Raw genomic sequence first — 57671 nt, forward strand, 5'->3', positions numbered from 1 at the left:
TAATGCGGCCCGGGATGCCGGCTGATTTTCATTTTGGAAATTAGCCGTAAGCTCGGGCCGTATTTGCATGTAAAATCGAAATAATTTTCTAACTATTATTTTTATTCACTCGAATTGCCGATGACTCATCAAACTATTTCCCCTCAAGTGCGCGAACGTGTTCAGGAATTACATGAAATCCTCCAGCGTGCGAATCACCAATACTATGTGCTTGATGATCCCGAGTTGCCGGATATTGAGTACGACCGGCGCCTGCGCGAGTTGCAGGACCTGGAAAGTGAATTCCCTCAGCTACTGACACCGGATTCTCCCACCCAGAGGGTCGGCGCAGAGCCGCTCTCCTCTTTTCAGGAGGTTCGCCATGAGGTGGCGATGTTGTCTTTGGATAACGCTTTTAATGATGAAGAGTTGCTGGAATTTGACCGCCGGGTGTGTGAGCGCCTCAACAGTAAAGGGCCGGTGGAATACGCCTGTGAACCCAAGTTAGACGGTATCGCTATCAGCCTTTTGTATCGCGACGGAGTACTTGAGCGAGCTGCAACGCGCGGCGATGGTACCACCGGTGAAGATATCACCCAGAATGTACGCACCGTGGGATCTGTACCTCTGCGTTTGCGTCAAGCAGATGGTATTGAAAAGTATCCGGGTGTATTGGAGGTGCGCGGCGAAATCTATATGCCGAAAGAGGGCTTTGCCGAATTGAATCGCAAAGCGGCCGCGGCGGGTGAGAAGCTTTTCGTAAATCCTCGAAATGCCGCTGCCGGTAGTTTGCGTCAATTGGACTCCCGCATAACAGCGCAGAGACCGCTGGAATTGTGTGTTTATGGCACTGGCCTTGTAGAGGGCGGTGAGCTGCCGGAAAAGCACGTTGAGACTTTGCAGTTGTTGGGGCATTGGGGCTTCCGTACAAATCGGGAGATGCGCGTCGCTAAGGATATTCAGGGCTGCATCGATTACTACCGGGAAATCGGCGAGAAGCGCGAGGACCTCGCTTATGATATCGACGGTATTGTTTTTAAGGTCAACAGTATTCCCCTGCAGCGCCGTCTCGGCTTTGTTGCCCGCGCACCCCGTTGGGCCATGGCCTATAAGTTTCCCGCTCAGGAGGAAATGACTGAATTGTTGGATGTTGAGTTCCAGGTAGGGCGCACCGGTGCGGTCACCCCGGTTGCTCGCCTACAACCGGTGTTTGTCGGCGGGGTTACCGTTTCCAATGCAACTCTGCACAATCGAGATGAGATCGAGCGCCTCGGCGTACAGGTGGGTGATACTGTCATTATTCGCCGTGCCGGAGATGTTATCCCGCAGGTGGTTTCTGTAGTGGAGAGCAAGCGCAAGCCGGGTGGCCATGCTATTGAATTCCCCACACATTGCCCAGTATGCGGCTCGCCGGTGGAATCCACGCCCGGTGAGGCGGTGGTCCGCTGTAGCGGCGGCCTGATTTGTAGTGCCCAGCGCAAGCAGGCCATCAAGCATTTCGCTTCGCGCAAAGCGATGGACATTGATGGGCTGGGAGACAAGCTGGTAGAGCAGCTGGTAGATGAGGACTTGTTACATTCGGTGTCCGGGCTCTACCACCTCACCTTGGAGCAGGTGGCGGGACTTGAGCGAATGGGGCAAAAGTCTGCCCAGAACCTCCTTGACGCACTGGAGCGCAGTAAAGAGACCACGCTGCCTAAATTCCTTTATGCCCTGGGTATCCGAGAAGTGGGTGAGGCTACAGCGCGCAATTTGGCGCGGCACTTTGGCGAATTGAATCCGCTAATGTCGGCAAATGTCGAGGCTTTGCAGGAGGTTGAAGATGTGGGCCCAGTGGTCGCTCATTTTGTTGCTGAGTTTTTTCAGCAACCTCATGCCCAAGAAGAGGTGGAGGCACTGCAGCAGGCGGGTGTGCATTGGCAAGCGGAGGTGAGTGACGAGCAGGATCAGCCCCTGGCAGGGGAAACCTGGGTGCTTACCGGCAAACTGGAAACCCTGTCCCGCAGTGAAGCAAAAGACTACTTACAGAGGCTGGGTGCGAAAGTCGCAGGAAGTGTTTCCGCCAAGACCGGCACTCTGGTTGCTGGGCCAGGCGCCGGCTCAAAATTGACCAAAGCACAGGAACTGGGTATCACGGTTATGGATGAAGAGGCGCTTCGGGATATGCTGCGCGAAAGGGGCTTTGAGATTTAGTCCTGGTATTTTAGGCGGGGCACCATTAGTAACTGAATAGCCGAACTTTTGAGCACTTTGCAGGTTCGTGTTTTGTTTTGTGGCTTTCTGGTCGCTTCGCCGTTAAAGTTGATACCTTAGATCTGTTTTGCCCTGGGTACCTGATGTCCAGTGGCACTGTGGTAAGGAATGGAATTAATGCTTCAGGGCGATCAGGAATCCATCGTTTACGGATGTATCAAAGACAGCAATAGCCTCGCTGGCGGCAGCGATCGGCGCAGGGTGAACCGCAATGCTGTGCTCGCTCTGCCCAGTGCTGATGAATGGCCATTCCTGTGCCGGGATATGTTTGCTATTCCCACCATTAAGGTGAAGCAATCCCAGTACCAAACCGATGTAATCCACTTTGGCGCTTCCTATCGGGCGGTAGAGTACGAGTGGGATTTGTGGATACAGAAGTTTGAAGAGTTGTTGAAGAGTATGTATTGGGTTTCGGCAACTGTGCATTTGGAAACTGAGCTTTCCGGCGTTCACTCTTTCAGCTGGGAATCTGCTGGCCTCTATCACGAGCCGGGCAGCGGCGATATGCAGGTTCGCTGCGAGTGGACCCAAGAGGGGCGGGTGAGTATCTGATTTTTCTGGCCCGGTTGGTCCGGGCCCTCTCTTGCCTAATTGCCGCAAAGCAGATTTAAATAAGCAGCCCTGTCACAAATCCTATCTCTCTTTTTCTTTCCGCAACTATATTCCCTCATAGTCTCTGGAACTGAAACTTTGGTCTGTTAAAGTGTCTTTGCCGAACGGTACCAAGGTGCCGCGGCCGAGAAGCTGTAAAGCCAGATTATAAGAATTGGCGCGATCTGGGCGCCCTATCAGGAAGGAATACACATGATTAAATCCAGTTCTCTGCTGTTTGCCAGCGCACTGATGCTATCGCCGCTGTTACATGCGTCTGAGCACGAAAGCAAAATGGATATGAGCAGTAAGGCCCCAGCAGATGCCAAGGTCTATATTATCTCGCCGAAGGATGGAGAGAAGGTGCCCCAGACATTTACGGTGAAGTTTGGTTTGTCTGGTATGGGGGTGGCACCGGCGGGTACCAATCAAGAGAATACCGGCCACCATCATCTGCTGATTGATGTGGATGATATGCCGGATATGAGCAAGCCTTTGCCGGCGAGTAAGAACATCATTCACTTTGGTGGCGGGCAAACCGAGACTCAAGTTACCTTGCCACCCGGCAAACATACGCTACAACTGGTTCTGGGCAACTATATGCATGTGCCACATAAAGAGCCTGTGATGTCCAAGAAAATTACCGTCGTGGTCGAGTAGGGCTGCAGCGGCTAAATAACCTTCTGTCGATGCATTAACCGCATCTGGGGAGAGTGAAATGGGTGGCGAATTCCGCACTGAAAAGGACAGCCTGGGCGAAGTTCAGGTGCCGACTGAGGCGATGTATGGCGCGCAAACCCAGCGCGCCGTGGAGAATTTTCCTGTCAGTGGTCACGGCTTGCCGGCTGAGTTTATCCGCGCCATTGTGCTGATAAAGAAATCTGCTGCGGAGGCCAACCGGGACTTGGGGTTGTTGGATAAAGCGCAGGCTGAGGCCATTATCAATGCCTGCGACAGTCTCGGTGATGAGGAGTATGCCACTCATTTCCCTGTCGATATTTACCAGACAGGTTCTGGTACCAGCTCAAATATGAACGTTAATGAGGTGCTCGCTCACCTTGCAGAAAAGCACAGTGATCAAACCATCAGTCCCAATGATCACGTGAATATGAGTCAGAGCAGTAATGACGTGGTTCCCACCGCAATTCATGTGTCCGCCCTGCTCGCAGTACGCGATACCCTGCTGCCTGCGTTGCGCCATTTGCACACTGGCTTGTGCGACAAGTCCACGGAGCTTGAAAGTATTGTAAAAACCGGTCGCACCCATCTGATGGATGCAGTGCCTATGACAATGGCGCAGGAGGTTGGAGGTTGGGCTGCACAAATAGAGGCGTGCCGGGAGAGAATTCGCGCGGTAATGCCTCGGCTTGCCCAGCTGGCTCAAGGCGGTACGGCGATTGGCACAGGGCTTAATGCTCATCCGGATTTTGCCGAGCTGTTCGCGCAAAAAATCAGCGCCCACACATCTCATCAGTTTCGCCCGGCAGAGAACTTTTTTACCGCAATTTCCAGTCAGGATACGTCGGTGGAATTGTCCGGGCAGCTCAAGGTGTTGGCAGTTTCCCTGATGAAAATTGCCAATGACTTGCGTTGGATGAACAGTGGTCCCCTTGCTGGTCTCTCCGAAATCGCCCTGGAGGCCTTGCAGCCAGGGAGTAGTATTATGCCGGGCAAGGTGAACCCGGTTATTGCCGAATCAGTTACTATGGTTTGTGCCCGGGTGATGGGTAATGACACCACAGTGACCGTGGCGGGACAGAGCGGCAATTTTCAATTGAATGTTATGTTGCCTTTAGTAGGCAGTACGCTGCTGGAAAGTATTAACCTGCTCGCGAATGCATCGACCCTATTGGCTGATCGAGCCGTTGCCAGTTTCGCGGTGAATCGGGCGCATATTGAGGGAACCCTGGGCCGCAACCCCATTTTAGTGACCTCCCTTAACCCAGTGATTGGCTACTTGAAAGCGGCGGAGATTGCCAAGGCCGCCTATGCCAGCTGTAGGCCAGTGCTGGATGTTGCTGTTGAAATGACGGACCTGGATAGAGAAACGCTTGAGGAATTGTTAGACCCCGCCCATTTGGCCAAGGGTGGGCTGATTAGCTAGGGGCAAAAAAGGCGATTCCCAACAGTATTAACGATATAATGGCGGTAAGGCACATAAGCCAGTGCAAAAGCCTTAACAGCGTGGCTCGATCCTCTGGTTCCAGCATTCTTCTGCTCATTGGTGCCTCCTGCGGCGTTGACAGGAACCGGCCAATCCCTCACGATTCGACGCCGCGTCGGTACTGGGTGCCGACAATACAATGGTAGCGCCACAAAATGTGGCAGTCTCACCTGTTTTGAAAATCAATGTATCCAGATCGTCATGGCTAAAAGAAGTCGCCGCTCCTTTATTACCAGTGTCCTCGCCTGTGTCGCCTTTGTAGTGGCGGCAGTCTACAGCTGGGACCTGCCCGTTAAGGATGTTGTCACCTATTTCATTCTTCTGTTGGTGATATTGCTTGTCATCATTGCTCTGGCGTTTGGGTGCGGGGCTTTATTGAATTGGTTGCGCAGGCGTAAATAATAGATGGCGTCAACGGAAGAGGATATTCGCATCCCTATCGCCTACCTCGAGCGACTGCTCGAAGAGGCGACCAAACACGGGTGTGATCGCAAGGAGCTTTTGGCTTCTGTCGATATCGATGAGTCTGAATTGCAGGGCGTATCCGCATTTTCAGCAGTGAAGTATGGCCGCTTGTACCAGCGCGTGATGTGGCTGGCGCAAAATGAGTGGTTTGGCATGCTTAGCGGTGGAAGGGTCCGTTCCGGGTCTTTTCGCTTGTTGTGTCTGGCGGTGGTGAATTGTGCAACCCTCCGCCAGGCGATTACGCTCTGTGCCGAATTTATGGAAATCTGCCGAGGTTTTAAGGTGAAGCCGGTACTCGGAGAAGGTGGCCATGGGCGCGAGCGGGTTGAAATTTGCGGGATCAGTTCGCTGGGCAAGGGCGAATTTGAGCAGCTGCTGAATAACACGAGCCCCAGTGTGGTGCGTACAACTCTAGCGGTTTGGCACAGGTTTTATTGCTGGCTGGCAGGGCGGGAGATTCCGCTGGCCAGGTTGCACTTCTCATTTGCTTGCCCGGAAGAGTTTCGCAGTCTCGCGCAAAGCGAGGCCAATGAGTTGTTATTTGAGCAACCGTTTAATGCGCTCGAATACGATACCCGCTACCTGGAATACCCTGTGGTGCAAAGCCCGCAGATGGTTGAGGACTTTATTCGCACCGCTCCTTACCACCTGGTGATCAGCGACGGCAGTGCCAACAGTATCAAAACCAAAGTAAAAACCATTTTGAACCGGGATGTGAGCGAGTCCATGCCTGCCGCTGAGGCGGTGGCGGAGAGGCTCAATATGTCGGTCACCACGTTGCGACGTCGCCTTCAGCAGGAGGGTACCTCCTACCAGAAGCTCAAAGACGAATGTCGGATGGAAGCGGCTTTTCACTACCTCAGCTGCCCGGACCTTTCCAATGGGCAGATCGCAGAGATGCTTGGGTTCGATGAATCCAGTGCTTTCTTCCGCGCCTTCAAAAAATGGACGGGAATTACGCCAGGCGAGTATCGCCGGGGTGGTCGCGCCGCAGCTGGCCTGGATATTTGACTGGGCCAGTCACCTTTTTTCATCCTCTCGCCTCGATTTGTCACCGCTTTGGACGGGTTTGGCCATAGAGGGGGCTGCTCGCTTACTACTATGATGAACCAATCTTAGAAATTAGTCATAAATATGACTGGATGGTTTTACCTCCGGTCCCAAACATAAGCGAATTGAGGTTATCAGGATGACCGATATCAAAATGCCACTGCGTGATTTGCGTTTCGTAATGCGCGAGATGCTGGACTCAGAAAAGCATTATGAGTCACTTGGATATGAGGAGGCTACTCCTGATGTCGTGGATGCCATCCTGGAAGAGGGTGCAAAGTTTTGTGAAAACGTTATTGCACCACTGAACCAAATTGGCGACCAGCAAGGTTGCACCTGGAAAGACGGTGAAGTTACTACCCCGGAAGGCTTTAAAGAAGCCTACCAGCAGTTTGTAGAGGGTGGCTGGGCTGCGCTGCCCCACGATCCTGAGTACGGTGGCCAAGGCCTGCCGCCCTCGCTCGGTACTATCATGAGCGAGATGGTTGGCACCGCCAACTGGTCCTGGGGCATGTACCCCGGCTTGTCCCACGGTGCCATGAACACCCTGGAAGAGCACGGTACTGAAGAGCAGAAGCAGGTTTACCTGACCAAGCTGGTTGAAGGTAGCTGGACTGGCACTATGTGTCTGACCGAGCCTCACTGCGGTACCGATCTGGGTATTCTGCGCACCAAGGCCGAGCCAAATGACGATGGCTCCTACGCGATTACCGGCACCAAGATCTTTATCTCCGCCGGTGAGCACGACATGACTGACAACATTGTTCATATCGTACTCGCCCGCCTGCCAGACGCACCTGCTGGCACCAAGGGTATCTCCCTGTTTATCGTACCCAAGTTCCTGCCGAACGCTGACGGCTCTGCCGGTGAGCGCAACGGTGTGGTATGTGGTTCCCTCGAGCACAAAATGGGTATTCACGGCAACGCCACTGCAGTGCTGAACTTTGACGGTGCTAAAGGCTTCCTGATCGGCGAGCAGAATAAAGGCCTGAGCTATATGTTCACCTTTATGAACACTGCGCGCCTGGGTACTGCTCTGCAAGGCCTGGCTCACTCCGAGATCGGTTTCCAGAAGTCCCTGGCTTATGCAAAAGATCGCCTGCAAATGCGTTCTCTGTCCGGCGTGAAAAACCCGGAAGGCCCGGCTGACCCGATTATTGTTCACCCTGACGTGCGCCGCATGCTGATGACCCAGAAAGCCTTCTCTGAAGGTGGTCGTATGCTGGTTGTTAAGTGCGCACAGCTGGTTGATATCACTCACAAAGGCGATGCTGACGCGAAGAAAGCCGCTGACGATATGCTGGCGTTCCTGACGCCGATTGCAAAAGCATTTTTGACAGAAGCTGGTTTCGAATCTGCCAACCTGGGTATGCAGTGTTTCGGTGGCCACGGTTATATTGCCGAGTGGGGCGTGGAGCAGAACGTACGTGATGCGCGTATCTCCACTATCTATGAAGGCACCACTGGTATTCAGGCTCTGGACCTGTTGGGTCGTAAGGTTCTGATGACCCAGGGTGAATTGCTGCGCGGTTTCACCAAGCAGGTTCACAAATTCTGCCAGGCGGAAATTGATAACGAAGCACTGGCGCCTTTCGTTGCTAAATTGCAAGAGCTTAACAAGCAGTGGGGCGACCTGACCTTGCACGTTGGCGGCAAAGCTATGGAAAACCCAGACGAAGTCGGTGCTGCCTCTGTAGATTACCTGATGTTCTCCGGTTACACCGTGCTGGCCTTCCTGTGGGCACAGGCGGCTAAAGTTGCCAATGAAAAACTGGCAGCGGGCACTGGAGAAGAAGATTTCTACAAGGCGAAAATTACTACCGCGCGTTTCTTCTTCGAGCGTATCCTTCCTCGCACTTCCAGCCACGCAACGTCCATGTTGAGTGGAGCAGGCAACTTGATGGAATTGGATGCCGAGCATTTTGCATTCTGATCCCGCTCTGAAATGAAAACCGCCGGCAAATGCCGGCGGTTTTTTTGTGAGTAATAAAGCGGCTTAAACGGAGAATTTCCGATGCAATTGCCGGATTCAGTTCAAGAGCGCCTGTGTCACTTAGCTTGTTCGTACCCGCTGGCTCGGGTACAGTTCCGGCTGCCAGATGCCTGTGACTTCTATGTTTATGTCACCGAAGTATCTAAAAATTACAAAGTGATTTCCGAATTTGGTCAGACTGATAATCCAGAACTAACATTGGAAATGGAAAACAGCACTCTCAGTGCTATATTGGACGGTCAATTAAGTGGGCGTCACGCCTTCCTTTTGGGGGATGTTCAATATTCTGGAAATCGCGAATTGGCCGCAGCATTGGCAGGTTTATTTCCTGCGAATAGTGAAGAGGGAGATCGGTAAAGAGAGGTTTTAAACCCTTCTTTTTCACCGTCTCAAAGATACTACAAACAATAAATAAATTCTCGCTCGCCAAGAGATATGGCAGCTTTCGCCTATGGAGACGGAAGGTGTGGGCAAGCGACGACAACAATCAGGAATGGGAGAAGAGAGTTGGACATTGATCGCAGCATACTTGATGTCTTTAAAGGCGCTTGCGCCAAATTCGGTGACCGGCCGGCTTTCACATGCCTGGGGCGTACACTTTCAATCAATGATATTGACACGCTGAGTGGAAAATTCGCCTCTTATTTACAAAATCATACCGACTTGAAGCCCGGCGATCGCATCGCTGTCCAGCTGCCCAACGTGTTGCAGTACCCAGTAGTTGTTTTTGGTGCACTGCGCGCAGGTCTGGTTGTAGTAAATACCAATCCGCTGTACACGCAGCGCGAGCTTAAGCACCAGCTGAATGATTCAGGGGCCAAGGCTCTGGTCGTACTGGCGAATATTGCCGATACCGCTGCTGCGGTGGTTGCTGAAACCGATGTAAAACAAGTTATTGTTACTGAGATTGCGGATCTGCACAGTCCGCTGAAGCGTACCTTGATCAACAGTGTGGCGAAGTACGTTAAGAAAATGGTGCCCGAATTTTCGTTTGCCAATGAAGTTAGCTTCCGCGATGCAATGGCAAAAGGCGCTGAGCGTCCTCATAAGGATGTTGAGCGCACCAAAGAAGATATTGCGGTTCTGCAGTATACCGGCGGTACTACCGGGGTTGCCAAAGGGGCAATGCTGACTAATGGCAATCTGGTTGCGAATATGGAGCAGGTTCGTATCGCATTTGCCAGTGGTATGAAAGAAGGTGAGGAGTTCTATATTGCACCTTTGCCTCTTTACCATATCTACGCATTTACCATCCACTGTATGTGCCTTTTCTCCACGGGTAACCATTCGCTATTAGTACCCAACCCGCGCGATATCCCGGGTTTTGTGAAGATGTTGAAAGGCCTGCGTTTCACCGGATTTGTTGGGCTCAATACCCTGTTCAATGGCCTGATGCGCAACAAGGATTTTGCTGAACTGGACTTCAGCAAATTGCACTCAACAGCTTCTGGTGGCATGGCGTTAACTCGCGATACGGCTAAGCGCTGGGAGGAAATGACCGGTTGTATGATCATGGAAGGTTACGGTATGACTGAAACCTCCCCGGTTGTTTCATTTAACCCTACTGATGGTGTTCAGCTGGGCACAGTGGGTGTTCCTGTTCCCGGTACTGAGGTCAAGGTTGTCGATGAGAATGGCAATGACCTGCCAAACAACTCTCCTGGCGAGCTGTGCGTGCGCGGACCTCAGGTGATGAAAGGCTACTGGCAGCGTCCGGAAGCGACAGCGGATACCATCGACAGTGAAGGTTGGTTGAATACCGGCGATATGGCCGTTATTCAGGATGATGGTTACATCAAAATCGTAGATCGCAAGAAGGACATGATTATTGTGTCCGGCTTCAATGTATATCCCAATGAGATTGAAGACGTGATCAGCGCGCATCCGAAGGTCACTGAAGCTGCCGCTATCGGTATCCCGGATGAGAAAAGTGGTGAGCAGGTGAAGCTCTTCCTGGTGAAGGCTGATCCATCTTTGACCGAAGATGAAGTTGTCGCCTACTGCCGTGAGCATATGACGGCTTATAAAGTGCCGAAGCATGTGGAGTTCCGTGAGGACTTACCCAAAACTAATGTGGGCAAAATCTTGCGCCGTGAACTTCGCGATGAAGAGTTGAAAAAGCTTGAGGCTACTAGCGCTGCTTAAGTCGCTATTTAGCTAAAGAGTTCAACCGCATAAAAGGCCCTGCTGGAGACAGTGGGGCTTTTTTATTGGTTTTGATTCACGGAGAGGCACCTGCAGCTAATGCAGGGTTGATGTTTGGGGAGGGAAGTTTGGTGACACCGAGGAGGTGCCACCAAGGAAAAGCGGGATGTTTATCCTGCTTGGTTATTTGCGGCTTTCAGCACTGGCGTCGCGAATAGCGCGGAACTCATTGCCTTCATACCAGTTGGGCCAGTCGCGGCTGTTTGCCAACTTCAGGCCCAATTGCAGGCCCAGCTGCAAGTTCATAGCGGCGCCTTTCAGGTTCCAGTTGGGGTCGTACTCATCTCCCGGCTTGTGGTAGTGCTGGCTGAGATATTCCTTATCCTTGGATTGTGCCCACTCCCGGCCGTGCTCATGGTTTTCGCTACCGGAATCAAAATACAGCATTGGCACGCCTTCTTTTGCCAGGCTGAAATGATCTGAGCGATAGAAGTAGCCGCGTTCCGGGTGCTCTTCAGCAGCCAGATAGCGGCCCTGCTTTTTGGCGGCTGCTTCTAAGAGATTTTCCAGCTCGCTGCTGCCGAAGCCTACGACGGTGATGTCTTTGGTGGGGCCCAAGACATTCATAGCGTCGAAGTTAAAGCCGGCAACCGTCTTTTCCAGAGGATCAACAGGGTTAGCGGCATAGTATTTGGAGCCGAGTAAACCGGACTCTTCAGCAGTTACTGCGACGAATACCAGGGAGCGATCAGCTTGATCCTCTTTTACTGCTTGGGCTGCAAGAGCAAGTAGTCCAGCGGTACCGGTGGCATTGTCCACTGCGCCATTAAAGATATGGTCTTCGCCAGAAGCGTTTTTGTTGACCCCTAAGTGGTCCCAGTGGGCAGTGTAAACAATGGTTTCATCTGCGTACTTTTTGCCGGGTAACTTAGCAATAACATTGCGAGAGTTGGACTTCTCAAGGCTGTTGCTGAGTTCGATGCTGGCTTTGAGTTCCAGTGACTTAGGCTTGAATCCCAGTGCTTTTGCAGCTGCCATTTCTTCGGTCAAGTCGAGACCTGCTGCCTGGAACAGATCCTTCGCTGCCTGGTTGGTGATCCAGGCCTCAATCGCCACGCGATCGATATTCTTGTTTTCTGCTTCAAGGCTTACCTGGGCGCCAGACCAGGAGCCGCTCACTACCTCCCAGGGGTAACCGGCAGCACCATTCTCATGGATAATAATGGCCCCTGCGGCGCCCTGACGGGCAGCTTCTTCAAACTTGTAGCTCCAGCGACCGTAGTAGGTCATGGCATTGCCATTGAATAGAGCCTCATCTTGGGTGGCATAGCCGGGGTCATTCACCAGAATGACTGCGGTTTTGCCTTCCATATCCAGACCTGCGTAGTCATTCCAGTTGTTTTCTGGAGCTACGATGCCGTAACCGACAAAAACCAATTCGCTTTCATTAAGGCTGGATGCGCTGGTTTGGCGCTGGGTAAACGCGACCATGTCGTCAATCGGTTTTAGAACCTGGCCTACACCTTCGCCCTGAATAGTAAGGGGGGTGGATTGAATATCCATCTCTACAATGGGGACTTCCTGGAACCAGCTGGGGTTACCGTCGGAATCTACAGCACCAGGGGTAAGTCCGAGCGCCTTAAATTGCTCTGCCAGATAGTTTACCGTCAGCTCCTCACCTTTACTGGCGGGAGCGCGGCCTTCGAATTCATCGGAGGCCAATACGGCGACATGCTTGTGCAGGTCGGCAGCGACAATATCAATTTGAGCCTTCTCAGCGGCTTCCAAATTGAGCTTTTCAGTGCCGTGCTCGATATGTTCTTTATGGGAGTGCGCTTGTGAGCTGACTTCTTCGTTGCCCTTGCTACAACCGCTGATAACACCGCCGATGGCTATAGCCAAGCCAAGGCGGCGCCAGGTAGTAGGAATTCGCATAATTTTGTCCTGACAGTCTTGTTAGGAGGCAGATTATGCCTGATCTTGTCTTAACTAACGACATATCAGCGATCAGTTGAGAGTAGAGTGTGACTAGGCCCGGAGCTATATTCCCGTTTTGATAATTTAGTTGAATATGGTGACAGGGTTTGTGTTTGAGAGGGTTCAATAAAACTCGCCTTGGATAGGAGGCTCGGGCTTAGCCTCCTATCCAGCCTAAATCCTCAAGTCGAGATTTTTGAGGTTAATTGTGCTGCCAGTGGCCCTCAGTTATCTGGTCCTGATAGTTAATCCACACCTTGTCATAGCCAGTGGTTTCCTTGGCGCTTTTAAGGGCTTGGTTGTCCTGGCTATTAGTGGGGGCGGAAAACACATAGTCATTGCCCAGTGCCTGGCACACCCCGGCACCATAAGAGAATGGGCCTGTGGAGGCGCTGACCAGCCAGCTACCGTCAGCCGTGTTCTTACATGCGAAGCTATATTGGTTGCTGCAGTTGGCATCATTCCAGCGCCCGTTGCCCCACTGCATAGCGCAATCCTCATTGTTCAAGTTATTTGGCTCATTCTGATCCCATGACCAAATAGCTGCAGCGATGCGGCCATCAGTCGTATTCATATTATCGAGGTTGATTATGTTGTGACCTATAGCAAAGCCATTGCGCACATCGTCGGCTGTGATTCGTTCAATACCACCGCTAAAAATTTCTCCTATAGTGCCAATAGTGGTGCTGTCTTCCCACACTCGACCGATTTCCCCTAATCCGGTGAAGGCCATGTTCTTCATGTCACCATTTCCAGAGCAGCCGCTATCTTTCCACACGACGACTTGTTTCCCTGCAGCAAGCACATCATTTTTTGTAAGGCTGCTGGGGATACTCTGGCAGCCGCCACTGTAGAAAATCTTATCCCCGAATCGATCGGTTATTTGGTTGTAGAGATCTTGATGGCGCCCTTCAGAGTGGTCCTCGATATATAAAATGATGACTTCGTCCTGATTGGCGCTGTCATTTAGCCAGTCCTTTATTTCGTTAAATCCTTCAGTCGCATACTTGTCATTGATACTGCAGAGCCCATGGCACAGAAGTAATCTTTTTGGGTAGGAAAAGAGGCTCTCCATTTTCGTTGTCCAATGGACATCCAGTTCTATAAAGCGAGCTCCCATGCGCAATTGATCTTTTATGGAATGCTCCTGTTGAGGGTCCAGGTAGCGGCATCCCACTGAGAAGTTACAGGCGCGATAAACTTCTGAGTTGTAAGAATTGTGTGTCCCCAAAATATTGTTTTCACTCATGGGAGTGTGGTTGTCTATTTGACGCTGCAGATCCAAGGCTGTGCCTGTCCAGCTGTTTTGGAAATCAGAAATGCTATCGGCCCAAAGGGGGGGGGAGGCGAAGGAAAGTACAAATAGAATCGATAGGATCATCTGTCTGATAGTGTGTTTCATTATTTTTCTCCGGACTGAGTAGATACGCTACCTTTGCAGTAGACGCTAGTGAATATTTTTTAATTTTTATTGGTGTGCGGTGCCTTAAGGTACCGTCTTATTATTTTTGCTTTTTACTACGAATTGGACTTTTTTGTCTATGTGATGAGGGTTGGTTTCTTGTTGTTTTCTGGCGACATCATAATTCTATTGTTAATGGATGGATTGTGTAGCTCTCTCAGCAATAAATGCCGATAAATTATTCAGGATCTTTCCTTGCTTTAATTAACAAGCTACATAAGGGGAATTATGCGACTAATGAATAAGTGGGTTGTTTTGCTTGGCTCCTTTCCAGCCACCTTTATATTGGGGTTGGACTACACCATTGTCAGTATTGCACTGCCGACAATCCAGCAAAGTTTAGGTGCATCCTTTATTCAAACCCAGTGGGTTATGAATATATTTATGTTGATGCTATGTATCCTGATGGCCAGTATGGGGAGATTGGGGGATATTGTGGGCTCCCTGAAGATGCTCAATATTGGATGGGTATTACTTGCAGTTAGCTCCCTTTTCGCGGGATTGGCTGAGGATCCACTTTGGTTAATTGTCTGGCGGGCCTTTCAAGGTGTCTCCATTGCCATAATCGTGCCGAATAATATTGCTTTGCTGTCCCACACTTTTGTAGAAAAAGAAGCCGGATTTGCAATGGGATGGTGGATGTCGGTATTGGCTGTCGGCTTTGCTCTTGGTCCGGTGTTGGGTGGGGTCCTATGTGAGTATTTGTCTTGGAGGTCGATCTTTTTTATTAATATCCCCTTTGTGCTGGTCAGTATGGTGTTTGGCCTTTTTGTAATGCGGAGCCCGCAAAATTTAGATAAAGAAAAAAGTTATATTGACTGGCGTGGAATGATACTTCTTGCTCTTAGTGTGGGTTCGCTAGTGGTGTTAGTAGTTGAAGGGGCGCAAGTGGGTTGGTTGAGCTGGCCGATACTGTTGTTATTGGTTATTTCTATATTGAGTTTTATTGCCCTTTTTCGTGTTGAGCGAAAACTGGAGCAACCGTTGATCCATTTTGCCTATTTTAAGAATTCGCTATTTTCCGCTTGTGTTTTAACCAATTTTAGTTTGTTGATATTTCTCATTTCTGCTTTCTTTTTATTACCATTTTATTTGCATGTTGTGCGTCAGGATACAACGGTAATGTCCGGCTTGATTTTGCTCCCTATTACCTTGGTAATGGCTTTGGTGTCTCCTGTGGCGGGCAGAATGGCGGCTAATTCCGCACCTGCGGCTCCAATCTTAATTGGTGTCATATGTATTTTGATTGCGGCAATCGTAATGACACAATTCTCAGTGGATACCAATTTTTCGACGCTTTTGCTGGCTTTTATACCTTTCGGTGTGGCTTGGGGATTTGTATTTAGTGCGACAGCCCCAATCGCTATTGGCGCTTTGCCGCCTAATAGTGCAGGAATAGCAACCGGAATGTTGTGGGGCATACAAAATATAGGCGCAGCACTTGGTTTGGCTGTGGTGGGTACTGTATTCCGGATAATGGAAAAACAGAGTTTGCTAAATCAATTGCAGGAAAGTGGGGTGCCGATTACCAGTGCACTGGAAAAATATATCGATGCATTGCTGATTAATCCTGAAAGGATAGAGCGTGGCGCAATGGGGGTGTCTGCTGCTCTGCATAGTCGCATCGCTAACATGTTTAATGAGGCTTTTGCTCAGGCTTTTCAGTCGGTGATGTGGGGGTTGGTTGTATTTACTTTTCTTCTTTTTTTGGCTGTGCTTGCTTTATTGAAGATGGCAAAAGAAAAAGGGTAAAGGCTTGCGTAAACTAACCATAGAAAGTCAATTCAACTCATAAAATACTGCTTTTATCCCTTCTTTAGATGAGGGGGCTTACTGCTGGGGTATAAATATAACAGCTCTTTAGTGGGTAACATTTAAAGGCGACAATGGCAAATAAAGTATGCACGGGTGATAGTGATGAAAAGTAAAAGTTGGCTACTTTTGACTTTCTTTTTAGCAAGGGCGATTGAGGTTAATGCCGAACAGATGGCAAGCTGTAGCGATCCTATTTTGGAAGTCGACTTTGATGGTGTGGTAGTGGCGGGCTCTAAAAAAGAACTATCCAGAGTTGCCTTAAGTGGAGTGCCAATGCGAGTAGGGTGGGATTTGGATTTTAATGGAGATAAAGAATCTGATCTTACACATTGGTCTGACGCGCAGTTTACAACTGTTATGTCTGGAGAAGTGGCAACAAAAGTTCAGTCTGTTCATCGGCAGATTCCTAGAATTCATGATTCAAGGATAGAGCTTTCTTCTGAGTTTGGACGGTGGCACGGTTTACTAGATAGCCGAGGTATTTTACTAGGGCGTTTTGAGCACTCTAATAGGGTAGATAGCGACCGTGTACATTCAGTTTGGTGTTTCACTACTCCCCCAAAACGAAACTGGGAAGTTGCTTTTCAGAAAGACCATAGTGGAAGGGTTGTTGCTGGAGGGATCTCTAATCTATTGGATGCTATACGCAGAAGGTTAGCAGTACGAATTAGTTGGTTAGGTAGTGTTAATACCGAGACCGAAAAGAGAACAGTTATTGAGGCAGAGCAAGCAATACCTGTTGTTGCCCATATATCTAATGGGGGAGAAATTACTGCGCAGTTGCCTCATCATCTCGGATCAGATGAATTTTCAAAATTAGGTATGGTTCCACCTACTTCAAACAGTGTGGTATGGGGAGCGAAGTTAAGTTCTTCGGGGGAGCTAGATGTAATTTGGTTGGATACTGAAAGCGGGGAGATTAGCCGTCAGCAGACTAATTATATCGATATAACTTGGTTTATAGAAAAGCCTGTTTACTAAGTTTTGGTCGGCAAAAGCCCCTTGGCTCTTTAAGCTAGGGGCTTTTGGGCTGATTAAGACATAGTTTTTAGCGTTTCGCGAATTGGGAAAAGAATATCGCGAGCGAGTTGTTGGCTTCGCGCCGGGGACCATCCTTCGATCAAGTCGGGCAGGTCATCATTGTCTTTAAACGGCATCTCCAATGTTAGAGCCAGGGTGCGGAATTGATGTCCAGCCCAGGCGGTACCAATTGTCAGATTTGCTTCGCCGGGTTTATCCAGCTCATATCCATGCTCCGTTTGGAAGTCGGGGCTGATGGCCTCATAAGCTTGCTTAAATGCCTCTTCCAACTTGGCGTGGCGCTCGTCATAGCCGGGAATACCTTCACAAGCCGCAACAAAGTTATAGGGCAGGGCTTCATCACCATGAATATCCAGGAAGATATCCCCGCCCAGCTCCAGCATTTTCTCCCTGACCAAAAAGACTTCCGGGCTTCGCTCCATCGTGGGGTTGAGCCACTCACGGTTCAGGTTGGCGCCCGCAGCGTTAGTGCGCAGGTGCCCGCGAACGCTGCCGTCGGGGTTCATATTGGGTACTACATAAAATACGGTATCTGCCAGCAAGCTTTGCGCAGTAGGATTGGCATGGTCTAGCAAGGTTTCCAGGAAGCCCTCAACAAACCATTCCGCCATGGTCTCTCCTGGGTGTTGGCGGGCAATCATCCAAACACGATGTTTCGCGGTGTCGGCATTGCCAACCGTGAGCATGGTCATATCGCGCTCATCAAGGGTTTTACCGAGAGTTTGCAGTTTGACCAGGTCGTGGCTCTGCGCCCAAGCGAGCAGATCCAGGTGGCGTTCCCAGGAGTAGGGGGCGAAATAGGCGAGATAGATGCTGGGTTCATCCAGGGTTACAGTGAAGTCCAGAGTATTGCCGTCGTAGTTGGCGCCAATTCTGAACCAATTTTGACGATCGTATGAGGCACAGATGCGGTAGTTTTCCCAGCCTTCCGGGTAGGCGGATTTGCCGGCATTAACGATGCGCAAGGGATAGCTGGTGCCAATATCGCCTTCCAGACGAAAGTGAAACCATTGGTAGAAGTCAGAATTGTTGTCCTGACGGATTGCTAGCTCAATTGGATTGCTGTCGGTATTGATAACTTCGATATTGCCGCTGTCAAAGGCGCTGCTGATATACATGTAGAGAGCTCCACTCTTGTTCTTGGGCGCAGGATACAGCGGTAGGGGGAATTTTCCAGGAAGAAAGGTAGGGGATCTCGCCAATTTTGGGTGCGATAGGACGAAATCTCCTTTATTTAGTGAAATAGAAAAGCACGGCATCGATAAGGATACCGTGCTTTAGCCAATCCCTGGCGGCACCTGCTACGACTACTGCTCCCTGAAATTTCCGGTGTCGGACCCCAGGCGACTGCTTACTGCCCGGTCAGATCACAAGTGCGTCACTCCACACTGTCAGAAATTAGTAAATCTCCTTAACATCCCGCAGCAAGTGCTGGTTAAAGTTTAGGCAATCGAGCCTACTTGATGTTGTACGAACGTTTCGATCGGCGTAAATTTGATGATCTTTTTGTCTCAGGGCTATCTGACGTGAATTTGTACAGATAGAGAATAGGTCCCATGGCATTAGTGGGAATAGAAAGAACAAGTAATAGCTCCGCATAGGGGGCTTTCGTGAGAGGTGACACCATGAATAGAGTGATTAAACGGAGTATCGTGGCATCCGCTGCGCTTGTAACAGTGATGAATCTGAGCGCCTGTGGCTATTTCCTGTACCCGGAGCGCAAAGGGCAGGCGGGTGGGCGAGTTGATCCTGCGGTCGTAATCTTGGACGGCGCAGGCCTGCTATTTGGCTTGCTGCCGGGCATAGTGGCCTTCGCTGTCGATATTACCAATGGCACTATTTATTTGCCGCCAGGTCACAGCTCGGTGTTTGATCGCCATTTAAGCAAGGGGGCACCTGCGGAGGTTACAGACGAAGAGGGGCAGGTCTGGATTCGACTTCCGGTGGAAGGCGTCGATGAGAATACCCGACTAGAAGTACTCAGTGATCAGTTATCAGGGATAACAGGGCAGCAAGTAGAAGCTGAAGATATTGTTTGGTTACAGGACTCGGCCGAGCTTCGTGCAGTAAGCCGTTTCCAGGCTGCGTCTCGCTAGTTTTTCCTAACTCTGAGCGCCTCGGGAGTTGAAGGCTCCCGAGCTTAAGCTGTTGAAGAGACCTTTCAGGTGGCTGCGCCAAAGGGGGTAAGCCCCTCGAGCGCCAAGGGGATAACGCTTGCAGCAAGCAACAATCCCATAGCAATGTTAAAGCTTCGCAAGTAGCGTGGTTCAGTCAGGAATCGTTTTAGCCCAACGCCAAAGAATAGCCAAATGGCAACACAAGGCCCGCCAATGGTGATAAATGCCAGTGCAACCTTAACAACTCCCGACCATATTTCTGTGCCGGGACTGGTGAAAGCAGCCAGTGCTCCAGTGGCCATAATCCAGCCTTTGGGATTGATCCACTGAAAAGCCATCGCCTGGGTAAAGCTCAGGGGTTGGCTTGAATTTCCAGAACCCATTTCCCGGGTCGAACCAATTATCCATGCCAGGTAGAGTAAATAGGCAATGCCTGCCCAGCGAATAACTTCATGCAGAAAAGGGAAGTGATTGAAGGCGGTTCCCAGTCCCAAGCCAATGGCAACCACCATGGCGGGAAATCCCAGCCAAATTCCCAGTAGGTGAGGTGTTGAACTGTAGATGCCGTGATTGAGTCCTGAGGACATAATCATCAGGTTATTAGGGCCCGGTGTAATACTGGCTGAGAAAGCAAAAAGGGCGATCGGCAAAAGAGATTCAATCACAGGTGTACCAGAGGAAAAGGCGACTTCATGCTAATATGCGCGCGAATAATGGGTATCACAAGTGAAATTTATAGACAGCCATTGCCACTTTGATTTTGAGGTTTTTTCTCTGGACCGGGATCAGGTGTGGCAAAGATGTCTCAATGCCGGAATAGATAGGGTCATTATCCCCGGCGTTTGCGAGGCTCAGTGGCAGTCGTTGGGCGCTCTGGTATCGGAACAGCCCGGTTGGATGATGGCTGCTGGTGTTCACCCTTGGTGGGTGAAGAAAATCCCGCAAGATTCCCGCTGGCGGGAAAACCTGATGGAGTTGGGAGTACGGCTTAGTGAGAGCCTTGAGAAATACTCATGTGTCGCTGTTGGAGAGTGTGGCTTGGATGCCTCTATCGGCACTGACTTGAATAAGCAGGAAGATATTCTCAAGCTTCATTTGGAGATTGCTAGTAACCATGAACTGCCGATTATTCTGCATGTTCACCGGGCCCACAATGAACTCCTGAGGCTGTTAAAGCAATTCAAGCTCCCCCGGGGAGGTGTGATCCACGCTTTCAGTGGCAGTGAGCAAATGGCGCAAGAGTACTGGAAGCGCGGCTTCTATCTGGGTATCGGTGGAACAATTACTTACCCACGGGCAGCGAAAACCCGACGGGCTGTGTCACTTGCGCCGCTGGAGAGTTTACTGCTTGAATCGGACGCCCCGGATATGCCCCTTTCAGGTCAGCAGGGTATGCGTAATAGCCCTGAAAACCTTTCTAAAATTGCACAAGCACTGGCTGATTTGCGGGGAGTTTCCGTGCGGGAAATCGCCAATGCTACCTGTCGAAATACTGAGAAGTTATTTTCCCTATGAGTTTTTCCGCTGAATCATTCAGGCAGTCATTTCCCCTCTTTGCTCAAGAGGAGAATAAGGAGTTGGTATACCTGGATAATGCTGCAACGACGCAGAAGCCAGAGGCAGTGATTAATGCTGTACGCGATTACTATGTGCATAGCAATGCCAATACGCACCGCTCCAGTCATCGTCTGGCGCGTAAGGCTACAGAAATGGTGGAGCGAGTGCGTCGCCAAGCGGCACAGTTTGTTAATGCTGCCAGCACAAGGGAAATTGTATTTTGTCGCGGTGCTACTGAGGCATTGAATTTGTTGGCGCACAGCCTGTGTAGTGAGTTGCAGGCTGGGGACGAGATTGTCATCTCAACAGCGGAGCACCATGCCAATATTATCCCTTGGCAGATGGCGGCCAAGCGTTTCAATTTGAGTTTGCGCTATGTACCCCATGTAGCGGGTGTCCCGGAATTTGATCGCCTGGGAGAAGTGCTGAATGAGCGCACAAGGATTGTTTCCCTGACCGGTGGTTCCAACGCACTTGGATTGCGGCCGGACCTGGCTGCGGTGAGGCAATTGCTGCGCAGAAAGCACTTGATGTGGATTGTTGATGGCGCCCAGTTGGCAGCTCATGAAGTGATTGATGTGCAGAAAATTGGCTGTGATTTTTTTGTTTCCTCAGCTCATAAGTTTTATGGCCCGTCAGGAATTGGTTTCTTATACGGTAGGGAAACACTTTTGGAATCTATGCCGCCATGGCTGGGTGGTGGAGAAATGATCTCCGACGTTGAACTTGAAACGAGTCATTATGCAGGCTTGCCGCACAAATTTGAGGCAGGCACTTCTCCGCTGGCGGCAATAGCGGGTCTTGGAGCGGCACTGGAATTTCTTGAGCAGCAAGATAGGGTCGCAATAGCGGCGCATGAGCAGAAATTGGTGCGATGGATACATCGCGAACTGATAGCGTCCCCCAATTTTAGGGTTATCAGCCAAGTGCGCCACAATCTGGGTATTGTCTCTTTTGTGCCTATTCATGGTAGCGCTGCCGATTTAATGCACTGGCTGGACGAGCGCGATATTGCAGTGAGAGTAGGCCATCACTGTGCACAATTGTTAGGTAAAGAGAGCGGTGATTTGGTGACGGTCCGAGCATCAGTCGCAGCCTACAATACCGATAGTGATATTCAGGCTTTTTTGCAGGCCCTGGAAGAGTATTGTGAGATCCAGAAGTCAATTGAACAGGGGGATAGTATTCAGAGTGATGAATGGGCCAGGGATGATTTTTCCTCGTTATTGCTAGAGAGTTTGGTTTCCCAGCGCAACTGGCAGGGACGTTATAGAGAATTAATGCTGTGGAGTAAAACTATTGCCCGAAAGCCCGAGATACGTACCGAGGAAAACCTGGTGCGGGGTTGTGAGTCTGCAGCTTGGTTAGCGCACCGGACAGAGGGTGGTAGGCACTATTTTGGATTGGAAAGCGACAGCCGGGTTGTAAAAGGCCTGGGTGCGTTATTACTTTCACAAATCGATGGCCGCACGGCTACTGAGATTAGAGAGAGAGATCTTTCCCTGTTATTTGCTGAGCTGGGGCTCGGAAAGCACTTAAGTGAATCGCGCAGCAATGGTTTTTACGCATTGCTGCAACGTGCTTTGAATCTGGTGGAGCAGACCTCCCATTAACTTAACTGGAGCGGGGTATGGGGGCCTCCACCGCAATAGGCCCGATATTGGAAATAGGCTTTAAACCAAACAGCGGCCGTAAAACTGGGTTTCTTCGGATGATAAATTCATATGAAGCCCAGCAGCCGAAAATAGTGATTAATAATACTAGCAAGGGCTCCAGGATGGCCCCCAGGGCGAGTTGCCCCAGTTGATACACAGCGATTACGGTAATGGTTTGATGGAGGATATACCAGGGATAAACCGCTTCAGTGGCATAGGGTAACCAACGGAATTGCTTATTGAGAAATTGATAAGCGCAGGCTAAAACAGCCAGGAGCCATACCCATCGATTTGTATAGATAACAATAAAAAGCAGTATTTTTTGGGCGGGAATACTGCTATCAGGTAGTACTCGATCAAATAATAGATATAGGGCGAAAGTGAGGGGCGCTGCAATAACCAGGCGATTGCGCAGTCTTGCCAGTATTTCCCAGGGGGCGCTACTGCTGACTAGCAAGTAGCCGCAGAAGAAATAAGTAAAAAATCTGGCATGGGTGTACCAGTCGTCGACGACGGCATAGTTTATCCCACCAAAGCGCGGAAATAGGACCAGGCCGTACACCATCATGGGTACAAGCGGTAGAATTAGCAGTTGCCAAGATTTCATATTCTCCATGAATCGGCCCAGCCACCGTTGGTGTTTAAACCACAGGGCTAGAGGAATAAGGGCCAGGGTGTAGCATGCCAGATAGGGTAGATACCACAGATGGTTCCAGGTCAGGCCAAACTCACTTCCAGCAAAGGCATTCTCTGGCCAGGGGCTGAACGAGAAGTACTTCAGCAGGAATGATAAGTATCCAGGCTCAATAATGCCGTTGCTTAGCGCTTCATAGTAGGCCTGGGGTGGAACCACCACCAGCATTCCAAATGCCAGCGGAATCAATAGCTGTTTCATTCTTCTCAGTAAGTAATCCCCAGTGCCCAGCTTGTGGAAGAGAAAATAGCTGGCTGCACCTGAAATCAGGAACAACAACGGCATCCGCCACTGGTTAACCGCTAGCATTACCAGTTGTAGTGGCTCGCTTTGGTAACTGCTTTTTACATGCCACCCCCATTCCGCGACATAGGCCATTCCCAGGTGGTAGAGAATAAGTAGGCCAAAGGCTAGTACACGAAGGGCGTCAATATCGTGGCGTCTCTGTGTTATTGAATGCATAGGTTTCGTCGTTCAAGGCTGTTTTAGTCGCTTGCTATGCTCCCGTTAGTATTTGCCATTAGCTATCCCAAAGTGCCGATTTGTAGGGTATTAGGGGCCAGTGGTGGTTTTTGGGGGTGAATTGGGGGTAGACTGCCGATGAATTTTTATACTGGTTCAGGAGCAATGACGGTTCAGCAGTATTTGATGCACCGGCGACAGTTTGAGGTGGGATTCTGGTTGTTGTTTTTTGTCGGCCAATGGCTTGTTCAGTTCGCTTTGGCATACTTTGATCACCGCCGCTGGGGTTCTATTTTTCAGCCATGGGAATTTCTGGTGTGGGAGGGAACCAGTATCCTAATGATCGCAATCTTATTTCCGCTGATATTGCTTCTTGATCATTATTTCCCCCTGCGTAAGGGGAGAGTTCGGCAGAGCTTGGCCATACATTTATTTTTCACTTTGCCTTGGTCCTTGATCCACGTTTCCGGCATGGTGTTTATGAGGACGGTCATTTACCACCTCAATGATGGTTCCTATAACTTTGGTAACTGGCCTGTAGAATTTTTCTATGAATATCTCAAAGATATTCAAACCTATGCCGCTCTTTTAAGCTCTGTTTATTTGTACCGCTTCTTATTGGTACGTTTGCAGGGTGAGGCGCGCTTACTAGAAGAGCCAGATGAGGGAGATGCTGCTGAGCCAGTGGAAAGGCCGGAGCGTCTTCTGGTGAAAAAGCTTGGAAAAGAATTTCTGGTTAATGTGCAGGATATCGAATGGGTGGAAGCTGCTGGCAACTATGTCAATCTGCACTTGGGCGATAGAATTTACCCCCTACGGGAGACTATGACCAAGTTACTGGAGCGTTTGGATCCAGGATCATTCGCTCGCATACACCGCTCCTATATTGTGCGCTTGGACTCTATTGCGGAGATTGAACCCCTGGAGAGCGGTGATGCGCGTATTCACTTGGTTGGCGGCCAGCTGATCCCGGTGAGCAGGCGCTACCGCGATCAGCTGAGGGCTCAATTAAACCCGGCTTAGTTTTTTGCCTGGAGAAGTCGCTCGATGGCCCGGTTGGCGGCCAAAAACCCAAAGGTGCCGGTAATCATAGTTGCCGCACCAAAGCCGCCACTGCAGTCTAATTTAACACCGTCCTGCATAGCGCTCTTCTGTTGGCATACTTGCCCATCTGGCTGCGGGTATACCATTGCTTCAGTGGAAAAGATCGCATCGATGCCAAACTGGCGCTTGCGACTCTTCTGGAAGTTGTGGAAGCGGTATAGATGTTGGCGGACTTTTGCCAGCATCGGATCATTAATTGTACGGCCGAGATCGGCGCACTCAATGCGATCGGGGGAGCGCTTACCTCCTGCGGAACCAACCGTTATCAAGCGTATTTTTCGGGCTTTACAGTAAGCGATCAGGGCGGCTTTTACCCGGGCGGAATCTATTGCATCAATCACCACATCGATAGGGTGTATATCGGGGTTGATCAGCGCTGAGAAATTGTCATTAGCGATAAAGTCCTCTTCCGTATGAACTGTAATCTCCGGGTTAATCTGCCTGAGGCGCTCTGCCATCACCTCGACCTTGATATGGCCTACAGTATCGGCGAGTGCGTGGCTCTGACGATTGGTATTGGTGATGCAGACGTCATCCAAGTCGATTAGCGTCAACTGACCAATGCCGCTTCGCGCCAGGGCCTCTGCGGTCCAGCTCCCTACGCCACCAATACCGATAACCAATATGTGAGCAGAGGATAAAATTTCGAGGGCCTTATCGCCATACAGGCGAGCAATGCCGCCAAATCGCTGTAAATACTGGTCAGACAAGCTCATCTGGGGTCTCTTCAGGTACATCTTCCAAAAACCGCTGTTTGTCAGCGTCACACGGCAATAGGCAACTCTCCCGTTGACCAAACCAGCGATAGCGGTTGCGGGCAACCAAGTCGTAGAGCCAATCCCTTGCCGGGCGGGGAATGTAGCGCAAAATGGCCAATAAACGCCAGGGTTGTGGTAGGCGGCTGGCAATTCTCAGTGCCGCTTCACTTTTGTAAAAGGATTGGTAAGTGCCACCATGTCGTTCCAGCAAAATCATGGTCTGGTAAGTGTCCAGCGGCAGGTTCAGCTGTTTAAGGAAGTGCTGGCCTGCATTGGACTGCACTCGGCACAGGGTAAAGCGCTGCTCTCTGTCGCGCTTGAGTATTAGTTGACTCCAGCTATTGCACAGGTTGCAGATGCTATCAAACAGGATGATGTTGTTTGGCGATGACATTGGGGAAGGGGGGAACGCCGCGCGGCTGGCGGCGTTTCATATCATGGGGTCAGTGCACGTGACCGTGATCAACTTCTTCGGCAGTCGCTTCGCGTACAGAAACAACTTCAATTTCGAAGTGCAGCTCAACGCCGGCGAGGGGGTGGTTGCCATTGATAGTGACTTCGTCGCCGTCGATGTCGATAATTTCCACTTCAATCGGGTGACCTTCGGTGCTCTCTGCACGGAATGCCATTCCTACAGATAACTCTTCAACACCACCAAAGGCACTGCGCGGCATGGTTTGGATCAGCTCCGGGTTTTGCTCGCCGTAACCGTCTTCTGGTGCGATTACCGCAGTAAATTTATCACCGGGTGCCTTTTCCAGCATCTCGCGCTCAAGCCCAGGAATGATATTACCAACCCCTTGCAGATATTTGAGCGGCTCTCCATTGGCTGAGGAGTCAATGACTGTTCCGTCAGCATCTTTCAGGGTGTAGTGGATCTCCACAACTGTGTGGTTGGCAATCTTCATGAATAATCTCTGATATAAAAGAGTATGTGAATGAGCGCTTACCGCTGCGCAATAAAACGGGGGGTAAAGGCTGTGAAGCGCAATTGTATTGACAGGGCGGGCGCGCCGCAACTTGTGCGTGCGCGCCGCTGATAAAGATTAGCAAGCGATTGACAGGTCCTGCTCACAACCGCCATAGAGATTGGTTACGATCGCAACCAGTTGTGTGCTGAAGTCAGGGCGATAGCCCAACTCCAATAGGCGACCCTCGAAATACTCCAGCATTGAATCGAATAGCTCTGGGTTTAACCCCCTGGCTAAAAAGCGGGCGCGACTACTCCGGTCTGGTTCCGGTGTAGATGACAACGCATGGCTCAAAAACTGAGCTTGACGACTTAATTGTTTGCGGAAATCACAAGTTTCGTAGGCTGAAAGGTGGTGGCTGAGAGCACCGTAAAATTCACTGACTGTACGGTTGACAAATTTAGTACCACCGACCTGATCCAACAGGCTTTCCATATCTCTCCCCCCGGTGAGCAGTTGGCACTGATTTAAAGTTTATCCGCAGAGCCGAAAAAGTATTTTGGTAACGAGAAGCACAATGTGCATTGGCTCAATGGCGGTACAACATTAATTGGTGACGAGCCTAAGACATATTCTTTCGGTATGCCAACTTGGTTTAAGAAAATTGTCATTCTGTTCGACAGGTTGTCACATATTGGGGGTTTATTTCGCCAAAGAAGAAAATCTATGTTTGCGCAAGTATTTTCTAAGCCTTTACACTTTATTTTTTCTTCTTGGTGTTAGACTGCACGCTTGCACCAAATAATAAATTTCAACCTTTTGAGATAATTTATGGCAAGTATTTTTACTCAGATAATTAATGGCGATTTACCTGGCAATTTTATTTGGAGAGATGAAAAGGTCGTAGCTATTTTGACCATTTCACCCATTAAGGCTGGTCATTGTTTGGTCATCCCTGTTGAGGAAATTAATCATTGGGATGATGTTCCGGAGGAGCTGGCGAGTCATCTAATGCTGGTTGCGCAAAAGGTGGCGAAAGGGCTGAAAGCAACTTACTCACCGAAGCGAGTGGGCGTGATGATCGCTGGGATTGAAGTACCACATACCCATATCCACCTGATACCCGTAGATGAATTGTCAGACTTTGACTTCTCTAAGCAAAAGCCTGCTTCTTCAGAGCAGTTGGCACATGAGGCGGAAAAGATTCGACAATCCTTAAAGGAGCTGGGCTTTAGCGAGGCGGAGTGCGGCTAGGTCGTTAAGATTGATTTTTTAGACTGCTCGGTCATATGGTGTCCCCAAAATATTTGTGGGACACTGCATCCAAGTCCCCCGCTTACTGAGTCACATAGGTATGAACTGGTAATAACGATGAGATTCCTCTAATGATGATTTTGAAGAAGACGCTCTTTGCCCCGCTGGTAGTAGTCCTCGCCACAGTCGCTGCGTTTTGCACTAATGCCCAGGCAGAAGAAATGGAAACTAAGCGTTTCGATATGGAAGGGTTCACTCAGGTGTCTCTCAAGGGAAGTTCTCACTTGAAGTTGATTCAGGGGAACAGTTTTGAAGTTATCGCTGTCGGCCCTGTCAGCACAATGCCCTACGTCAAAGTTGAGGTAAAAGGGGAAAGGTTGGAGTTATCCGTTGAGGAAAACACCCAGAACCTTTTTGGATTTGTCACCATATCCCGAGGGCAGGGAGATGAAGTTAACTTCACCGTGACGATGCCTAAAATTGAGGCTCTTAAGGTGACTGGCTCTGGTGAGGCTAGATCTTCAAGTGTTGAGAGTGAAGGCCTAACTTTGGGGGTGACGGGCTCAGGAATGATCAATATCGACAAGGTCGCCGCAGAATCCTTGAAAGCGTATGTTACTGGTTCCGGTGATTTGTTCCTCAACAAGGCATTGACTGTCAAAGGGGAAGTGGCGGTGACAGGCTCTGGCGACATGAAGATAAGTACTATTACCGGTGAGAGTTTACTTGCGGAGATACAAGGCTCCGGCGATATGTTGGTTGGCGGGCGAGTTGCCGATGTGAACGTTCGCCTCATGGGTTCAGGTGATTTTATTGGCCGCAGTCTGCGCGCCGATAATGCCAGCGGCTCAATAATGGGATCGGGTGATATTGTCTTGAAACGGCCGGGAACTGACTCCTTCTCAGTGATGGGGTCGGGAGACGTAGCGCTGGTCGACTAAGCGGCGGCTCCTGAGCCCCCTTGCATCTAAGGCGTTCGGCCAGTAGGGCTGTGCGCCTATTTCTTTTTGGGGGTATTCTTGAGCCTCCATCGTCCTCTCTATCCCCATTTCTGGAAGTCAGCTTTATATGGAACCCAAAGTGACAGAGTGTGTGTCGCTGGACCGCGAAGATTCTATGTCTCGCGAGAGTCAATCTCGCCCACATTTAAAAGAAAAGCTACGGCGCTGGAGCCGAGAGGCCCAGGATAAATCCCACTGGGCCGCCGAGCGCTTGTTGGACCGACGCATCTGTATCGGTATCACTGGGCTCAGTGGTGCTGGCAAGTCCACGTTTCTCACCAGTCTGATATACCAACTCTGCAATCCGGAGAAGTCTCAATTACCTGGTTTTGCCCCTGCACTCAATGGCGATCTATTGGGGGCAGAGTTGAAGCCAGCGCTGGACTCGGGTTTGGCGCCGTTTGACTATCAGACCTGCCTATCGGCACTGATGGCTGAGCCACCTAGTTGGCCACAGAGCACTAGAGATGCTTCGGCTATGGAGTTACACATCCATTTACGCAGCCGGCGCCGTTTTCGGGGTAATGGTAGAAAGACGTTGGTAGTGGAGTTGCGTGACTACCCAGGGGAATGGTTGATGGACTTGCCGCTATTGCGTATGGATTACGCAGAGTGGTGTCGTCATCAAGCACACCTATTTTCTACAGATGCGCGGTCAATGCTGGCCCCCCAGTTGACAGCTCAGCTGGCAGCACTGTCCCCCCAGGCGAATGCTAGTGAAGTAAATTTGGACGAATTATGGGGGGAATACCGAGCTTATCTCCTGAGTTGCCGAACCAAGTTGAATCTCAGTTATTTACAGCCTGGTAGAGCGCTGCTAGACGAGGAGGCGTACGGGGTAGTTCCACTCCTGGATTTGCGTGGTTTAGATGCTGGGCAGTTAGCTGCTTTGTCTGAGAGTAGTGTTTTTAAGGTTTTGCAGGCGCGTTACGAACGCTATGTGCAAGCGCAGGTAAAACCCTTTGTAGACAGCCATTTTCGACATATCGATCGACAACTAGTACTGGTAGATATGATTGGCACTCTATTTGCTGGTGAACAGTCCCTGGAAGATATGCGTCTGGCATTTGCTCATATTGCCGATACATTCCGCTATGGCGAATCGGGGTTTTTAAGCAAGCTATGGCGCCCAAAGGTTAATCGACTCCTTTTTGCTGCGACTAAAGTCGATCAGGTACTTGCTGCCGACCACGATGCTTTGAGGCAGCTTCTAGGCCAGCAGTTACAACAGACTTTCTCCGATGCCCGTCACCGGGGTTTGCCGGTATTTAGTGAGGCGATTGCCGCGGTTCGCTGCTCTAGAGAGGGGCAGAAGAATGGACGGAGAATGCTGATGGGTTATGACCTCGAAGGGCAGTATTTGGGTTTTGAGAATGCGGAAATTTTTGCCCAGGCGCCCTATGAAGAGCAGGGGTGGAGCCACTATGCGGGAGCTGCACCACCACAGCTGCGGCCTCCAGTGGGAATGCAGGAAGGACATATTCCACATATACGGGTGGATGCTCTTTTGAACCTTCTGTTGGGAGATAAGGTTTGATTAATAGTGATAAAAATACTGAGTACCGTCGCGAAACACGTATCGAGTCGCTAGATGAGCCTGGACAGGAGGTCCCGCAAAGAGATGCGACGCGGGTGGAACCGCTTGCGGATGAGTCAGCGGAGATTCCTAGGTCAATAACCACTGGAGAGTCTCTTCCTGATCGGATTGCTTTCTCCGAGTTGCGCCTACCCACTTTCCGGTTTAAGTGGCTAAAGCCAGCAGTGCTCTCTGCGCTTGCAGTAGTGGTGGTCGTGATCGGATGGGAGTTTTATGGACTTTATCAATGGGCGGTCGATAAACACTGGGGATTGGGACTTTTTGTGGCTGTTTTGATGGCGGGCTTCAGTGCAATCATTGGTAGTTCCGTTTGGGAGTTTTTCCGAGCGGGGCGCCCACTGAACAAGCTTGAAAAAACTCAGGCAATGGCTGCCGAGGCCCGAGACTGCCGCAGTCACCAAGAGGCGCAAGTATTCAGGCGCAATTTGCAGGAGCATTTTGCCGGTAAGCCCCAAGGTGTACTGCTCAATCGAGTTCTAGATGAGGCAGCTGACTATTACGATAGCAGTGAGTTGTTAGAGCACTTAGAGGTTACCTTCTTAAATGCCCTTGACCAAGAGGCTCTAAGGAGAGTCGTGCGCCACTCAACGAGCACTGGTGCACTGGTTGGGCTGAGCCCTTTTGCCAGTATCGATATTCTGGTTGCCCTGAGGCAGTCACTGCGAATGATTGATGATGTGGCGCAGATTTATGGCGTGCAGCCGTCTCTTGTGGTGCGATGGCGCTTGTTCAAGAGGGTTTTGTCTTTGGTCGCCTACACTGGCGCGAGTGAGTATGCGATCAGTGAAATGTGGCCGGAACTTGTTGGCGATAGCATGCTGAGTACAGTATCTGTGCGTTTGGGGCAGGGGGTCGGAGCCAGCCTGTTTGTTGCGCGTATCGGCCTGGCGACAATGCAAAGCTGTCGGCCAATCCCTTTTACTGAAAAGCAGCGCCCTCGCCTGAGATCAGTTATGGCCCGTATTGGTGGTGGCCTTAAAGAGAGGATGCCCGAGTTGTTTTCTATGGTTGGGCTTAGCTCGCGAAAGGAAGCAAAGGTTCGGAAGGCGGGTACCGAGTAGCTACTGGGATCGTAAGCCCATCTCTTGGGCTGACTGTTTGATGTAAGGGGGCGAAAATCTGCCCCCTTAGTCAGCAACTTATTGAAACTGTTTTTTCATCAACATGCGGGTGTGATGTCGATCAACCAGCTGGGCCAGGGCTTCATAGCGGCGCTGTATGAAGGGGGCGGGGTTGTTATTTCCCGATTCATCCCGATATTCAACTCCAGACCGGACGTGTTGGAGCTCCTTGGCTAACTCTCTGATGGCGGTGAAGATCTTTTGTGTGTCGTCTTTGCTGTGAAATACTGAGCTTTTTGTGGTGTCTGTCAGGTAATCATCGCACTCGCTCAGCCAGTCCAACCTCTGTTCAAGAAACTGTATTGTATTGCGAATTCCCCCGGTGTATTCGGGGTTGAAGTTATGGTTGATATACTTGTCGAGGCTACGCATGCCCGAGCCGACAAATTGTTCAACCACATCGCCACAGTATTTTTCTGACAGATAGGATGGATGAGACTTTGCGCTGCTTAAATTGCTGATGAGCAGTAGAGAGGTAAGCAATAGGGCGCGCTGCATCACTGCATTTGGGTATTTCATATTATTGCCCATAGGTTTTGCTCTTATTAATGACTGTTATTTTATCCGCCTCAGGTTTTTTTGTTGTGCAATTTCCTCTGGCGGGCTGATATCTGTGACAGCAGTCACATGAATATCCAAAGCGAAGTCAAGTGTCAACGGTTATTAAGTAAGAATTGTCAGCTTGAGATGGTTGTTCACAGAAAACTTATTGTCGGGCTGTTTAAAAATTATTCGAAGCATAGCTGAGTGGGAGTTTATTTTGGCTGAGTATGATTTTGATCTGTTTGTTATTGGTGCCGGCTCTGGTGGCGTGCGTGCAAGTAGGATGGCTGCTGCACAAGGAATGAAGGTCGCTGTGGCTGAAGACCGCTATATGGGGGGGACCTGTGTAAATGTAGGTTGTGTCCCCAAGAAATTATTTGTTTATGCGAGTGGTTATTCCGCAGGCTTTTCTGATGCTCGAGCCTATGGCTGGAATAGCGCGGGAGTTGAGTTTGACTGGCCAACACTGCGGGATAACAACGCAAAAGAAGTTGCTCGACTCAATGGGATTTATCGCAATTTGCTGGATAACTCTGGGGTGGAAACCCTAAATGGCAGAGCCAGCATCAAAGGTCCTCACAGTGTTGTTGTTAACGGCAAAGAAATTACTGCAGAGCGTATTTTGGTGGCGACAGGCGGATGGCCATTTATTCCGAATATTCCGGGACGGGAATTTGCGCTGACTTCCAATGAAGTTTTCTCAATGGAAAACTTTCCCAAGCGAGTTTTGGTTGTTGGTGGGGGTTATATTGCCGTCGAATTTGCAGGCATCTTTGCTGGTCTCGGCGCGAACGTGCACCTCTCTTATCGAAGAGATTTATTCTTGCGAGGATTCGATCGGGATATTCGCACTTTTGTTCGCGATGAGATGCAGAAGAAAAATATCGATCTAAAGTTTAACCACAACGTTGTTTCTATTGAGAAGCTTCAGGATGGCAGCTTGCTCGCTCATGCCGATGATGGTTCCAGTATTAATGTAGATATGGTGCTTTACGCTACTGGGCGCGTAGCAAATGTTGAAGGGTTGGGGCTAGAGGAGCAGGGTGTTGTCTTGCACAAGGATGGCACAATCTCTGTGGACGATAATTTTAGAACTAGTGTGCAGTCAATCTATGCACTGGGAGATGTAACGGGTGAGCCTCAGCTTACTCCTGTTGCCTTGGCGGAGGCTATGGCCTTGGTTAAGCATTGGCGCACTGGAGAGACGGCTGAAATTGACTATAACAACATTCCTACAGCGGTTTTCTGTCAACCGAATATCGGAACTGTGGGGTTGTCCGAAGAAGAGGCGCGGGACTCTGGACTCGACGTCACTATTTATAAGTCGGAATTCAGACCAATGCGTCACACTGTGAGTGGGAATACAGAGCGGACATTGATGAAGCTAGTTGTAGATGCGTCCAACGACAAGGTGATTGGCGTGCATATGGTTGGCGATGACGCAGGGGAGATTATTCAGGGGATGGCCGTAGCACTTAAGGCAGGAGCTACCAAAAGCACCTTTGATTCAACGATTGGAATTCACCCCACCGCTGCTGAGGAGTTTGTAACTATGAGAACTCCAGTTGCAGGTTAGGTGCTGTTGTTACGCTGTAGATATAAGTTGCAGTTGTGAATAATGAAAAAGGCGGCATTTTGCCGCCTTTTTTGTGACTCCCAGTTTTTAGCTGGGTTCTTCTACAACCTCTTGTAGGGCTTGGTGCCGCCGTGTTTTCTTGCGTTCACTACGCTCTTTCAGGCAGCGCTCGGCGGAGGCGAATGTGTCGTTTACCGCTCGGTGTATGGATTCGTTCTCACTACTAATAGTCACGGGATTGCCACTAATCGCAAGCTCTAGTGATGCCTTGAAGTGTCTGCCTTTAGTTTTGTGTTGATGGGGAGCTTCGAGGACTACGCGACTATGTATGATGTCGCCACAATAACGTTCCAGCTTGTTTAACTTCTTGGATACGGTAGTCGCCAGGGCGGCTGACTTGTCGATGTCGCGGAACACAATGTTATCGTTAGGCGCTGATTTCATGGGCACATACCTCCGGTTAAAAGAAACCATGCAGGCCGCTGTTGCGGTTTGCTGTAAAGAAGGTAGGGCGCCCTAGTGGGAGGGTTCGAGGCTGCAGTTGAAGCGCCGAGCTGCCGGAATCGCAACGATTGTTTGCTGACAAAGCAGCTTAGGGTGTTTTACGTCCGGGTCGGGTTTCCGCTGAGTCCAGCGATCTTCTCCCTGGTATCCATAATGCTTCCGCCAAAAAAAAAATCAAGCGCTATCGCAGAAAAATTTCATATAAATTTTGGAGTGGTGTCACTGTGGTGACTCAATATTGTGGATTTGAAGGTTTATTGATCAGCTAGTTGGCTCAGGTGAACGCAAGGTCATTGCTCATAGCTTGCTCCCTGCGTAAAATTGACCATATTGCGCAGTAGCTTCACTCTGTCGTAGATTCAGAGTCGCTGCGCTTCCAAAACACGAAACACATCAATTCGAGAAATGGGTTCACGACGATGGCGGTAAAGCGGTGTTGCTCGCTCCTTTTGGCGGGCTTAGTAGTTATGGGTGGGGCAGTGGCACAAGCGCAGACGCCCCTCACGGCGGAGAAGAACCGTCTTGCGCGATTGGAACAGTCTCTTGAAAATCGGAGTGTTGGGCTCGAGGATGTCGAAAATGAGCTGCTCTCCTACGAATATAAGCTTGAGCAGGCCCAGAAATCTCTCGATGACCTGCGCCTGGAATACGAGGCGAGTCGCCAGGAGCTCAATCAAGCGACCCGGGCTCATGAGTCAACCCCCAACTCAGATACTGAGCGTCGCCTTAAGAAGGCTAAGCATGCCTTCGCTATGGCGGAGAGAGGTGTCGATAGCCGTTCACGTCGTCTCGAGTTTATTAAAGAAAATCATCAGCAGCTTCAACAAAAACTGGCTGAAGAAAAGCAGGCAATTGCTGATGCCAAAGCTAAGATTTCTGCCCAGCAGGATAAAATTAGCAAGATGGTTGAGGATATGCTGGCAAAGGCTGAAGCGTCCGAGAGAAGGGCAGCTATGGCGCGAGCTGCTGCTACTAATGAGAAACCAAAACCCCCGCAAATTAAAGCTCAGGTCGAGCCGCCAAAGCGCGAGGAGCCCGCTAAAAAAGTGGAAGCTGTTGCTAAGCGAGAGATCGATGCCGACTTGTTGGATTATGTAAAGCGGGAAACAGCACGCCTGAGTGATCTCCTGGCTGACGAAGAAGGTAACGATAGAAAAACGTTCCGGGATCTTGAGTTGCGGCCAATTGGGGGGGAAAGAGTACCCTTTGAGTTTTTGGGGGAAAATCAATATCGCTTGGTAACTACCGTTGAGTCAGGTCGCCAAACTTATAAAATTAACACTTGGAAATTCCGCCGTACAATTCCGGCTGAGGATGATGGGGCTCGCTATGTCTTTATTTTTGATGCGCGTCGCCTATCTCGACCAAGATTGGTTATGTACCCAGAGTATGTGCTGTCAGAATTGAATTAATTGTTCAGTGAACAAGTAAATAAAAAAGCGAGCCTAAGGCTCGCTTTTTTGCTTTTTGGGGTTTCAGAAAATAGATATTAACAGTGGGGAGGAGTTTTACCGCGACTGTAGAATAGTTGTTTGTAGGGGGGTGTAAAGGCTTCCTGTTGGACTTGGTTGACTTTGGTAGAGAGTAATATTGTTAATTGTTATTGGGTGTTCTACGTCGATTGGAGAAAATCCGTGAAATTGTTTCCTATTTCTGCACAGGGTGATATGTGGGCGATAGCGCCGGTTTTCTGTCGGTATGGATAGGCTCTCAGCGAGGCGTTTGACGGACATATGCAAGGCCGTCAATTGTTTGGTGGCTGTGATTTCTGCAGCGATTAGATGAGCATCATTGCCCGGGAAGGTATCAAGTTTAAATAGGCGGGTTTTCGTCTCAGTTGTGTTTCGAGCGATTGAGGTCAACCCGGTTTTTAGTGGCTGTATTGTTTTTATTGGAATCTGACCTAAAAAACAAAGGGTGATATGACGGTTCTTATAGGCTATCAAGCGGGTGCTGGCTAAGGATGAGGCGCTTTGTTTTTCCGTGATGAAGCTTGTTAAATAATTTAAAAATTCTTGTGTTGTTTTATCCAGCTGGATGCCGATAAAGATTCGACAAGTGGGCTCTAAAGGTTTTTTGTGATTTTTTGGCATAAAATTTATCTGTCACCCTTGAATTAGAAACCTCTGCCCATATCTCTGTTGTACAGGTGGTAGCTTCAATGAAAAGTGCCCCTGAAAAGAGTCCGGTCATTTGACGGACGTAGTTTTAAATATTGCTCTGAATTGAGGATATGATAATGCGTAATTTTGATTTCTCTCCACTTTATCGCTCTGCAATTGGTTTTGACCGTATGGCCAGTCTGCTCGATGCAATGACCACAAGCGAGCAAAAACAGCCATCCTACCCCCCTTACGATATAGAGTTGACCGGTGAGGATAGCTACCGAATTTCCATGGCTGTCGCTGGCTTTGAGCAGTCTGAACTCGATATTCAGGTGGAGCAAAATCGTTTAGTGGTTAGCGGTACTAAGCCAGAAAGTAATAGCCAGGGAAATTATTTACACAGGGGTATCGCCGCAAGAAATTTTGAGCGGCGCTTTCAACTTGCCGATCACGTGAAAGTGACCGATGCAAAACTGGCTAGTGGGTTGTTACATATAGAATTGGTACGTGAAATACCTGAAGCGATGAAACCACGAAAAATTTCGATTACAGAAGGTAATGTGCTGCAGCACAAAGAGAGTGAGACTAAGTCCACTGCTGCAGTAGCGTAAGTTGTCACTTCATTGCCCGCTGTGCCGCCAAAGCGCGGTACAGCTTTACCATCAGGATAAATTCCGCAGTTATCATCAGTGTGATAACTGCGCGCTCGTTTTTGTGCCGCCGCAATACCATCTGACACCTGAAAAAGAGAGAGCTTATTACGACCTCCATGAGAATTCGATGGAGGATGACGGTTATCATCAATTTCTCAGTCGTTGCGCGCAGCCGTTACTGAAAGAGTTGAGTGGGGCCTGCCATGGCCTGGACTTTGGTTGTGGCCCGGCGCCTTTATTGGCCAGAATTTTGGCGGAGAGTGGACACCGGGTGGACCTGTATGATCACTTTTACATGCCGGCCAGGAAGGCGCTGCATAGGAGCTACGATTTTATTGTTGCTACAGAAGTGATCGAGCATCTTGTGAAGCCAGGAGAAGAGCTTGAAAACCTTTGGCAAAGGCTTCGCACAGGGGGGGTTATGGCCCTGATGACGAAACTGGTTATTTCTGCAGAGCGCTTCGCCACGTGGCACTATATCAGAGACCCTACACATATTTGCTTCTTTAGCGTGAGGACATTTGAATGGTTGGCTCGGTCACTCGGTGCCGAGCTCCAGTTTGTTCACAGCGATGTTATTTTTCTAAGAAAATTAAGTATTGACCCTGAATAGCTTGGCTCGCACCGTGGTGCGGTATTCACTTGGAGTTGTTGCCAGGAATTTTTTAAATAGCGCTGTGAAATGCCCCATATCCTGGTAACCAACTTTTTCAGCAATTTCATTGACCGATAAATTGCTTGATTGTAAAAGCTCGCGCGCCATGTCAACCCTGACATTTTGCAAATACTGCAATGGTGTCTGTCCTGTAGCAAGTTTGAACCGGCGATTGAACGATCGCACACTCATATCGAAAAGTTGTGCCACTTCGCTAAGGCGTACCTCGGTATTGCAATGTTCCTTGAGCCAGGCCTGGGCTTGAACGATATCTTCGTCTGGGTGTAAGTGAACAGATCCTTCTGAGTAGGCTATCTCTTCAAATGGGCGGCGAATTTCGTGAGAGAAATTGCGCTCTACATGACTGGCAATGGCCGGTCCATACAGTTGGCGGATCATATGAACCGTTACGTCGGCGAGGGCATTGACGCTGGCCGCGCAGAAAAGTTTGTCTGCCTGGGTAATAAAATACTGACGTTTTAATTTTACCTCTGGATAGTCTGAGCTAAATTGATCAAAATAATGCCAGTGGGTGGTTGCAGGTTTTCCGTTAAGGAGGCCCGCTTCGGCCAAAAAGCAAACTCCGGTACCCACAGCACTAATTGCAGCTCCTTGTTTTTCCTGTTGGCGCAGCCATTCCAATATTTTTCCGCCTCGCTTAAGGGCGGGGCGGGGGTTGCGCCACATGGTCGGGATGTAGATTAGGTCGCTATCTGGTGCGTCGCTAAGAGCGACGTCCGGTTGAAGGGTAAACCCGCAGCGGGTATTTACTGGTGCCCCATCCAAACTGGCGGTCACCAGTTTTAGGCTGCCCTTGATGCCCTCAACCCTGGCGCGACTCTCCGCACCGCGGAGCATCTCAAGTGGGAGAACGGTACCGGTTGCCAGCATCTGGTCGATAAGTAGAAAAGTTACTGTTCGCATTACACATCTATGCGCACTTGCGCTATTGGCCAAAACACTCAATTTTGCTGGCCAGTATGCCCATAACTGGACAGAATCGCCACCCCCTACACTCGCATCTCTTATTTTTATAGTGTTAAGTGCTTGGCTGGAGGTCAGGATGCAGCGCCTTCCCGTAATCACCGCATTCGGTGGATTCAACCCTGCTGGACGTAGTTCTTTCCATAGGGGGTACTCTCGCCTCGTGCTAGATAAACTGGGTAAGGAAGAGAGGGATAGCACTCTTTCCGACCTGGCCGCCCTGATGGGCTTGCGTACCGGAGACAACGCTGAAGGCATTTTGGACCCTGCCCTTGAGCAGCAGGTGTTGGATGGTACTTTGGTGCGCGAACTAGAGAGTCGCTATTACGACTACCGCAAGTGCCATTTCCATCAGTCTGCCCAGCTCGCAAACCCCCAGGGCCTGACATTCGAAATTTCCACCCGGCAGCTTCCGCAGCCTGTGCCCGCTCATTGGCACTTGGAGCATATCCAGGGCGGCAGGGTTCGGGTCACTACAGCTGAGCTGTCAGTTTTGTTGGATAGCCACCGCGAGATAAGTGTGGCTGCTGCCGGCCAGCTCCCAACCGGATTTGAACCGGGCACTAAATATAACTCTCGATTTCACCCGAGGGGACTGCAGTTGGCCCTCTTGGGCGCATCAGATGCTGTGCAGTCTTTGGGGGTTGATTGGGATACCGTTGTATCTGCGGCTGGGCCGGGAAATATTTCACTCTATGCCGCCTCGGCAATGAGTCAACTGGACCCATTTGGCAACGGTGGTCTATTGCAGTCCCGCCTGCGAGGTGGTCGCGTAAGCTCTAAACAGTTAGCGCTTGGCCTAAATAGTATGCCAGCGGATTTTGTTAACGCTTATGTGCTCGGAAATGTCGGTTCTACTGGCGCTGTTGCCGGTGCTTGCGCAACCTTCCTGTACAACCTTCGCGCTGGCGTTGAAGATATTCGCTCGGGTAGGGCGCGGGTCGCTGTAATTGGTGCGGCTGAGGCGCCCCTTGTGCCTGAAGTTGTCGATGGCTATTCAACGATGGGTGCTCTTGCCACTACCGAGAATTTACGCAAGCTTTTCCCTGGTGAAATTGATTATCGACGCACTAGTCGCCCGTTCGGTGAGAACTGTGGTTTTACCTTGGGTGAGGGTACCCAGTGGGTCATCTTAATGGATGATGCTCTGGCGCTTGAGTTGGGTGCTTCCGTATATGGTTCGGTTGCCGGTGTGTTTACCAATGCCGACGGTACAAAAAAATCGATTTCTGCGCCGGGTCCCGGGAATTACCTGACGATGGCCAGAGCAATGGCGGAGGCGCGGGCAATTGTGGGTGAGGATAGTTTGCGGCGTCGCAGCTTTGTGCAGGCCCATGGCTCAAGTACGCCGCAAAATCGGGTTACTGAGTCCGCCATTTTTGATCGTTTGGCCGGCGCATTTGGCATTGCCGAGTGGCCGATTTGTGCGGTCAAGGCCTTTTTGGGGCATACCGTCGCTTCAGCCAGTGGAGATCAGTTAGTTACAGCGTTAGGTGTATTTGATCGCGGCATTCTCCCGGGAGTGACCACCGTTGATCACATCGCCGATGATGTTCATTGTAAGCATTTGGATATTTCCCTTGAACATACCGATAGGGGCAGGGGTGCGCTTGATTTAGCGTTCTTAAACTCGAAAGGTTTTGGCGGAAATAATGCGACGGCAACAATTTTGTCCCCGCAGATCACAAAATCAATGATGGAAAAGCGTCATGGCAAATCGGCCATTGTGACGTCTCAAACGTTGAACGAGAAGGTTGTAGAGCAGAGCGAAAAGTACAACACCAAGGCTTCTCGTGGTGAGCTTGATGTTATTTATCGATTTGGTGAGGGTATGATCAATGAAAGTGAGATCACTATCTCAGAAGAAGAAATTTGTTTACCCGGAATGCCGCCGGTGAAGCTGCCAAATGGAAATCCCTTTGAAGATATGGTGTGATTGGCTTTTACATAATGCCTCAATTTCGGTGATTTTTACCTGAAGGGAGATTGCACAAAAGGAGCTAATGGGGAGCATGGATGATCCTGAAGAGGATGTTGGCGCCCGCTTGAAAATGGTGCGCCACATTTACGGTATCTCACAGAGGGAGTTGGCGAGACGGGCTGGGGTAACCAACGCAACAATTTCTTTTATTGAATTGGGAAAGGTTAGCCCTTCCGTAAGCTCCTTAAAAAAAATATTGGGCGCCATTCCTATGTCGCTAACCGATTTTTTTTCCTTGGAAATATCGGGCGCAAAGCAAATTTTTTTTCGCGGAAATGAAGTGCCTGAGATCGGTCACGGCTCTGTGTCCTGCCGTTTGTTTGGAGGGGCAAAAGCAAACTGCGGCATGTCGCTATTGTGGAAAGTATTTCCGGCTGGGGATGACACCGGCTTTTCTCTCGAATCTGCTGAGGGGGAGATTGGTGGGGTGGTTGTCAGTGGTGACCTCGAGGTTACGGTTGGCTCCGACTTTGCCCTGCTGAGTGCCGGTGATGGGTATTATTTTGATGCTCAGCGTCCGCACCGCTTTCGAAATACAGGTCGCTGTGACTGTGTAGTTGTCAGCGCAATGATGCCGGCTTATGGGCATCCCGACCTTCAAGAGCCCAATTCCTGAAAGGTGGTTTAGAAAAGAGGGAGTTCGTGCCAAGTGGCTGATAAGGCAGCACGATCCGAGATAGACTAGCCCAGCTTTAATTTCTCTCTGTTCGCAAACTGGCGAATTTCTGTACTTTGGCACTCCTGGTGCCACTCCATTTGTAAGAAATAGTATTCAAACAATCGTTTGAATCTGGCTATACTACGGCTGACCAAATTGGGCCTAAGTGTCACCGCGCTGTGCGGGGCGGCCCTTGGTTGCACAAAAATTCCGACCCCGGGCCCAGGATCGCGGCCCAGAATAAAAGAGGTCAATCAATGTTATTTAGTGGCAAAGCGCTCACGGTACAGATGCTGGACAACGGCATTGCCGAGCTCAAATTCGACCTGCAAGGCGAATCCGTCAATAAATTTAACCGTCAGACGGTTTCTGAATTCTCCCAAGCGCTGGATGCTATCGAAGCAGCGGATGGTGTAAAAGGTGTACTGCTGACCAGCGGTAAAGGCGTCTTCATTGTTGGTGCTGATATCACTGAGTTTGGTGGTGCCTTCTCTGCAGGTGCAGAGGGCGTTGCTGATCTGATGAATCAGAACAACGAAAATATCAACCGCCTGGAAGACCTTCCGGTACCGACTGCGGTAGCAATTAATGGCTACGCGCTTGGCGGTGGTTTTGAGGTGTGTCTTGGCTGTGACTTCCGCCTGATGGGCGAAGAGGCCAAAGTTGGTCTTCCGGAAGTTAAGCTGGGTCTGATTCCGGGCTGGGGTGGCACTGTTCGCCTGCCGCGTGTAGTGGGTGTTGATGTTGCTGCTGAGTGGATTGCAGCGGGTAAAGAGCAGAAGCCTGCCGCCGCTCTGGAAGCTCACGCTGTCGATACGGTGATCCCCACTGCCAAGCTCAAAGATGCAGCGGTCAAGCTGCTTGAGCGCGCTATTAATGGCGAGCTGGACTACAAAGCCATTCGCGAGCTGAAGAAATCTCCAATCCCCTTGAATGATACTGAAGCGCTAATGGCCTTCTTTACCACCAAGGCCTTTGTAGGTCAGCAGGCGGGTAAAAACTACCCCTCTCCCGTAGCTGCTGTTGAGTCAATCGAGCAGGGTTACAAGCTGAGCCGTGATGAAGCGCTGAAAATCGAGCAGGAGAAGTTCATTTTCTGCGCGCAGACCGGCACTGCGAAGTCTCTGGTAGGACTGTTCCTGGCTGACCAGGCAATTGGTAAGGTTGCCAAAGGTTGGGAGAAGAAAGCCGATAAGCCGATTGAGCGTGCGGCAGTATTGGGTGCTGGCATTATGGGTGGCGGTATCGCTTACCAGTCTGCCTACAAAGGCACTCCGATCAAGATGAAGGATATCGACCAGAAGGGTATCGACCTTGGTCTGAATGAGGCGAACAAGCTGCTGTCCAAGTTGGTTGATCGCAAGCGCCTGACCCCCGTTAAAATGGGTGAAGTGCTCAACCGTATCGAACCTACCTTGAGCTACGACGGCTTCAACGATATCGATGTTGTTGTGGAAGCTGTGGTTGAAAATCCCAAGGTGAAGCATGCAGTATTGAAAGAAGTGGAAACCAAAGTAAGCGAAGACACTGTAATCGCTTCTAATACCTCCACTATTTCTATTAACCAGTTGGCTGAGCCGCTCTCTCGTCCGGAGAACTTCCTCGGTATGCACTTCTTCAACCCAGTGCACAAAATGCCGCTGGTTGAGGTGATTCGCGGAGAGAAAACTTCCGACACAGCTGTAGCTCGCGTTGTTGCCTACGCAAACAAGATGGGCAAGAAGGCTATTGTTGTACGCGACTGCCCTGGATTCCTGGTTAACCGCGTTCTCTTCCCTTACTTTGCCGGTTTCTCCATGCTGGTGCGCGATGGCGCTGACTTCCAGGCCGTTGACAAGGTGATGGAGCGTTGGGGTTGGCCGATGGGCCCCGCTTACCTGATGGACGTTGTCGGTATCGATACCGGTGTTCACGCAGAAAGCGTAATGGCTGAAGGCTTCCCCGATCGCATGGGTAAAACCTTTACCGCTGCTTCCGACGTTATGTATGAAGCGGGTCGTTACGGCCAGAAGAACAACAAAGGCTTCTACAACTACGAGCAGGACAAAAAAGGTCGCCCGAAGAAAGTGGCTACTGAAGAGTCCTACGAGCTGCTTAAGCCGCACGTTGCTGAACGTCGCGAGTTTGAAAAAGACGAAATTATCGAGCGCATGATGGTGCCTATGGCAACCGAACTGGCTCGCTGCCTGGAAGAGGGTATCGTGGATTCCCCAGCTGAAGCTGATATGGCGCTGATCTACGGCATTGGCTTCCCTCCGTTCCGCGGTGGAATCTTCGCGTGGCTGGACAGCATTGGTCTGGATGAATTCGTGAAGATTGCCGATAAGTACGCCGATCTGGGTGAGCTGTACAAGCCGACCGATCGCATGCGTGAAATGGCCGCAAGTGGCAAAACCTACTACGGCGACAAGTAAGGAGAATAGCGATGAGTTTAAATCCTAGAGATGCCGTAATCGTCGACTACGCGCGTACGGCCATGGGTCGCTCGAAGAATGGCGTATATCGCCATGTTCGCGCCGATGATATGTCCGCTGAGCTGCTGAAAAAGTTCATGCAGCGCAATGACAAGCTCGATCCCGCCGAGATCGATGACCTGATCTGGGGCTGTGTTATGCAGCGCGATGAGCAGGGCTTTAACGTAGCTCGCTTTATCCTGCTGCGCGCTGGTCTGCCACACACTATCCCGGCGCAAACCGTCAACCGCCTGTGCGGCTCCTCTATGTCCTCCCTGCATACTGCAGCTGCCAACATCCAGGCTGGCGTTGGCGATGTGTACGTTGTGGGTGGTGTTGAGCACATGGGCCACCTAAACATGATGGAGCATGTTAGCCCCAACCCAATGCTGGGTCGCTATATGGCTAAAGCTGCCGGCTCCATGGGTATGACTGCTGAATACCTGGCGATGATGCACGGTATCCAGCGTCAGCAGATGGATGAGTTCGGTGCACGCTCTCACCATCGCGCGGCTGAAGCTACCAAGGCTGGCAAATTCAATCGCGAAATTATCGCTATTGAAGGTCATGACGATGACGGCGTACCTTTCCTGGTTGAGACGGACCAAACCATCCGTCCGGACACCACCGTGGAAGGTCTGGCTCAGCTGAAGCCAGCATTCGATCCGAAGCACGGTCAGGTAACAGCTGGCACCTCCTCTCAGATCACCGACGGTGCCTCTGTGATGCTGGTAATGTCCGCTGAGCGCGCTCAGGCTTTGGGTATGACTCCTATTGCTCGCGTGAAAGAAATGGCGCTGGCTGGTGTTGATCCGTCCATTATGGGTTATGGCCCGGTGCCCTCTACCAAGAAGGCGCTCAAGAGAGCGGGTCTAACTGTTGGCGATATCGACAAGTTTGAGCTGAATGAGGCATTTGCCGCGCAGGCGCTGCCGGTGCTGAAAGACCTGGATCTGCTCGAGCAGATGGATGAGAAGGTCAACCTGTACGGTGGCGCTATTGCCCTGGGTCACCCCTTCGGCTGCTCTGGCGTGCGCATTACTGGCACCCTGCTGAGCGTTATGCAGAATGAGGGCGGCAACCTGGGTGTGTCTACCATGTGTATCGGTCTGGGGCAGGGTATTACCACTGTTGTAGAGCGAGTCTAAGGAAATTAGACCCCGAAAAAAGGCGCCTTTGAGGCGCCTTTTTTTATTTTATGAGAAAAGTGTTCAGTAAAGTGTTGAAGACCCCAAAATGCTGTGGCACAATCTGCACCCCTTGTCGCGATGGGCTCTAAAAAAGTAGCGAAAGCGCTTAAATATCAAAGAGTTAGCGACAGGTTCGATTTGGGGACGTGGTGAAATTGGTAGACACGCCAGATTTAGGTTCTGGTGCCGAAAGGTGTGGGAGTTCGAGTCTCCCCGTCCCCACCAAATTAAAAGCCTTGAAGTCCGTGTGACTTGCCCTGGAGGGGTAGGTGCGGGCTTCTTGTGTATTTGGCGGCAGCACAAAAGTATTGTTTTGGTGCTGGGCCTACGAGGTTACTGACTAAGTCTCGGTGACCCGGTATTCGTTGGCGCTGCGGCGCGATTACAGAGATAGTCTCACGAGGATAAACATGCAGGTTTCCATCGAAACTACTTCCGGTCTGGAGCGTCGCTTAACGGTCAACTTGCCGGCAGAAATTGTCGACAAAGAAGTGGATAAGCGTCTCCAGCAGGCTGCTAAGACTGTTCGCATCAATGGCTTCCGCAAAGGCAAGGTGCCGATGAAGGTTGTTCGTCAGCGCTTTGGCGCCGGCGTTCGTCAGGAAGTTCTGGGTGAGGTAATGAGCCGTTCTTTCTACGAAGCGGTACAGAAGGAAGAGGTTAAACCTGCCGGCCAGCCTAGCATCGAAGCTAAGCAGACTGCTGCTGGCGAAAATCTGGAGTACGTTGCTACTTTCGAGGTTTACCCTGAAGTTGAACTCGCTGATCTGGCTGAGATCGCTGTAGAGCGTCCTGTTGCAGAAGTTACTGATGCTGACGTGAAGAACATGATCGATGTTCTGCGTAAGCAACAGTCTTCCTGGAAAGATACCAAGCGCAAAGCTCAAAAGGGCGATCGTGTTGTTATCAACTTTGTTGGTCGCAAAGACGGCGAAGAGTTTGAAGGCGGTAAGGCCGAAGGCCACCAGTTGGTACTGGGTTCCGGCCAGATGATTCCTGGCTTCGAAGAAGGCATTCTGGGCATGAAGCCCGGTGAAGAGAAAGACATTGATCTGACCTTCCCGGAAGATTACCAGGCAGAAGAGCTTCGCGGTGCTGCTGTTACCTTTAATATCAAGGTGACTTCTTCCGAGAAACCTGAACTTCCCGAGCTGAACGAGGAGTTCTTCAAAGCTTACGGTGTTCAGGAAGGTGGCGAAGAGAAGTTCCGTGAGGAAGTTCGCAACAACATGCAGCGTGAGCTGAAAAATGCCGCTCTGAACAAAGTTAAGACCCAGATCATGGATCAGCTGTTCGAGAAGCATCCAGTTGATCTGCCGTCCGCTCTGGTTGCCAGTGAAGTAACTACCCTGCGTGGTCAAATGGTTCAGCAGTTTGGTGGTCAGATCAAGGCTGAAGATGCCGAGCGCATGTTGCCTGACACTATGTTCGAAGAGCAGGCAAAACGCCGTGTAGTTCTCGGTCTGGTAGTCGGTGAGATTGTTAAGCAGAATGAACTTTCTGTTGATGCCGATCGCGTAAAGGCGAAAGTTGAAGAGCTGGCTTCTACCTACCAGCAGCCGCAAGAAGTGGTTGACTACTACTACAGCAACCGTGAGCTGCTGTCTGGTGTTGAGTCTGTTGTACTGGAAGACCAGGTTGTTGATCACGTACTGGCTTCAGCTAAAGTATCTGAAGTTGACAGCAGCTACGACGAAGTGATTAAGCCGCAAAAACAAAGCTAATCTCTCACTTCATTCAGGTGTATGGTGGCGTCCGCTCAAGCGTGACGCCCCTACATCTCCTTCCTTTTTACCGGCTGGCTTTCTCTCGCCTGACCGGTTAAGCTCTGAAAACCAAATTTTTCAGCATGGGCATACGATGCCTATTCGCTGGCCTGCCGAATACGCCACAAAAGGAAGCAATGGTACCTATGGCACGAATTGATTTTCCAAAAGCTTCGATAGAGCCCTCAGCATCAGGTTTAGTTCCCATGGTGGTAGAACAAACCGCCAGAGGGGAGCGCTCATTTGATATTTATTCTCGCCTGTTAAAAGAGCGTGTGATCTTCCTGGTCGGGCCTGTAGAAGACCACATGGCCAACCTGGTTGTTGCGCAGCTGCTTTTCCTCGAGGCAGAAAATCCGGATAAGGATATTCACCTCTACATTAATTCACCGGGCGGTTCGGTAACTGCCGGCATGTCTATCTATGACACCATGCAGTTCATTAAGCCTGACGTCAGCACTATGTGCATTGGGCAGGCCTGTAGTATGGGCGCCTTCTTGTTGACTGCCGGTGCTGAAGGCAAACGCTTCGTAACACCAAACTCCCGTGTGATGATTCACCAGCCCAGCGGTGGGGCCCAAGGGCAGGCGAGCGATATCCACATTCACGCCCAGGAAATTCTCAAGATTCGTCATCGTTTGAATGAGCTCATGGCGCATCACTCTGGACGTCCAGTCAGTGATATTGAGAGGGATACAGAGCGCGACAACTTTATGAGCGCCGATGAAGCCAAGGAATATGGCTTGGTCGATGATGTATTGTCTCGCCGACAGGCATTCGATAAGTAGATTTTTCTACATTAAAAGTTTGCCGGAGGCGGATTTCAGCGAAAGTTAGTTTTTTTGACAGGCTGGCTTTCGTTGGGACTTGAAAATCACGCCAAAAGGCAGCATCTTGCTGGGTAAGCTGAATTTAGGGCCCTGGCCGGCCAGTGACGACGGAGTATTTTGATGACCGACAAAAGCAGCGGAGAAGACAGCGGAAAATTGCTGTACTGCTCTTTCTGTGGCAAGAGCCAACAGGAAGTGCGGAAGTTAATCGCTGGGCCGTCAGTCTTTATCTGCGATGAATGTGTCGAGCTGTGTACCGACATTATTCGTGAAGAAGTACAAGAGACTGCGGAGGGGCCTGAAGGGCGCCTGCCGACACCCCGTGAGATTACTGAAATCCTCGATCAGTATGTGATTGGGCAGGAGAGAGCCAAGCGTGTGCTGGCTGTCGCCGTATACAATCACTACAAGCGTCTGCGCACCAAGTCTGGTGTTAAAAGTAAGGATGAAGTAGAGCTCAGCAAGTCTAATATTTTGCTGGTAGGCCCAACCGGTAGTGGTAAAACCCTTCTTGCCGAGACCCTGGCTCGCCTGCTCAATGTTCCTTTCACTATTGCCGATGCAACCACCCTGACCGAAGCTGGTTATGTGGGTGAGGATGTTGAGAATATCATCCAGAAGCTTTTGCAGAAGTGTGATTACGATGTAGAAAAAGCCCAGCAGGGTATCGTCTATATCGATGAGATCGACAAAATTTCGCGCAAGTCAGACAACCCTTCAATTACCCGTGATGTGTCCGGTGAAGGTGTGCAGCAAGCACTACTGAAGTTGATTGAAGGCACTGTGGCGTCTGTGCCGCCGCAGGGTGGACGCAAGCATCCGCAGCAGGAATTCTTGCAGGTCGACACCTCCAATATCCTGTTTATTTGTGGCGGCGCTTTTGCGGGGCTGGATAAGGTTATCCGCGATCGCTCGGAGAAGGGTGGAATTGGTTTCAGTGCAGAGGTTAAATCGAAGGATGGCACCAGTAATTTTGGTGAGATCCTGCGCGACCTGGAGCCTGAAGATCTGGTTCGTTACGGACTGATCCCGGAGTTTGTTGGACGCCTACCGGTGACCGCAACTTTGGAAGAGTTGGACCGTGAGGCTCTGGTGCAGATTCTCACCGAGCCACGCAACGCTTTGACCAAACAGTACGCAAAACTGTTTGAGATGGAAGATGTAGAACTGGATTTCCGCCCCGATGCGTTGGATGCAGTTGCCACCAAGGCAATGGAACGGAAAACAGGCGCCCGTGGCCTGCGCTCTATCATGGAGTCTGTATTGTTGGAGACCATGTATGACATCCCGTCCACAGATAATGTGGTGAAAGTTGTGATTGACGAGGCGGTCATTAAAGGCGAATCAGCCCCGCTGCTGGTTTATGAGAGTGAGTCCCAGCCGCAGAAGGCGGCGCCGGAAGAGTAGCTCAAATCCCACCTCAAAAAGCCCCAATATTGGGGCTTTTTTTATAATTTTTTCTGATTACCCGGGTATCTAACTACCTGTCTGGGTATTCCTGGCTCGAATAGCACTCTTAGCTCGGCACAAATTGGTCGCGAGATTAGACTTGTATTTCGGGCCCTTCCCCCCCATTACTAGCATCTGAAGGGCGGTGGCCCAGGTTAAGCTGTCAATTCCAACAGCAGCATGATGCCGCGCCAAATACCCAGTGATAGGGCCGAGAGGAGTTCTATGGATCAGTCATCCGACACCACACTTGAATATCCGTTGTTGCCATTGCGCGATGTTGTTGTTTACCCCCATATGGTGATCCCGCTTTTTGTCGGCAGGGAAAAGTCCATAGAGGCCCTGGAAGAGGCCATGCGCAGGGATAAGCAGGTATTGCTTGTGGCGCAGCGAAAGGCATCTGAGGATGACCCAGGTGCAGACGATATCTATCGCGTGGGCACTATTGCCAGTGTCTTGCAGTTACTCAAACTCCCCGATGGCACTGTGAAGGTGCTGGTAGAAGGGGGGGAGCGCGTAAATATCCACGAAGTGATGGAGAGGGAGAACCATTTCGAGGCGACCGTTTCGCCGATGGAAACGCAGGAGTTGCCGGAAGGCGAAGCAGATGCCCTTGTGCGCTCTGTGATGTCTCAGTTTGAACAGTACGTTTCTGTAAGTAAGAAAGTCCCCAATGAGGTTATTACCTCTCTGTCGGGAATTGATGAACCTGGCCGCTTGGCAGATACCATTTCTGCGCATATGTCCCTTGAGTTGGCTCAGAAGCAAGAGCTTCTGGAGACTCTCAGTGTTAAAGAGCGTTTGGAGCATTTGCTGGGCCTTATGGATGCTGAAATCGACCTGATCCAGGTGGAAAAACGCATTCGTGGGCGTGTGAAAAAGCAGATGGAGAAAAGCCAACGCGAGTACTATCTCAATGAGCAGATGAAGGCGATTCAAAAAGAATTGGGCGAGATCACCGAAGAGCCCAATGAAATTGAAGAGCTGGAAAACAAAATTGCCGAATCCGGCATGAGTGCGGAGGCAGAGAAGAAAACCCGCGCTGAGCTGGCTAAATTGAAAATGATGTCGCCTATGTCTGCGGAAGCTTCGGTTTTACGCAGTTATATCGACTGGATGTTGAGCCTGCCCTGGAAAAAAGCCAGCCGGGTGAGACACGATTTGGTTAAAGCCGAGGAAATTCTCGAGAAAGAACACTACGGCTTGGAAGAGGTTAAAGAGCGGATTCTGGAATACCTCGCAGTACAGAAGCGAGTGAAGAAAGTGAAAGGGCCGATCTTATGTTTGGTTGGTCCTCCCGGGGTGGGTAAAACCTCCCTCGGTCAATCTATTGCCCGAGCAACAAATCGTCAGTATGTGCGTATGGCCCTGGGCGGCGTTCGCGATGAAGCCGAGATTCGCGGGCATCGACGCACTTATATTGGCTCACTGCCGGGCAAGCTGATTCAGAAAATTTCGAAAGTTGGAGTGAAGAATCCCCTGTTCCTGCTCGACGAAGTCGACAAAATGGGGATGGATCAGCGGGGCGATCCCGCCTCAGCGCTTCTTGAGGTTTTGGATCCAGAGCAGAATAAAACCTTCAATGATCACTACTTAGAAGTGGATTACGACCTTTCCGATGTGATGTTTGTCTGCACCTCTAACTCAATGAATATTCCAGGCCCGTTGCTGGATCGTATGGAAGTTATTCGAATCCCCGGTTATACCGAGGACGAAAAACTGAATATTGCTCAGCGCTATCTTGTGCCGAAGCAGCGCAAGGCCAACGGCCTTAAAGATGATGAGCTGGATCTCTCCGATGACAGTATCCGAGATATTGTCCGCTACTACACCCGTGAAGCGGGTGTGCGTGGCCTGGACCGGGAGATTGCCAAGATCTGCCGCAAGGTAGTAACGGAGCACGTTCGCAATCCTTCAGAGAAGAAGGCTGTAATACAGCCAGAGCAACTTGAAGAGCTTCTCGGTGTTCGCAAATTTGATTTTGGCCGTGCGGAGGAAGAGGACAAAATCGGAATTGTTACCGGTCTCGCCTGGACCGAGGTGGGTGGTGAGCTTCTTAACATTGAAGCTTCAGCTGTGCCGGGTAAAGGACGCATGATCAAAACCGGCTCCCTTGGCGATGTTATGCAGGAGTCTATTCAGGCGGCCTTGACGGTTGTGCGTTCTCGCTCCCAGGCGCTGGGAATAGGTCCGGACTTCCACGAGACCCGGGATATTCATATCCACGTGCCTGAAGGTGCCACCCCCAAAGATGGCCCTTCGGCGGGTATTGCCATGTGCACCGCTTTGGTGTCTGTGTTAACGGATATTCCCGTTCGCTCAGATGTGGCGATGACTGGAGAAATTACTCTGCGTGGAGAAGTTTTAAGAATTGGTGGTCTTAAAGAAAAGTTATTGGCAGCGCATCGGGGCGGTATAAAAACTGTACTGATTCCTGCTGATAACGAGCGAGATCTGAAGGATATTCCCGATAATATTCTTCAGGACTTGGTAGTTAGGCCCGTTAAGTGGATCGATCAGGTACTTGAGCTGGCGCTCGAACACAAGCCTGAATCCCTGTCTGATGAAGAGTATTCCGCCTTACAGAAAAAGGCAGAGGAGCGCTCGCAGCGAGGAATCCAAACTCACTGACTCTTGTAATGGGGTGACTTTTGTCGCCCCTTTACAACTTGCAAGGCCAAAACTTCGCCAATCAGGCTATCTACGCTGCTTGAAAAGTGTGCATCTGCCCGGAAACCCGCATGGTTCCTTGACCCGCTTCTGGGCAGTTGGTATAAAACGGGGCTTATTGCCCGGCGCGTAAATTGCCGAAGGCTAAAAAATTTAAAGTATGGGTGTCTTTTGTAGACCACCCGAAGCATATTTAAAAAGAACAGAGGGATTAAGCGTGAATAAGTCCGAACTGATTGAAGCAATTGCCGCATCTGCAGATATTCCAAAAGCAGCAGCTGGCCGTGCTTTGGACGCAATGGTTGATAGCATCACTGATGCCCTGAAAAAAGGTGATCAAGTTGCCCTCGTTGGCTTTGGTACCTTTGCTGTGAAAGAGCGTGCAGCTCGTACTGGTCGCAATCCTCGCACTGGCGATCCCATTGAAATCGCTGCGGCAAAAATTCCTAACTTCAAGGCCGGTAAAGCCCTGAAAGACGCTGTAAACTAAGTTTTCAGCAGGCTTTGAGACTTTGTAAAAGAGTCTGAATGTCAAAGAGGCGTGTCAGTTGGGATGCGCCTTTTTTGTATCTGATAGTAGTTAAAAACAATTAATTTTCGGAGCTGAGCATGCTTCAGTCCATGCGTGACAACCTGAAAGGGACAGCCGCGATTATTGTCGCAGCCTTTTTCGGTTTTATTATGGTCATTGGGGGAATTGATTTCTTCACCGGTGCCAGTGGAGGTGCTGCCGATGCGGTAGCCGAGGTTAATGGCGAAAAAATTACAAACTTGGATTTGCAACGCGCAATTCAAAATCGCCGCAATATGATCATTAGTCAGTACGGCGAAGATGTGCCCGCTGATTTAATCAGCGATGAGCAGTTGCGTGAGCCAGTTTTACGCCAGTTGGTTTCCAGTGCTGTGATGCGCCAAGCTGCTCAGGACAGCGGTATGGTGATGAGCTCTGCGGCGGTCGACAGAGCGATCGTGGGAATTCCGGCTTTTCAGGTGAACGGCAGTTTTGATCCGCAAATGTACCGCGATGCTTTGCGTCGTATGGGGTATAGCCCTGCAGGCTTCCGCCAGATTATGGAAAATGATATGGCGCTGGAGCAGTACGCAAATAGTGTGGTTGAAAGTGCTTTTACTACCCAGGCGGATGCAGAACAGATTGTTGCCGCCTCTATGGAAGAGCGTGATTTTGATTACGTGGTGATGCCAGTTGAAGGCCTGCTAGCAGAGACTCAGGTTTCGGATGCTGAAGTAGAACAGTACTACCAGGAGAATCAAGGGCAATACCAGCGTCCAGAGCAGGTGGCGGTTGAGTATATTGAGCTAACTCCTGAAGTATTTGCCGGTAACATTGATATTTCTGAAAGCGATGTTCGCGCTCAGTACGAGCAAGAGCTGAAAGGTTTCGCATCGGAACTTCGCCGTCGTGCTGCACATATTTTGCTTGAAGAAGCTGACGCAGAAAAAATTGCTGAGATTCAGAGCAAACTGGATGCCGGCGAAGATTTCGCCGAGTTGGCAAAGACTTACTCCCAAGACGTAGGCTCTGCGGAGGAAGGCGGTGAGTTGGGTTACACCACAGGTGATGTATTCCCAGAGGCTTTCGAGCAGGCCTTGGCCGCGCTGGAAGTGGGTCAGGTTTCTGCTCCAGTGACCACCGATAGTGGAACTCACTTTATCAAGTTGTTGGAAGTAGAGCAGAGTGAACCGCCGAGCTTCGAAGAGCAAAAAGTGGCGATCGAAAAGCGACTGCGTGAGTCCGTTGCTGAGCGCGAGTTTGTTGATGCCTTGTCCCGTCTTGCCGATCTGGCATACAACGCGGATAACCTGGCTGAGCCCGCTGAAGAGTTGGGTGTTCCCCTGAAGACTGCCAATCTGTTTTCGCGCGAGAGCGCATCTGGCGTCCTTTCTAACGGGCAGGTTATCGAGGCTGCTTTCTCTGTGGAAGTGAAGGAAGATGGCAATACTTCAGATGTGATCAACCTGAACAATGAGCACTCTGTCGTTTTGCGGGTCACCGACTCTAAGCCCGCGGGTACCTACCCTCTGGAAGAGGTTCGCCAGCAAATTGTTGACCGTTTGAAGCGTGATAAGGCCAGTGAGCAATTGGCTAAGCAAGCGGAAGAGCTTAAAGAGAAGCTCGCTACTGGTACTAGTTTTGCAGAACTGGCAGAAGCGCAAGGTTTAACCCTGGAGACCAGTGATAAAACTCGTCGCGGTGGTTTTGCTCAGCGCGGTGAGATTAATGCCAAGGCATTTGCATTGCCTGCACCATCTGCTGGCAAAGATGAAGTGACCAGCTTCGCTACAAATAATGGTGATCTGGTAGTTCTCGATCTGCGCAGCGTGCGCCCGGGCGAACTGTCCAAGCAGAGCAAAGAGCAGCGTCAGGCACTGATGCAGCAATTGGCCTCTGTAAATGGTGGGGCCGAGTTAGCAGCTATCCAGCGCTACTTGTCCGATCAGGCAAAAATCGATCTGGCCTCTTCTGCCGAGTAACGGTTGTTATTGAGCCATAAAAAAACCCGGCAATTGCCGGGTTTTTTTATGGCTAACTCCCTGTAGGGTAGGGTGCGCTTTAAGTGTTGCTGGCACTATCCACAAATAAGGTTAAGCGCTGTCCGGGTTGTAAATACTTGGACTTGTTTATCTTATTCCAGCGGAGAATATCATCGATTTCGATACTGAATTTATTGGCTATCCGATATAGAGAGTCGCCGCTGCGTACCCGGTAAGAAACCTTGCGGGTAGTGCGGTTGTTCTCTGATACTGCGGGGGAGCCGTTGTAAGCCACCAGGGTGCGTCCAGGGCGCAGGGTGTCTCCCGGTGCCATGCTGTTCCAGCTGGCCAGTTGCTTTACGGTCACATCCAGCTTGCGTGAAATCCCCCAAAGGCTGTCGCCAGGGCGTACAGTGTAATTAACTTTCTGGCCCTTGCCAGAAGACTGCTTGCGTTTAACTCGCTGATCGAGTGCGTAGGCATACTGTCCCGCGGGGCCTGATGCGCTGGGGATTAACAGTGTTTTACCGGCGCGAATATTATTGCTGCGCAGTTTGTTTGTCTCGCGTATCGCTCCGACGGTGGTCTGGTAGCGGCGAGCGATAGTGGAAAGGGTATCGCCTCGGGCAATGGTGTAGCGCTGCCAGCTTACCCTCTCTTCCTTGGGAAGTTGTGCCAGGGCGCTCTCAAACTTTTCCTGGGTCTCTATTGGAATCAGTAGTTGGTGGTTTCCGTTGGGGTCGGTTGCCCAGCGGTTATAGCCTGGGTTCAGTAGGTAGAGCTCTTCAATCTCAATTTCTGCAAGTTCCGCAGCCTGGGCCAGATCGATCTGACTGCCTACATCGACACGGGCGTAGTAGGGCTCGTTGGAGACATCATGCAGTGGGATTTTGTAATGGTCCGGGCGGGATATAACCTCCGCCAGAGCCAGCAGCTGGGGTACATAGCGCTTGGTTTCCCGCGGCAGTTTGAGATCCCAATAACTGGTGCCAAGCCCGTTGCGACGATTGCGCTCTACGGCTCTGCGAACCGTTCCCTCACCGGCGTTGTAAGCAGCGAGTGCCAGCTCCCAGTCCCCATCAAAGCGATCGTGTAGGTAGTTGAAGTACTTTGCCGCAGCCTGGGTGGATTCATGGACATCGCGGCGTCCGTCATACCACCAGTTTTGCTCGAGCCCGAAAGAGCGCCCGGTGGCCGGGATAAACTGCCACATACCGGAAGCCCGGGCGTGGGAGTAGGCGAAGGGGTCGTATGCACTCTCGACAATGGGGAGCAGCGCTAATTCAAGTGGGAGATTTGCCTGTTCCAGCTGTTCTGCAACATGGAAAATATAGCGATGAGAGCGCTCCGTTACCCGAGCCATATAGCCCTCGTTGCGGGCGAAGTAAGCAATATATTCCTTAACCTTGGGGTCGCTGGTGTGGTGATCCAGGGCGAACCCCTGACGAAGTCTTGCCCAGATGTCTACGGGGGGAGGGACCGCTTCAGAGGGTTCGTGTTTTTTAACAGCTCGGTCACTCGCGACAGAGGTTTCCTCTGCAGGGATATTTTCAGTTTCAGGCGCAGAGGCCTGTTCCGGTAATTGCGAGCAGGCCCCTACCGTAGCGGCTAGTAATGCTACGGCAAAATTCTTGTGAACCATGTGTGATATCCGCGAGTCTTTCTTGTAATTCATCCTGACGCATTTCAGAACAATTATTGGTAAAGCGCCAGGCATTTGGTCAATTACTTTCGATTCTAATTAGGCAAATTAGTTTCGGTCAATATTGACGGTTAAAAAGTATGCGAATTGCTAGTTTATCACCCAGCGTGAGAGGAGTTTAGGTGAAGTTGGGCGTTTAGAAGTTGTCCTTCCAGCCGCGCAAGCTCGCAAAAATATCTACGTTATCGCTTCCGTCATTTAACTCCGGTCTCGAATTGATAGCTGTCTGCCTAACTTCCGGATACTGACAGCGAAGAAATGGGTTGGTGTCTAGCTCAAGGGCGATAGTTGAAGGCAAAGTTGGCTTGTTTTCTACTCTCAAGGCTTTGCACTGAGCAACCCTTGCCTCAATGGCTTGATTGTTAGGCTCTACCGCTTGGGCAAACTTCAGGTTGGCGAGTGTGTACTCGTGTGCAGGATAAACAAAAGTTGCGGCGGGTAATTTACTGAGCTTTTGCAGAGAATGGTACATCTGCTCTGGAGTGCCTTCGAACAACCTGCCGCAGCCAGCGGAAAAAAGAGTGTCACCACAAAAAAGGTGTAATTGTTCACCGCCTGCTGCTGTGGTTTCATTCAAAACCAAAGCTAAGTGGTCTAGAGTGTGCCCCGGAACAGCGTGTACCTGGAAGGGCATGCCAAGGACCTGTAAGGAATCTCCACCGGCAATGGGGTGAGTGACACCAGGTATGTGCTCGGGGCCATAGACAGGGCACTGGTACTGGTGGCAAAGCGTTTCGATGCCACCGGTATGGTCATAGTGGTGATGAGTAATAAGAATGCCGCTGAGCCTGGTCCCCTCTAGGGCCTTTTCTACTGGCAGAGCATCACCAGGGTCGACTACCCAGTGCTGACCATCTTTTTGCAGGTGCCAGATATAGTTGTCATTAAAGGCGGGGATTGGCGTGATGGATAGCATATTCGGATCGTCTTTTCGCTGAATAGCAGAACAATATCATGGAAGGCGTGAGACGGTGTGAATTGTTACCCGAGGACTGGTTTACTTAGAGTAAGGCCCTGGAAACATCGCCCGAGTGTAGAATTGAATAGCTGTTAGATTGATCAAAGGAGATATAATGACCGGAAAGAGCAGGCCTGGTAATGATGAGGAGCAATCCCCTCTTGGTAAGGTCTGCCCAGCGCTATCCCATTGGTTTTCCAGTTCGCTGGGAGAGGAGATCCTCTCGCAACAGCTGGCGTTGGCCCAACCCTTAGTGGAAGGCTTTTTCGGTTATCACTTTTTACAGGCCAGTGTGACCCAGTCCGTTGACTTTGGCGCCTCCAGCCGCATCAATCATCGTTTTCGATTGGGGGCAACTTCTGAGCAGGGCGGGGCTGCGATAGTAGAGTTCGAGCAACTGCCCCTCCCCGCCGATTCAATCGATGTAGTACTGCTGCATCACCTTTTGGACTTTTCCAGTCACCCCCACCAAGTATTGAGAGAGGCGGCCAGGGTTTTGATACCCGGTGGTCATATGCTGCTAATCGGGTTTAACCCGTTTTCCTTGCTCGGCTTGTCCCGCCTGCTGTTTTCCAGGGGGGCTTACCAGCGCGGAAATCAACTGCGTGCTGCTCGAATTGCCGACTGGATGAACCTGTTGGACTTGCAGGCTGAGAGGGTAGATCGCGGCTTCTTCCGCTTGCCATTGCAGCAAAAGGAATTGCTATCCAAGACGGCTTGGATGGAGCGCCTTGGCTCCCGCTTGCACTTGCCATGGGGGGGCTTTTACATCATAGTCGCCCGCAAAGAAGTGGCACGTGTTCGCACTATTAAAATCAATTGGCGGGCCGAGAGAAAGCCCGCTTTGGTTGCCACCCCGTCGAGCCCTCGCGTTGCAGCACGCGGGAAGCATCAAAAGCGCTGATTTCGCTGAAAATCGGCCCCATATCTAATTTTGGCGTAAGTTTTGAAACAAATTACTATCTATACAGATGGCGCTTGTCGCGGTAATCCTGGTCCCGGCGGTTGGGGTGCTCTGTTGGTGTACGGTGAGCGGGAGAAAGAATTGTTTGGTGGGGAGGCGCATACCACCAATAATCGTATGGAATTGTTAGCTGCAATCAAAGCTTTGGAGGCTCTTAAACAGCCGTGCAAAGTTGATTTACATACTGACTCACAGTACCTGCGCCAGGGAATTACCGGCTGGATTAACAACTGGAAAAAGAATGGTTGGAAGACAGCGAGTAAGAAGCCTGTCAAAAATGCAGACCTATGGCGGCAGTTGGATGAGAGCGTCTCCCAGCATGATGTGGAGTGGCACTGGGTTAAAGGTCATGCCGGCCACCCGGGCAATGA

The 57671-nt window shown here is 50.5% G+C and carries 50 protein-coding genes and 1 tRNA gene (1 of these 51 running past the window's edge); 36 read left to right on the plus strand and 15 right to left on the minus strand.

Translation table 11 applies throughout. The features are described from left to right. Window positions 1-120 precede the first annotated feature (120 nt). From ligA to ACG1BZ_RS08045, 9 genes are all read left to right on the plus strand, one after another. The gene (gene ligA / locus ACG1BZ_RS08005) at window positions 121-2172 is read left to right on the plus strand and encodes an NAD-dependent DNA ligase LigA (RefSeq protein WP_413665141.1); all 2052 of its coding nucleotides are present in this window, start codon (window positions 121-123) and stop codon (window positions 2170-2172) included. 177 nt (window positions 2173-2349) lie between these two features. Continuing rightward, window positions 2350-2784, plus strand: a complete 435-nt coding sequence (locus tag ACG1BZ_RS08010; RefSeq protein WP_282933471.1) for a hypothetical protein — start codon at window positions 2350-2352, stop codon at window positions 2782-2784. 252 nt (window positions 2785-3036) lie between these two features. Further along, window positions 3037-3483, plus strand: a complete 447-nt coding sequence (locus ACG1BZ_RS08015) for a DUF4399 domain-containing protein (protein WP_282933470.1) — start codon at window positions 3037-3039, stop codon at window positions 3481-3483. Between the two features lie 58 nt (window positions 3484-3541). Beyond that, window positions 3542-4927 carry a class II fumarate hydratase gene (locus ACG1BZ_RS08020; protein ID WP_413665142.1) on the plus strand — a complete coding sequence of 462 codons (1386 nt, stop codon included), beginning with the start codon at window positions 3542-3544 and terminating at the stop codon, window positions 4925-4927. Between the two features lie 261 nt (window positions 4928-5188). Further along, window positions 5189-5389, plus strand: a complete 201-nt coding sequence (locus tag ACG1BZ_RS08025) for a hypothetical protein (RefSeq protein ID WP_282933468.1) — start codon at window positions 5189-5191, stop codon at window positions 5387-5389. Window positions 5390-5392: 3 nt separating this feature from the next. Further along, window positions 5393-6463 carry an AraC family transcriptional regulator gene (locus ACG1BZ_RS08030; RefSeq protein WP_282933467.1) on the plus strand — a complete coding sequence of 357 codons (1071 nt, stop codon included), beginning with the start codon at window positions 5393-5395 and terminating at the stop codon, window positions 6461-6463. 178 nt (window positions 6464-6641) lie between these two features. Further along, a complete protein-coding gene (locus tag ACG1BZ_RS08035; protein ID WP_413665143.1) occupies window positions 6642-8435 on the plus strand; it encodes an acyl-CoA dehydrogenase C-terminal domain-containing protein in 1794 nt (597 codons plus the stop codon). Window positions 8436-8516: 81 nt separating this feature from the next. Further along, complete coding sequence (locus ACG1BZ_RS08040) at window positions 8517-8852, plus strand: SCP2 sterol-binding domain-containing protein (RefSeq protein WP_282933465.1); 336 nt, start codon at window positions 8517-8519, stop codon at window positions 8850-8852. 150 nt (window positions 8853-9002) lie between these two features. Then, window positions 9003-10640 (plus strand): AMP-binding protein, encoded by a 1638-nt coding sequence (locus ACG1BZ_RS08045; protein WP_413665144.1) that lies wholly within the window; start codon window positions 9003-9005, stop codon window positions 10638-10640. A gap of 183 nt (window positions 10641-10823) precedes the next feature. Here ACG1BZ_RS08045 and ACG1BZ_RS08050 read toward each other — a convergent pair whose 3' ends face one another. Further along, window positions 10824-12575 carry a M28 family metallopeptidase gene (locus ACG1BZ_RS08050; RefSeq protein WP_413665145.1) on the minus strand — a complete coding sequence of 584 codons (1752 nt, stop codon included), beginning with the start codon at window positions 12573-12575 and terminating at the stop codon, window positions 10824-10826. Between the two features lie 244 nt (window positions 12576-12819). Further along, on the minus strand, window positions 12820-14019 hold the full coding sequence (locus ACG1BZ_RS08055; protein WP_413665146.1) for a phosphatidylinositol-specific phospholipase C domain-containing protein: 1200 nt from the start codon (window positions 14017-14019) through the stop codon (window positions 12820-12822). 297 nt (window positions 14020-14316) lie between these two features. Between ACG1BZ_RS08055 and ACG1BZ_RS08060 the strand changes: the two genes are divergently transcribed. Next, entirely contained in the window at window positions 14317-15831 is a 1515-nt protein-coding gene (locus tag ACG1BZ_RS08060; RefSeq protein ID WP_413665147.1) for an MFS transporter, read from the plus strand. A gap of 165 nt (window positions 15832-15996) precedes the next feature. Then, complete coding sequence (locus ACG1BZ_RS08065) at window positions 15997-16875, plus strand: hypothetical protein (RefSeq protein WP_413665148.1); 879 nt, start codon at window positions 15997-15999, stop codon at window positions 16873-16875. 53 nt (window positions 16876-16928) lie between these two features. Here ACG1BZ_RS08065 and ACG1BZ_RS08070 read toward each other — a convergent pair whose 3' ends face one another. Next, entirely contained in the window at window positions 16929-18053 is a 1125-nt protein-coding gene (locus ACG1BZ_RS08070; RefSeq protein ID WP_413665149.1) for a M14-type cytosolic carboxypeptidase, read from the minus strand. Window positions 18054-18560: 507 nt separating this feature from the next. Here ACG1BZ_RS08070 and ACG1BZ_RS08075 point away from each other — a divergent pair. Then, window positions 18561-19031, plus strand: a complete 471-nt coding sequence (locus tag ACG1BZ_RS08075; protein ID WP_413665150.1) for a hypothetical protein — start codon at window positions 18561-18563, stop codon at window positions 19029-19031. A 65-nt stretch (window positions 19032-19096) separates the two neighbouring features. On the opposite strand, the gene ACG1BZ_RS08080 is transcribed toward ACG1BZ_RS08075, so the two are convergent. Next, a complete protein-coding gene (locus tag ACG1BZ_RS08080; protein WP_413665151.1) occupies window positions 19097-19717 on the minus strand; it encodes a LysE family translocator in 621 nt (206 codons plus the stop codon). 61 nt (window positions 19718-19778) lie between these two features. Here ACG1BZ_RS08080 and ACG1BZ_RS08085 point away from each other — a divergent pair, with 61 nt between their 5' ends. After that, a complete protein-coding gene (locus ACG1BZ_RS08085) occupies window positions 19779-20567 on the plus strand; it encodes a TatD family hydrolase (RefSeq protein WP_413665152.1) in 789 nt (262 codons plus the stop codon). Then, a complete protein-coding gene (locus ACG1BZ_RS08090; RefSeq protein WP_282933455.1) occupies window positions 20564-22222 on the plus strand; it encodes an aminotransferase class V-fold PLP-dependent enzyme in 1659 nt (552 codons plus the stop codon). Before ACG1BZ_RS08085 ends, ACG1BZ_RS08090 begins: the two co-directional genes overlap by 4 nt. 1 nt (window position 22223) lies before the next feature. Here ACG1BZ_RS08090 and ACG1BZ_RS08095 read toward each other — a convergent pair whose 3' ends face one another. Beyond that, window positions 22224-23420 (minus strand): acyltransferase family protein, encoded by a 1197-nt coding sequence (locus ACG1BZ_RS08095; RefSeq protein ID WP_413665153.1) that lies wholly within the window; start codon window positions 23418-23420, stop codon window positions 22224-22226. Window positions 23421-23558: 138 nt separating this feature from the next. Here ACG1BZ_RS08095 and ACG1BZ_RS08100 point away from each other — a divergent pair, with 138 nt between their 5' ends. Next, window positions 23559-24443 carry a LytR/AlgR family response regulator transcription factor gene (locus tag ACG1BZ_RS08100; RefSeq protein WP_413665154.1) on the plus strand — a complete coding sequence of 295 codons (885 nt, stop codon included), beginning with the start codon at window positions 23559-23561 and terminating at the stop codon, window positions 24441-24443. Here the strand turns inward: ACG1BZ_RS08100 and tcdA are convergent. The 4 genes from tcdA to ACG1BZ_RS08120 all read right to left on the minus strand — a co-directional run bounded on the left by tcdA (window position 24440) and on the right by ACG1BZ_RS08120 (window position 26688). Continuing rightward, on the minus strand, window positions 24440-25240 hold the full coding sequence (tcdA, locus tag ACG1BZ_RS08105; protein WP_413665155.1) for a tRNA cyclic N6-threonylcarbamoyladenosine(37) synthase TcdA: 801 nt from the start codon (window positions 25238-25240) through the stop codon (window positions 24440-24442). The two genes, ACG1BZ_RS08100 and tcdA, sit on opposite strands and share 4 nt — an antisense overlap. Then, entirely contained in the window at window positions 25227-25676 is a 450-nt protein-coding gene (locus ACG1BZ_RS08110) for a thiol-disulfide oxidoreductase DCC family protein (RefSeq protein ID WP_413665156.1), read from the minus strand. Before ACG1BZ_RS08110 ends, tcdA begins: the two co-directional genes overlap by 14 nt. Window positions 25677-25725: 49 nt before the next feature. Beyond that, on the minus strand, window positions 25726-26190 hold the full coding sequence (locus ACG1BZ_RS08115) for an FKBP-type peptidyl-prolyl cis-trans isomerase (protein ID WP_413665157.1): 465 nt from the start codon (window positions 26188-26190) through the stop codon (window positions 25726-25728). Window positions 26191-26328: 138 nt separating this feature from the next. Then, on the minus strand, window positions 26329-26688 hold the full coding sequence (locus ACG1BZ_RS08120) for a hypothetical protein (RefSeq protein WP_413665158.1): 360 nt from the start codon (window positions 26686-26688) through the stop codon (window positions 26329-26331). Between the two features lie 336 nt (window positions 26689-27024). Here ACG1BZ_RS08120 and ACG1BZ_RS08125 point away from each other — a divergent pair, with 336 nt between their 5' ends. From ACG1BZ_RS08125 to ACG1BZ_RS08140, 4 genes are all read left to right on the plus strand, one after another. Then, on the plus strand, window positions 27025-27447 hold the full coding sequence (locus ACG1BZ_RS08125; protein ID WP_413665159.1) for an HIT family protein: 423 nt from the start codon (window positions 27025-27027) through the stop codon (window positions 27445-27447). A 131-nt stretch (window positions 27448-27578) separates the two neighbouring features. Further along, entirely contained in the window at window positions 27579-28388 is an 810-nt protein-coding gene (locus ACG1BZ_RS08130) for a GIN domain-containing protein (protein WP_413665160.1), read from the plus strand. A 127-nt stretch (window positions 28389-28515) separates the two neighbouring features. Further along, the gene (locus ACG1BZ_RS08135; RefSeq protein ID WP_413665161.1) at window positions 28516-29985 is read left to right on the plus strand and encodes a YcjX family protein; all 1470 of its coding nucleotides are present in this window, start codon (window positions 28516-28518) and stop codon (window positions 29983-29985) included. Then, window positions 29982-31106, plus strand: a complete 1125-nt coding sequence (locus ACG1BZ_RS08140) for a TIGR01620 family protein (protein ID WP_413665162.1) — start codon at window positions 29982-29984, stop codon at window positions 31104-31106. The genes ACG1BZ_RS08135 and ACG1BZ_RS08140 overlap by 4 nt, the downstream gene beginning before the upstream one ends. 78 nt (window positions 31107-31184) lie before the next feature. Here the strand turns inward: ACG1BZ_RS08140 and ACG1BZ_RS08145 are convergent, their stop codons facing one another. Beyond that, window positions 31185-31685: a hypothetical protein gene (locus ACG1BZ_RS08145; protein ID WP_413665163.1), complete on the minus strand. Its 501-nt coding sequence runs from the start codon at window positions 31683-31685 to the stop codon at window positions 31185-31187. A 241-nt stretch (window positions 31686-31926) separates the two neighbouring features. Between ACG1BZ_RS08145 and gorA the strand changes: the two genes are divergently transcribed. Beyond that, a complete protein-coding gene (gene gorA, locus ACG1BZ_RS08150) occupies window positions 31927-33285 on the plus strand; it encodes a glutathione-disulfide reductase (RefSeq protein WP_413665164.1) in 1359 nt (452 codons plus the stop codon). Between the two features lie 87 nt (window positions 33286-33372). Here gorA and ACG1BZ_RS08155 read toward each other — a convergent pair whose 3' ends face one another. Continuing rightward, window positions 33373-33729 carry an HPF/RaiA family ribosome-associated protein gene (locus ACG1BZ_RS08155; protein ID WP_413665165.1) on the minus strand — a complete coding sequence of 119 codons (357 nt, stop codon included), beginning with the start codon at window positions 33727-33729 and terminating at the stop codon, window positions 33373-33375. Between the two features lie 539 nt (window positions 33730-34268). On the opposite strand from ACG1BZ_RS08155, the gene ACG1BZ_RS08160 reads away from it, so the two are divergent. Continuing rightward, window positions 34269-35201: a hypothetical protein gene (locus ACG1BZ_RS08160; RefSeq protein ID WP_413665166.1), complete on the plus strand. Its 933-nt coding sequence runs from the start codon at window positions 34269-34271 to the stop codon at window positions 35199-35201. A gap of 96 nt (window positions 35202-35297) precedes the next feature. On the opposite strand, the gene thpR is transcribed toward ACG1BZ_RS08160, so the two are convergent. Then, entirely contained in the window at window positions 35298-35882 is a 585-nt protein-coding gene (thpR, locus tag ACG1BZ_RS08165; protein ID WP_413665167.1) for an RNA 2',3'-cyclic phosphodiesterase, read from the minus strand. 146 nt (window positions 35883-36028) lie between these two features. On the opposite strand from thpR, the gene ACG1BZ_RS08170 reads away from it, so the two are divergent. Together ACG1BZ_RS08170 and ACG1BZ_RS08175 are read left to right on the plus strand one after the other, a co-directional pair. Beyond that, the gene (locus tag ACG1BZ_RS08170; RefSeq protein WP_413665168.1) at window positions 36029-36505 is read left to right on the plus strand and encodes an Hsp20 family protein; all 477 of its coding nucleotides are present in this window, start codon (window positions 36029-36031) and stop codon (window positions 36503-36505) included. A gap of 1 nt (window position 36506) precedes the next feature. Next, a complete protein-coding gene (locus tag ACG1BZ_RS08175) occupies window positions 36507-37160 on the plus strand; it encodes a class I SAM-dependent methyltransferase (RefSeq protein ID WP_413665169.1) in 654 nt (217 codons plus the stop codon). Here the strand turns inward: ACG1BZ_RS08175 and ACG1BZ_RS08180 are convergent. Further along, the gene (locus ACG1BZ_RS08180; RefSeq protein ID WP_413665170.1) at window positions 37140-38126 is read right to left on the minus strand and encodes a GlxA family transcriptional regulator; all 987 of its coding nucleotides are present in this window, start codon (window positions 38124-38126) and stop codon (window positions 37140-37142) included. The genes ACG1BZ_RS08175 and ACG1BZ_RS08180 overlap by 21 nt on opposite strands. Window positions 38127-38265: 139 nt before the next feature. Between ACG1BZ_RS08180 and ACG1BZ_RS08185 the strand changes: the two genes are divergently transcribed. The 11 genes from ACG1BZ_RS08185 (at window position 38266) to ACG1BZ_RS08235 (ending at window position 53676) form a co-directional block, all read left to right on the plus strand. After that, window positions 38266-40122: a beta-ketoacyl synthase gene (locus ACG1BZ_RS08185; protein WP_413665171.1), complete on the plus strand. Its 1857-nt coding sequence runs from the start codon at window positions 38266-38268 to the stop codon at window positions 40120-40122. A gap of 76 nt (window positions 40123-40198) precedes the next feature. After that, window positions 40199-40783: a helix-turn-helix domain-containing protein gene (locus ACG1BZ_RS08190; RefSeq protein ID WP_413665172.1), complete on the plus strand. Its 585-nt coding sequence runs from the start codon at window positions 40199-40201 to the stop codon at window positions 40781-40783. Window positions 40784-41082: 299 nt separating this feature from the next. Continuing rightward, window positions 41083-43239, plus strand: coding sequence for a fatty acid oxidation complex subunit alpha FadB (gene fadB, locus ACG1BZ_RS08195; protein WP_413665173.1), 2157 nt, complete (start codon window positions 41083-41085; stop codon window positions 43237-43239). A gap of 11 nt (window positions 43240-43250) precedes the next feature. Further along, entirely contained in the window at window positions 43251-44426 is a 1176-nt protein-coding gene (gene fadA, locus ACG1BZ_RS08200) for an acetyl-CoA C-acyltransferase FadA (protein ID WP_413665174.1), read from the plus strand. Between the two features lie 182 nt (window positions 44427-44608). Continuing rightward, a tRNA-Leu gene (locus ACG1BZ_RS08205) sits at window positions 44609-44693 on the plus strand. A 185-nt stretch (window positions 44694-44878) separates the two neighbouring features. After that, window positions 44879-46192: a trigger factor gene (tig, locus tag ACG1BZ_RS08210; protein WP_413665175.1), complete on the plus strand. Its 1314-nt coding sequence runs from the start codon at window positions 44879-44881 to the stop codon at window positions 46190-46192. Window positions 46193-46380: 188 nt separating this feature from the next. Beyond that, complete coding sequence (gene clpP / locus ACG1BZ_RS08215; protein ID WP_282933430.1) at window positions 46381-47022, plus strand: ATP-dependent Clp endopeptidase proteolytic subunit ClpP; 642 nt, start codon at window positions 46381-46383, stop codon at window positions 47020-47022. Window positions 47023-47184: 162 nt separating this feature from the next. Continuing rightward, on the plus strand, window positions 47185-48471 hold the full coding sequence (clpX, locus tag ACG1BZ_RS08220; protein WP_282933429.1) for an ATP-dependent Clp protease ATP-binding subunit ClpX: 1287 nt from the start codon (window positions 47185-47187) through the stop codon (window positions 48469-48471). A gap of 267 nt (window positions 48472-48738) precedes the next feature. Beyond that, complete coding sequence (gene lon, locus ACG1BZ_RS08225; RefSeq protein ID WP_413665176.1) at window positions 48739-51144, plus strand: endopeptidase La; 2406 nt, start codon at window positions 48739-48741, stop codon at window positions 51142-51144. A 256-nt stretch (window positions 51145-51400) separates the two neighbouring features. Beyond that, on the plus strand, window positions 51401-51673 hold the full coding sequence (locus ACG1BZ_RS08230) for an HU family DNA-binding protein (protein ID WP_010132873.1): 273 nt from the start codon (window positions 51401-51403) through the stop codon (window positions 51671-51673). 119 nt (window positions 51674-51792) lie between these two features. Further along, window positions 51793-53676 (plus strand): SurA N-terminal domain-containing protein, encoded by a 1884-nt coding sequence (locus ACG1BZ_RS08235; RefSeq protein ID WP_413665177.1) that lies wholly within the window; start codon window positions 51793-51795, stop codon window positions 53674-53676. 79 nt (window positions 53677-53755) lie between these two features. Here ACG1BZ_RS08235 and ACG1BZ_RS08240 read toward each other — a convergent pair whose 3' ends face one another. Together ACG1BZ_RS08240 and gloB are read right to left on the minus strand one after the other, a co-directional pair. After that, a complete protein-coding gene (locus ACG1BZ_RS08240) occupies window positions 53756-55318 on the minus strand; it encodes a LysM peptidoglycan-binding domain-containing protein (protein WP_413665178.1) in 1563 nt (520 codons plus the stop codon). 196 nt (window positions 55319-55514) lie between these two features. Then, window positions 55515-56294 carry a hydroxyacylglutathione hydrolase gene (gloB, locus tag ACG1BZ_RS08245; RefSeq protein ID WP_413665179.1) on the minus strand — a complete coding sequence of 260 codons (780 nt, stop codon included), beginning with the start codon at window positions 56292-56294 and terminating at the stop codon, window positions 55515-55517. A gap of 157 nt (window positions 56295-56451) precedes the next feature. On the opposite strand from gloB, the gene ACG1BZ_RS08250 reads away from it, so the two are divergent. Beyond that, complete coding sequence (locus ACG1BZ_RS08250) at window positions 56452-57240, plus strand: class I SAM-dependent methyltransferase (RefSeq protein WP_413665180.1); 789 nt, start codon at window positions 56452-56454, stop codon at window positions 57238-57240. 42 nt (window positions 57241-57282) lie between these two features. Beyond that, window positions 57283-57671 carry the 5' portion of a ribonuclease HI gene (gene rnhA, locus ACG1BZ_RS08255; protein ID WP_413665181.1) on the plus strand. 49 nt of this gene lie beyond the right edge of the window, so only the first 389 of its 438 coding nucleotides appear in the window; it begins with the start codon at window positions 57283-57285; the stop codon falls past the right edge of the window.

It is taken from the genome of Microbulbifer sp. CNSA002, assembly GCF_047324085.1.
Lineage (GTDB): Bacteria > Pseudomonadota > Gammaproteobacteria > Pseudomonadales > Cellvibrionaceae > Microbulbifer.

Coding starts and splice junctions, on each gene's coding strand:
- clpX (WP_282933429.1), top strand. CDS start 47,185: ATGACCGACAAAAGCAGCGGAGAAGACAGCGGAAAATTGCTGTACTGC.
- ACG1BZ_RS08030 (WP_282933467.1), top strand. CDS start 5,393: ATGGCGTCAACGGAAGAGGATATTCGCATCCCTATCGCCTACCTCGAG.
- ACG1BZ_RS08095 (WP_413665153.1), bottom strand. CDS start 23,420: ATGCATTCAATAACACAGAGACGCCACGATATTGACGCCCTTCGTGTA.
- ACG1BZ_RS08120 (WP_413665158.1), bottom strand. CDS start 26,688: ATGGAAAGCCTGTTGGATCAGGTCGGTGGTACTAAATTTGTCAACCGT.
- ACG1BZ_RS08015 (WP_282933470.1), top strand. CDS start 3,037: ATGATTAAATCCAGTTCTCTGCTGTTTGCCAGCGCACTGATGCTATCG.
- lon (WP_413665176.1), top strand. CDS start 48,739: ATGGATCAGTCATCCGACACCACACTTGAATATCCGTTGTTGCCATTG.
- ACG1BZ_RS08065 (WP_413665148.1), top strand. CDS start 15,997: ATGAAAAGTAAAAGTTGGCTACTTTTGACTTTCTTTTTAGCAAGGGCG.
- ACG1BZ_RS08155 (WP_413665165.1), bottom strand. CDS start 33,729: ATGAAATCAGCGCCTAACGATAACATTGTGTTCCGCGACATCGACAAG.
- ACG1BZ_RS08090 (WP_282933455.1), top strand. CDS start 20,564: ATGAGTTTTTCCGCTGAATCATTCAGGCAGTCATTTCCCCTCTTTGCT.
- ACG1BZ_RS08025 (WP_282933468.1), top strand. CDS start 5,189: ATGGCTAAAAGAAGTCGCCGCTCCTTTATTACCAGTGTCCTCGCCTGT.
- ACG1BZ_RS08035 (WP_413665143.1), top strand. CDS start 6,642: ATGACCGATATCAAAATGCCACTGCGTGATTTGCGTTTCGTAATGCGC.
- ACG1BZ_RS08020 (WP_413665142.1), top strand. CDS start 3,542: ATGGGTGGCGAATTCCGCACTGAAAAGGACAGCCTGGGCGAAGTTCAG.
- ACG1BZ_RS08235 (WP_413665177.1), top strand. CDS start 51,793: ATGCTTCAGTCCATGCGTGACAACCTGAAAGGGACAGCCGCGATTATT.
- ACG1BZ_RS08055 (WP_413665146.1), bottom strand. CDS start 14,019: ATGAAACACACTATCAGACAGATGATCCTATCGATTCTATTTGTACTT.
- ACG1BZ_RS08010 (WP_282933471.1), top strand. CDS start 2,350: ATGCTTCAGGGCGATCAGGAATCCATCGTTTACGGATGTATCAAAGAC.
- ACG1BZ_RS08180 (WP_413665170.1), bottom strand. CDS start 38,126: ATGCGAACAGTAACTTTTCTACTTATCGACCAGATGCTGGCAACCGGT.
- ACG1BZ_RS08250 (WP_413665180.1), top strand. CDS start 56,452: ATGACCGGAAAGAGCAGGCCTGGTAATGATGAGGAGCAATCCCCTCTT.
- ACG1BZ_RS08050 (WP_413665145.1), bottom strand. CDS start 12,575: ATGCGAATTCCTACTACCTGGCGCCGCCTTGGCTTGGCTATAGCCATC.
- ACG1BZ_RS08040 (WP_282933465.1), top strand. CDS start 8,517: ATGCAATTGCCGGATTCAGTTCAAGAGCGCCTGTGTCACTTAGCTTGT.
- ACG1BZ_RS08060 (WP_413665147.1), top strand. CDS start 14,317: ATGAATAAGTGGGTTGTTTTGCTTGGCTCCTTTCCAGCCACCTTTATA.
- ACG1BZ_RS08115 (WP_413665157.1), bottom strand. CDS start 26,190: ATGAAGATTGCCAACCACACAGTTGTGGAGATCCACTACACCCTGAAA.
- clpP (WP_282933430.1), top strand. CDS start 46,381: ATGGCACGAATTGATTTTCCAAAAGCTTCGATAGAGCCCTCAGCATCA.
- ACG1BZ_RS08145 (WP_413665163.1), bottom strand. CDS start 31,685: ATGAAATACCCAAATGCAGTGATGCAGCGCGCCCTATTGCTTACCTCT.
- tcdA (WP_413665155.1), bottom strand. CDS start 25,240: ATGAGCTTGTCTGACCAGTATTTACAGCGATTTGGCGGCATTGCTCGC.
- thpR (WP_413665167.1), bottom strand. CDS start 35,882: ATGCCAAAAAATCACAAAAAACCTTTAGAGCCCACTTGTCGAATCTTT.
- ACG1BZ_RS08110 (WP_413665156.1), bottom strand. CDS start 25,676: ATGTCATCGCCAAACAACATCATCCTGTTTGATAGCATCTGCAACCTG.
- ACG1BZ_RS08100 (WP_413665154.1), top strand. CDS start 23,559: ATGAATTTTTATACTGGTTCAGGAGCAATGACGGTTCAGCAGTATTTG.
- gloB (WP_413665179.1), bottom strand. CDS start 56,294: ATGCTATCCATCACGCCAATCCCCGCCTTTAATGACAACTATATCTGG.
- ACG1BZ_RS08070 (WP_413665149.1), bottom strand. CDS start 18,053: ATGTATATCAGCAGCGCCTTTGACAGCGGCAATATCGAAGTTATCAAT.
- ACG1BZ_RS08185 (WP_413665171.1), top strand. CDS start 38,266: ATGCAGCGCCTTCCCGTAATCACCGCATTCGGTGGATTCAACCCTGCT.
- ACG1BZ_RS08125 (WP_413665159.1), top strand. CDS start 27,025: ATGGCAAGTATTTTTACTCAGATAATTAATGGCGATTTACCTGGCAAT.
- tig (WP_413665175.1), top strand. CDS start 44,879: ATGCAGGTTTCCATCGAAACTACTTCCGGTCTGGAGCGTCGCTTAACG.
- ACG1BZ_RS08240 (WP_413665178.1), bottom strand. CDS start 55,318: ATGGTTCACAAGAATTTTGCCGTAGCATTACTAGCCGCTACGGTAGGG.
- fadB (WP_413665173.1), top strand. CDS start 41,083: ATGTTATTTAGTGGCAAAGCGCTCACGGTACAGATGCTGGACAACGGC.
- fadA (WP_413665174.1), top strand. CDS start 43,251: ATGAGTTTAAATCCTAGAGATGCCGTAATCGTCGACTACGCGCGTACG.
- ACG1BZ_RS08075 (WP_413665150.1), top strand. CDS start 18,561: ATGAATAGAGTGATTAAACGGAGTATCGTGGCATCCGCTGCGCTTGTA.
- ligA (WP_413665141.1), top strand. CDS start 121: ATGACTCATCAAACTATTTCCCCTCAAGTGCGCGAACGTGTTCAGGAA.
- ACG1BZ_RS08170 (WP_413665168.1), top strand. CDS start 36,029: ATGCGTAATTTTGATTTCTCTCCACTTTATCGCTCTGCAATTGGTTTT.
- ACG1BZ_RS08190 (WP_413665172.1), top strand. CDS start 40,199: ATGGATGATCCTGAAGAGGATGTTGGCGCCCGCTTGAAAATGGTGCGC.
- ACG1BZ_RS08130 (WP_413665160.1), top strand. CDS start 27,579: ATGATGATTTTGAAGAAGACGCTCTTTGCCCCGCTGGTAGTAGTCCTC.
- ACG1BZ_RS08135 (WP_413665161.1), top strand. CDS start 28,516: ATGGAACCCAAAGTGACAGAGTGTGTGTCGCTGGACCGCGAAGATTCT.